This is a genomic window from Nostoc sp. T09 (assembly GCF_002154695.1).
Classification (GTDB): domain Bacteria; phylum Cyanobacteriota; class Cyanobacteriia; order Cyanobacteriales; family Nostocaceae; genus Aulosira.
The window spans coordinates 1-46,419 of record NZ_MTAV01000010.1 but is presented as its reverse complement, the minus strand read 5'-3'; the positions used below and the strand labels follow the sequence as shown (position 1 = coordinate 46,419).

The window sequence follows — 46,419 nt, the reverse complement described above, 5'->3', positions numbered from 1 at the left end:
TAAATTGTTGAGGGGTGACAAGCACACATCATTCGATAACCCGCAACTTGGGTTAGTAGATATTGTTAAAAAATTGAGCGAGCGCAATTTGTTTAAACTTAGATATTTACAATATATCTAACGGATTTTGTAAAGCAGATCAGCAATTATGATATCACCACATTTACAAGAAATAGAACGTGACCTACGTACTCTATCATTAGAAGAATTAGAATGGCTCTTACAACGTATCACAGAACAAGTGCAAGAAAGGAAGCAAACATCAGATAATTTAGCTGATGTGCAATATATGAATGCACAACTAGCTGCAATGGCTGAGGATTTAGATATACAAGTAGAGCTTACCTCTATTAATAATGAATTTGGTATTACAGAAATGGATGGTTTAGAAAAGTTGTGAATATCGAAAGAGGACAAATTTATTTTGTCAATCTTAATCCAGTGCAGGGCCGAGAACAGTCTGGAACACGACCAGTTTTAGTTTTATCTATAGATGCTATCAATCAATTACCTTTGGTTGTAACTGTAATTGTAGGCACAAAAGGGATAAATATTAAGAGCGATTATCCAACTAATATCAGGGTCTTAACAAGTGATAGTGGATTACCTATTGAAACAGTATTCTTATGTTTTCAAATTCGTTCTTTAGATCCAAATCGCTTTCCTACTGACCCATCTGGAAAGCTTTCTAACTCCAAGATGCTTGAAGTTGAAGCTGCTGTTCGCTACTGTTTGGGTTTGTAACCAGTCAATACTTAAATTCTTTACCAAACTCGTTATTTATAAAAATTATGGAATCGCCAATTGAAAGAATAAAACTTTCCCAAACAGCCAAAGACCAACTGCTGAAACTCCGCCGCAACACCAAAATCGACCAATGGAATATATTATGTCGATGGGCTTTTTGTCGTTCCCTCGCAGAACCAACACCACCTTCCCCCGTACCCATTCCCCAAGATAGCAACGTCGAATTAACCTGGCGCGTCTTTGGCGGCGAAATGTCAGATATTTTGCTCCTCGCCCTCAAGCAACGCTGCCACAAAGACGGTTACGCCACCGACAAAGAAACCCTCGCCACCCAATTTCGCCTGCACTTACATCGGGGAATTGGTTACTTAGCTGGCGATCCAAATATCAAGAAAATTGAAGATTTAATTGAATTAGCGGTGAAAGATTGACAGGATATAAATCATGGTGCGTTATGCTGCTGCTGACACACCCTACATCCTTTAAAAATTTTAAATGCTCTTATGTCGGAGAGCTACTTAGAAATTGAGCGTCATCGAGCTGCGATCGCCCGCATTGACATCTCTCGTCCTGTGCGATTAGCCATAGAATCGGCACTCATCAATCAAGAGACTACGTTTTTTGATTACGGTTGCGGCTACGGTGGCGATGTCCAGCGTGTGGCAAATTTAGGTTACACCAGCACAGGCTGGGACCCTTACTACTATCCCGATGCATCAATTATTGCCGCCGATGTTGTCAATTTGGGTTACGTCCTCAACGTTATTGAAGATCCCCAAGAACGCCGCGAAAGCTTGATCAAAGCTTGGGAACTCACCCGCAAAGTCTTAATTGTCGCTGCTCAAATCCTAATTAATGCTCCTAGTAAAACACAATTAGCTTACAGCGATGGCATTGTTACCCGTCGCAATACTTTTCAGAAATATTACGAACAAGAAGAACTTAAAAGTTACATTGATGAGGTACTGAATGTAGATGCTGTACCCGTGGCTTTAGGCGTTTACTTTGTATTTCGTGATGAAACTGAAAAAGAAAATTACAAAGCTATTCGCTTCTTTTCTCGAAGTTCTACCCCACGAATCCGTATCCCCAGCAAGCGATTTGAAGATTATCAAGAACTTCTCGCACCATTGATGGCTTTTTTCACCAAACGCGGTAGATTACCAGTCAAAGGTGAATTGAGCAATGAACAGGAACTACTGAGTGAGTTTGGTAACTTCCGCCGTGCCTTTAGCGTAGTATTACAAGCTACCGATGAAGCAGAATGGGATGCGATCGCCTACCGTCGTTCTCTAGATATTCAAGTTTATCTTGCCCTCACCCATTTTGAGCAACGTCCGTCATGGCATAAACTAGCCCCAGAAATGCGTCACGACATCAAAGCTTTTTTTGGAAGTTATGAAGAAGCTTGTGCTGTCGCCGACCAAAAACTTTTTAGCTTAGGTCAACCAAGAGTAGTACAAACAGCCTGCGAAAAAAGCAAAATTGGTAAACATACCCGTGGTGCCCTTTATGTCCATGTTTCAGCCCTTGCAGAGATCGATGCTTTGCTGCGAATTTATGAAGGTTGCGCCAGCCGTACCATTGGACGTGTAGATGGTGCCACCTTAATTAAATATTGCACCGACAAACCGCAAATCTGCTATCTGTTTTACCCCGACTTCGATACTGATCCCCATCCCGCCTTAAAAGCCAGCATCATTATTGACTTTCTTACCTTAAAAATCACTCACCGCGACTACCAAACCAGAGCAAATCCCCCAATTCTGCATCGTAAAGAAACCTTTGTCACACCCAATTACCCCTACTACGAAGAATTTGCTAAACTCACTCAACAAGAACAGCAATTAGGGCTGCTCAAGCAAAAAAGTGATATTGGCACCCGTGAAGGTTGGGAAAAATGCCTCGCTGCACATGGGGTAGAAATTAGGAGACATCAAGTCTACCAAGTTGAAGATGGCAGAAGGTAGACGCGGGGACGCGGAAACAGGGAGAAAACAAGTAATCAATACTCAATCGCAACTAACAACTGACCACTGCCTTTCTTAAGTAACTTGGCATATTTGCGTGAAATCATCCGGCAGCTATGGCAAGATAACTGCAATTCATAAGAGGTGAGGAGGAACCGTGAAAAGATGAATCCAGTGCGATCGCTGCTGCAAGTTTTTGGTAGCCGCAAGATGGCGGCTTTGTTATTCCTTGGCTTTTCATCTGGTTTGCCGTTGTTATTAATCGGTAATACCTTGAAAGCTTGGATGACTGTGGAAAAGGTGGATTTGGCAGCCATTGGCTGGTTTAGCCTCGCCAGTTTGCCTTACTCGTTAAAGTTTCTTTGGTCGCCGTTTCTCGATAGATTCACTCTGCCATTTTTGGGGCGGCGGCGGGGTTGGTTAATTGTGATGCAGCTGGCTTTAATAGTCGCGATCGCTATCATGGGATTCCAGCAACCCAAACAAGCATTACAGCTGCTAGCCATTAACGCTATTGTCATTGCCTTTTTGAGCGCAACCCAAGATATTGCTGTTGATGCTTACCGTACCGACGTTTTGCAAAAACTGGAAATGGGCGCTGGGGCAGCCGTTTTCATTTTGGGTTATCGCATTGCTCTGTTAGTCGCAGGTGCTTTGGCATTGATACTTGCCGATAGAATGCCTTGGTCATCGGTTTATTTGTTTATGGCAGGTACGATGGCGATCGGGATTTTTGCAACCTTGTTTGCACCAGAACCAGAGGAAATTAGCCCTCCAGCCTCTTTAGCCGATGCCGTCATTTTACCCTTTAGCGAATTTTTCCAGCGTCAAGGTGTCCTCCAAGCTCTTTTGGTTCTTTTGTTCATTACCCTCTACAAGCTGGGTGATGCTTTACTGAGCAATATGACCACGCCTTTTTTGCTACAAGTTGGTTTTACCAAAACTGATATTGGCGCAATTCAGGTAGGTATGGGATTAATTGCTACCATTGTTGGGGCGCTGGCAGGTGGTGCAATTTTGAGTAGAATTGGCATCAATCGATCGCTTTGGGTATTTGGTATTCTACAGGCTGTGAGTAATTTTGCTTACTTGTCTCTAGCTTATACAGGTAAAAACTATCAAGCTATGGTTCTAGCCATCAACATAGAACAGTTCTGTGGTGGTTTGGGAACAGCAGCCTTTGTGGCATTTTTAATGAGTCTTTGTAACCAGAAGTTTTCTGCAACTCAGTATGCTTTGCTTTCTAGCTTAATGGCTGTCAGCCGTGATATTCTAGCGTCTCCCGGTGGGGCGATCGCACAAAGTACAGGTTGGCCGCTATTTTTTATAATTACCATCGTTGCTGCTGTGCCAGGACTACTGCTGTTGCCAATATTTGCCCCCTGGAACTCTAAGCCAGTGGCAATTAACAGACCAGGACTTGAGGAAGAAGAAGAGGATGTATGGGGAACCAAGTAGTTATTATTGTCGGCACGTTTATCCTCTTACTTACTGGACTGCTACTAGGCTACGTTCTCTCGCAGTTAGTATTAGGATTTCTAGGCTTTAACCTGCTAACTCTTTTGGGAACACTCAGTCTGATTTTAATTTTTGGTACACTGTACTACGTTTTATTTTGGCAATTGCGTAGAGAGCAGTCACAGTCATTTAATAGCAGAATGCCAAATCAGACAGACGATTTTCTCTATGAAAGCGATCTCAAAAATAGACTGATTGCGAAATTAGATGGTGACATAGATACTGCTGAACGGTTAATTGAGCAAGCCAAGCAAAATTATCCTGGTATGGAGGAAAATTGGTATGTTGAGAAAGTCATTGAAGACTGGGATCGCGATCAGCGCTAACACTGCTCTACTTCGCGATCGCTGATAGCTTTTGTTTGTTATTGCCAGAACATCGCTAAAATAAATCAAGAAAACTTTACAAATCTACAGCTAGTTTCTTAAAAAGCTACCTAGCTCCTTCTCATCCCAATATGGCTATTTTTCGTCAATACATTGCTCCTTTGCTGGTAGTGCTAGTATTTATCCTTGCCCTAGTAGCAGTCAGCGCCCGCATCTTTTTACCTTCTGATATGGCTGCACCTGCACCAATTGAAGAAGTAGGGTTAATTGCCCCATCCCATAACTCAATTAGCTAACCCAAATTAGTGTTAAAAGTGCCTGAGCAACTGATACCAGGGTACAGTATTCGCCTTGGCTCCGCCTTGGATCGGGCGCTACTGGTAAAGTTCATGCAACGAAGTTACCAGGATATTTTTCCGCAAGGGGATTTTTCTCATCTCGCCCAAACAGTCGAGCAATACTTTTCCAATAAAACGCCTTTGTGGTGGGTAGATGAGGCAGCAGGCGAACAAGACACGGAGAGTTCTTTCTCTACCTCTTCCTCATCCCTCAACTCTCCGGTGGCTTGTCTATGGGTAGGAAATGCCATAGATCAAGTCGGAGGAAGCCGTCATGCTCATATATTTCTCCTTTATGTTGTGCCAGAACATCGGCGGCGAGGTATTGGTACAGCTTTGATGAGATATATAGAAAATTGGGCAACTCAAAGAGGCGATCGCCAGATTGGGTTACAAGTATTTCAATCCAACCAAGCAGCATTGAATCTTTACAATCAACTTGGTTATCAAACCCAATCCCTATGGATGGTAAAATCACTCAATATGGAAAAATAAACTAGTGCAGTATGGCAGAATCGCTTAGGCAGTTAAAATGTGACTAAAAAGCAGCTTTTATAAACATTACACCCTTCTGCTACGGCAGTTGCCACAAGTCTGGAGACCAAAGGCACTGCCTCTTCTGCCCTTCTGCCTTCTTGCACTATTATGTATGACGAAGACGACCTAAGCCTACTCGATATCGAAGTGGAGCTAGAAAGCCCCTTAGATCGCATGGAGCCGCTTTCTGAATCAGAAGTGGCAAAACCCGATCCAGAAGTGATGCTAGCTCTGTTAGAAAATGCCCAGCCGCAGCAACGAATGCTAGCAGCGCGTGCTTTTTGTGACATCGAAGATGCGCGTGCTACACCCCATCTCATCCGTTTGTTAACTGATACCTGCCCCTTAGTGCGGGTGAGTGCAGCCTATGGTATTGGGCGCAATCCCAGTGACGATGCAGTAGAGCCTTTGATTGCTCAACTGAACCGGGATTGGAATGGTTATGTGCGTAAAGGTGTGGTTTGGGCTTTAGGAAATTGCCGCGATCGCCGTTCTTTAGCACCCCTAGCCGACGCCTTAAGAACTGATATTTCCGCAGTGCGTTTGTGGGCTGCCAGTGCCTTGGCACAGATGGCAGAAGTCAGTTATGAAGCCATCATAGGAGCGATACCACCACTAATCGAAGCCTTAGTTAAAGACCCAGTAGCCCCGGTGCGGAGTAACTCCGCCTGGGCAATTGGACAGTTGTGCCGCGAACTACCATCTAACATAGTTTATGGCACAGCGATCGACGCTCTAATTCAAGCTTTTGCCGAAGACCAAGATTTAGGTGTCAGAGAAGACGCTAAAGCCTCATTATTAGGTGTAGGCGACCCCCGTGGTTTGCAGCTAATCGAAACTTTAGAACAAGAAGGATGGTTCTAATTCGATTGAAAATCCCTCGGCTATTTGTTGAGGGATTCTTTGATCGTATAGGTATTGAGTGGCTTTGCGTTTGTAGTTAGCCATTTGCGAAAGCCTAGAGGTCACTTTTGGGAACTTCCTCACGAAATTCTATGACCAATTGCATAGTTTCCACTACCAAATCACGTAAATCCCGGTTGAGAGCTACAGTACCTTGAGGCCCAAACCAACGGTCAAAAATCGTCACATATCGTTGATTACCATTGACGAATCCTTGCATGAACTTGACGAGAGAATAGTTAACTGTATCCAATAATTTGGAGTTATTTTCAGGCACCATGCAAGCGATACCTTCTCGTGAATAGGGGCGATCGGGTACGATCGCAAAAGCCTCTGAATTTTTTTGCTTTTGCAGCCATGCCTCTAAGAGAATGCTATCGGATGAGAAAGCATCAACAGTGCCTTGTTGCAAAGCGGTGAATCCCTCTGCCCTAGTTTTAAAATACACCAGTTTAGCTTGGGGTTGTACACGAGCGATCGCTTGTTCATTTGTAGTTCCTGCTAGCACCCCAATTCGTTTACCAATCAGGGATTCGGGAGAACCTAGATTACTTCCTTTCTTGACTAATAATTGAGTTCCAGTCACACCGTAGCTGACAGAAAAATCTACTTTTTTATCCCGCTGCCATGTAAAGCTACTAGCGTCGCAGACAATATCAACTTGTTGATTAACTATTTTAGGAATCCGCTCAGACGGACTAAGACCCACTAATTGCAGTTTAATTTTTTTTCCTAGCTCTTTTTCTAATTGCTCTTTAATCAGAGTCAGCATATCTACAGAATAGCCATTTAACTTACCCTGGCTATCCACGTAGGCAAAAGGCAGTGCATCTCTACTAGTACCAGCTGTTAATACCCCTGTTCTGGCTACTTTTTGCATCACAGTCTCAGCAACTACCACATTAGGCATGAGTGTTGCAAACATGAGACTTAAAATAGGAATAGCAATTTTTTTATACATAAGCTTTAAGAGTAGATCGGTTTTTCAAAAATCAAATCTGATTAATATATCAAGCTCAAAAAGTTATCACTATCGAGTATATATTAAGGTTATCTAGTAAATATTCTTTACATTATTGGCAGGGAAACCACTTATTTTGTAGACATGGGGTAGGAGAATTTAAGCCCTAATAGCCTAGCTGTCGTGAAAGCAAACTAAGCTGTTTAGTTTAAAATCTGAGCAGCAACATTGAATTTCAAAAACTACAAAGCTCCTTAATCGCTCATGAGGAGCCACTGCTTTGTGCAGGTTCCTCTGTAGCAAGTGGCGTGAAACCCCCCCCCAGACCGCGCTGGCTCACCTGTTCTCTGGCTCCACGAATGAATTTAATTTTGTCCAACTACTTAGTACACCACGGTGTAAATAGAGCAGCCATTTAACATTATTAAAAAATCTAAAACAATTTGCATATTACTTCTGTTAAGTGCTGACAAATAAATGCTTCTATTTGAAGCATTGGCACACTCATCAAGTACCAATTCAGTTACAACAGGATTGCAGTATGCTTCAATACACGGAAAAGCCCTGCTTGGTTTGCAAGAAGATGATTCGTTACCGCATGGAGGTTGAAATTACCGCAAGTGGAACTAGTAAAATTTATTGGCAGCCAATCGCTATGACACCAGATCAACCAGATATCAACAAATGTCCGATATGTCGTCACCAGGTGTCTAGATTCTTTGGCTATTCTTTGAGAGCATCGCTAAGCGCGAGTTAAGTACTCAAACAGCAATTTATGTAGGTGGGCATTGCCTAGAAAGGCTGATGCGGTACACATTTGAGGTATGAAGCAATACCCACTTTATAACTTCTGTCTGATTATTTTGCAAATCGCTGTAATTTACTAAAAAAGGTGTTTTTTGAATTACTGTTACTCATCAGTTGAAACCATAAATATGAGTTTTGCCTGAGTATATGCTGTATTTATGTTGGGCTAATTTCTAGCATCTTTTAAGCCGTAACTCAGCTTGATATTTAGTAGCTACAGGATACTTCAGACAGCAAATTAAGGAACTCAATTATTGTGCAGTTAGGCATCGGGTAATACTGATGATGAAAACTCTAACCCAGGAAGAAATCAGATTAGCAGCAGCCCAGACTCATCAAGCTCATTGGCGCAGGTGGGGACCATATTTGAGCGATCGCCAATGGGGTACAGTACGTGAAGATTATAGCCCCAATGGTGCTGCCTGGGACTACTTCACTCACGATCAGGCTCGTTCTCGCGCTTACCGTTGGGGTGAAGATGGGATTGCTGGTATCTCTGATAATCATCAACGACTGTGTTTTGCGATCGCTTGGTGCAGGTGAAACTCAAACTGTCAAATTGCGGCTGAGCGATGTACCAAATTTAGCCAATCCATTTAACTTAGAATTCGATACCATTTTTTTGAACCGACAGCAGGAAGCAGATGAATTTTATCAACGCATTATGCCATTTCCTCTGAGTGCAGATATGCGTAATGTGCAAAGACAGGCATTTGCGGGGATGCTGTGGAGCAAGCAATTCTACCACTATATTTTAGAAGATTGGCTCAAAGGAGATCGCAATACACCACCCCCACCGCCAGAACGTTGCAAGGTCAGAAATCACGAATGATTTCATCTCTACAATGAAGATATCCTCTCCATGCCTGACAAGTGGGAGTATCCTTTGAATATGTTGGCGATCGCGCTGGAATTGGCAAAAACCAATCCTGTCTACGAAGACATTGCCACAAAATTCTTTGAGCATTTCCGCTACATTGCCGATGCTATGAACAAAATCGGTGAACTAGAAGCCAGTTTGTGGAATCAGCAAGATGGATTTTACTACGATGTCCTGCATTTACCAGAACGGCAGATTACTTTAAAAGTCCGGTCAATGGTGGGACTAATTCCTCTATTTGCAATTGAAACCATTGAACCAGAAACCTTAAATATGCTTCCTGGCTTCAAAAGTTGCTTGGAATGGTTCATTAAAAATCGCCCTGACTTAAAGCAAAATGTCGCTTGTATGGTGACAAAAGGCGTGGGCGCTAGAAGATTACTAGCGATCGTGTCACGGGATAAACTCAGAAGCATCCTGCAAAAGATGTTAGATGAAAACGAGTTTTTTGGCCCCTACGGCATTCGCGCCCTTTCTAAATTTCATGCCGAACATCCCTATATTTTTGATGTGGATGGTTCTAAATTTTGCGTAGATTATGAACCTGCTGAATCTAGCAGTGGTTTATTTGGCGGTAATTCTAACTAGCTCGGTCCCGTCTGGTTTCCAGTCAATTTCCTGCTGATTGAATCACTGCAAAAGTTTCATTATTACTTAGGCGACGATTTCCAAGTAGAATGTCCTACAGGTTCTGGTAAAATGATGACACTGTGGGAAGTTGCATCTGAACTATCTCAAAGATTAATCAAAATTTTCCTGCAAAATTCCTCTGGTCAAAGACCTGTTTATGGTAATACACAAAAGTTTCAAACTGATCTGCACTGGCGAGATTTAATTTCTTTTCATGAATATTTTCATGGTGATAATGGAGCAGGAATTGGGGCAAGTCATCAAACTGGATGGACAAGTTTGGTTGCTAAACTCATTCAGCAATTTGGTGAATATGAAGCGCAAAATCAGGAACCTGAGATAGATAAAAAAACTCAAGCGATCGCCTTAGTATAAAAGCTTATCAATCTCCACATTCATACTGTAGAGCAGATTAGATATCTGCATCTACTTGCTTGACATGATTAAAAATTAAAACCTTACTTAACTTAGAGGAGACAAATAACTTGAAGACTGAACAAAAAGAGAATTCGCGCTTGCGTTGGATTAATTTGAATTCAGCGATCGCATCAGTTGATGAAGGTACAGATATAATCGAAGGACTGAGTAAAAATCCCAAAACTTTGCCCTGTCGTTACTTCTACGATGACTCAGGCTCAGACTTATTTGAGCAGATTTGTGATCTACCAGAATATTATCCAACTCGCACCGAGCAAGCTATTTTAGAAACCTACGCTGCCGAAATTGCTCAGATGACAGGTTCTTGTCATTTAATTGAACTAGGTAGTGGTAGTTCCCGTAAAACTCGTCTGTTACTAGAAGCATACAGTAAGATTGTTCAAGAACTAGAGTATTACCCAATTGATGTTAGTAGCGGTATCCTCAAAACCACAGCCTTGGATTTGCTACGTCAATACCCCAAATTGAAGCTTTGCGGTTTAGCAGGAACTTACGAACAAGCATTAGCCCAACTTCCTCCAGCAGAATTAGAGAATCGGATGCTGATTTTCTTAGGGAGCACCTTGGGGAATTTAAATGACGAACAATGCGATAAGTTCCTAACACAAGTTCAACAAGCTCTAAAACCAGGAGAATTTTTTCTGTTAGGGGTAGATTTGCAAAAGCCGATAGAAATTATCGAAGCGGCTTACAACGATTCCCAAGGAGTCACCGCAGCCTTTAACCTCAATATCCTCAACCATCTCAATCAACGTTTTCAAGGTAATTTTTCTCTAAACAATTTTACTCACTGGGCGTTCTACAATCGAGTAGACAATCAAATTGAAATGCATCTGCGGAGTTTGACAGATCAAACCGTCATCTTAGAAGCTTTAGAGTTTGAAGTCTCGCTCCAAGCCGGAGAAACAATTCGCACCGAAATCTCCCGTAAATTTCACATACCAACATTAATCTCGGTATTAGATAACCATGCATTCCAAGCATTACAAGTTTGGACTGATCCCCAAGCATGGTTCGGCTTGCTACTTTGCCAACGCCAATGTACAACTAATGAGTGTCCATAAAGGTTTTTAAACGCAGAAGAACGCAGTGTTTTTCTGCGTTCTTCTTCGCGTCTATCCGCGAGCCTTTCATCCTTCTTTAATTTGCACACCCGCCTGAACTGAGTCAAAATTTTCGGGAAAATAAGTATTGCGATCGCAATCTGCTTTTTCTAACTTTGCTCCTGCTAAATCAGCTTGGCGGAGATTGGCTGAAAATAACAAAGCTCCCCTCAAATCAGCATCTCTAAGATTAGCTTGACTCAGATCCGCAAAGCTCAGGTCAGTGCCTCTGAGATTAGCACCACTCAGGTTCGCTTCACTTAAGTCAGCATAGCTAAGGTCAGAACCTTTCAGGTTAACACCTTGTAAATTCGCATCACCCAGTTCTGCTTTGCTAAAGTTTCGTTTTCCCAATGCGTAGCTTGCCAGGATATTAGCTACAGTATTAATGGGCTGTTGAGAATTTATTTCAGTCATAGAACAGCCTCAGAGGTTGTTTTATCAGCACTTTTGGTTACTTTTTTCCTATTTAGGATTAGAGCACAAAAATCGTTTACTGTAACATTGCTGCAATTTTTCTCTTGATTTCAAAACAATAGCCATCAGTACAGTTTCATAAATATTCAACGGAGGGCGAACTCGTGCCATCCCTTAATTTATTGACTGTTTTTAATCCCTCAAATTATTGGCGAAGCGGTATTTGCAGTATACCTTGGCAAGCGATCGCCCAACAATTTCAAATTTCACCAGAGGAACTCGTATTAAGCGACTTGCGTGACCTTTCATATCAACCTCTAAGTGCCCAAATTGACCGAATTGACCCAGAAGATCCCTCCCGTGACACGCTAGTTGTCCAATTACCTCAGCCCATTCCCCCAGGAACGGAAGATAATGTTTTAGCCTCAACCTTTATCCGCGTAGATAGAGGTAAACCAATACCACTAGGAATCGGGGAGCCATACTTAGAAATAGTCTACGGCTCTGATAGACGAGAACGGGGAGTCCGGTTTGTCAATAATCGTCTAATTATCTGGTTTAATTTAATACCAGCACCCGAAGACAATGAACGGAACTGGTTTTCTGGTTCAGCTAGCAGCGTCCAGTTAGATCGCCAAGAAATGCTCGATCCGTTCCCGGCTGCAATGGGTGAATGGGTGGGTCAAGATCCAGAGAAACGTTGTATGCAGGTGAATAAACTCCAGTTACCGGGACTTTCTTATCCCAAATCACCTTACTATCAAGTCTCTTTGTTCAATCATTCTTATCGACTGGTATCTCACTCAAATGGTCCTGTCCGCGCCACAATTACCATTGCTTCCGAACCCTTTGATTATATGGGGCCAGATCCGATTACTGGTCACAATCGTCATTTAGTGTGTGAACTTTATCGAGTTATTAGTTTATATGCTGGCGCAGATTATTTGATTGAGGAATTATTTGTCAAAGGAAAACCGAAAGCGCAAGAAGACAGAGTAGAAGGTGCAGAAATAGTCAATCTTGACTTTGGGCTGCAATACTTTGCTCATATGAATATGGGACAAACACAGGAAATTGAGCAAGTCTTCCCTGTTCCTGATTGGTTCGCCGTTGGCTCAACAGCAGAACCTTATGCTGCTTACGGTTTAGCAACTAATTTGCATATAGAATCGGTAACACATCCCCATGAAGGCAATAAAAGTTGTTTTTCCTGGCAGTTATTACCTGGTAAATCTGCAAAATGCCTGCACCTATTTATGCGGGGTCAACCACAAGGTTTTGACGCACGAGTCGGTCATTATTGGTACGAGTTGATTTACAGACCCCTCAAAGCAGAAATCTACCAAGATACTGCTGTGAAGAGTCAAATTCAAAAGAATAGATTAGTACCTGCCTGAGCGGGCAAATAAACAAGTCGTTAAAGTAAAAAACCTGGTTGATAATTCAACCAGGTTTAATATTATTATGTCACGCTATTAGTTGAATACCTGCTCACTAATATCAAATTTATGCCGCAGGTTCGCCAAGGTTAATCTTAACGACTTTATTTTTTTCTTGCTCTGTTTTGGGCAGAGTCAAATTCAAAATTCCGTCTTTATATTCTGCCTTGACGTTGGTATTTTGGATGCGAGCAGTTAGAGGAATTACTCGTTGGAACTTACCGTAGTAAAATTCACTTTTTGTTTTACCATTATCCTCTGTTTTGGTTTCAGACTTACGTTCAGCAACCACCTTAACTGCTTTCTCAGTGACTTCAATATCTACATCCTTAGCCTCGATTCCAGGTAGTTCCAGCTTCAGGTGTATAGCATCTTCAGTTTCATGCAGTTCGGCTGCTATAGCCCTAGCAAAAGTAGGTGCTTGGAAATCTTCAAATAGAGAGTCGATTTGACGTTGCACTGCGTTCAATTCTTGCCAAGGATTATAACGTACTAAAGCCATATATGTTTCTCCAATTCCTAGCTTTTTATTTAATTGCTTCAGGATTTATCGTTTACTTAATTATTAGAATACGGCGAAATATAATGACTCGAAATACGGTTAATTGCACTTCTAAGATTCAAGAATACCGTACCTAAATCATGGCTTATTAAAAGGTAGTAACAACAAGAATTAATCAGTACGGTTCTCCCTAAAACGTCTAGCTAAAAAATTGTGCTGATGCAGATATCAACTTGCGATCGCCTAAGAACAAAATACTATATGTGTTCACCAACACAGCAAGATATGAAAAAATATTGTATGTTCTTATACAGATATAAAAAATTCTGTCCAGTCTTCTGCACAAAAAATGAGTTTGGGAAACCTCACCAACTATCCCTACCTTAGTACCCGACGAGTGATAATGGGTAGTCGCGGAGCTGTCGCAGCCAGTCAACCGTTGGCGACTATAGCTGGTATGGAAATGTTATGGGCTGGTGGTAGCGCTGTTGATGCTGCCATAGCTACTGCGATCGCACTTACCGTAGTAGAACCTACGGCCAATGGCATTGGTGCTGATGCTTTTGCTTTAGTTTGGGATGGGAAACTGCACGGTTTAAACGCTTCCGGGAAAAGTCCGCAAAAACTTACTTTAAAAGAATTTGCTGGACTCAATGCTGTACCGAAATATGATTGGCGTGCTGTTACTGTACCAGGTGCTGTTTCCGCATGGCGAACCTTGTGGGAACGTTGGGGACGTTTACCTTTTGAGAACTTGTTTGCACCTGCAATTCGTTACGCCGAGGAAGGTTTTCCTGTGTCGCCTATGGTTTCACTAGCTTGGCAACGGTTGGAACAAAATTATCTTTCTCTAGTTGGTAAAGAATTTGACTGTTTTAAAACGGTATTTTTCCCTAATAATAGAGCGCCAAAAGCCGGAGAAATTTGGCATTCTCCCGCACACGCCCAAACTTTGCGTGAAATAGCCGCTACTGGTGGCGAAAGCTTTTATCGTGGCAATATCGCGCAACAAATCGCAGACTTTGCCGCCGATACTGGTGGATACTTAACCAAAAATGACTTAGCTGCTCATAAAGCTGAATGGGTGCGACCAATCTCTACAAACTACCGAGATTTGACAGTTTGGGAAATTCCCCCGAATACCCAAGGGATTGCTACCTTAATTGCCTTAAATATCCTTTCTGGCTTTGAATTGTCTCGTTATCCCCGCGAATCAGCAGAAAGTTACCATTTGCAAATTGAAGCGATGAAACTAGCCTTTGCAGATGTGTATAAATACATTGCGGATGAACGTTTTTTAGAAGTAACTGCGGAGCATCTCCTCTCCTTAGATTATGCAGCAAAGCGCCGTGGTTTAATTACAGAACAAGCGATCGCCCTAGCTGAACCAGGATTACCAAAACGTGGAACTGTATATCTAGCCGCTGCCGATGGCGAATTAATGGTATCTTTCATTCAATCTAACTTCACAGGCTTTGGTAGTGGCATTCTCCCCGCTGGTACTGGCATAGCTTTGCAAAATCGGGGCTACGGATTTAGTGTCGATCCCCAACATCCTAACCACTTCGCTCCAGGTAAACGCCCTTTTCATACCATTATCCCCGGCTTTTTGACTCAAAATAATCAACCGATTGGGGCATTTGGTGTCATGGGCGGAGCCATGCAACCACAAGGACATCTGCAAGTAGTGGTAAATTTGGCTGATTATGACTTGAATCCCCAAGCTGCTTTAGATGCACCTAGATGGCAATTCGTCTCTGACTCTACAGTATTGTTAGAGCAAACTGCATCCCAGAAAATAGCACAGGGACTAGTTCAGCGTGGTCATCATGTACAGCAAAATCCTGATGATTTCTTTGGACGTGGTCAAATTATTTACAAGCAAAATCAAGTATTAATTGCTGCCTCTGAGTCTCGTGCTGATGGTTTGGCTTTGGCTTGGTGAATTTTTGTAGTCACACTGTTTATTCTTAGGTGAATGAGGATAATCTAGGAGCGATCGCACTCAAAGCTAAAACCCCATCCGATAGTGGAGGTTAAACTGTGGATCAATATTTTGAAACAAATAAACAGTTGTGGAATAAGTTAACCCAGATAAATATAGGCTCCAAATTTTACGATGTTGATGGGTTTGAAGCAGGTAAGTTATCTTTAAATTCCATAGAAATGAGTGAAGTGGGTGATGTAAGAGACAAAACTTTATTGCACTTACAATGTCACTTTGGTATGGATACGATTTCTTGGGCTAAGTTAGGAGCTAAAGTAACGGGTATTGACATTTCAGAAAATGCCATCATTAAGGCTAGGGAATTAAGCAATAAATTAGAAGTCAATGCAAATTTCATCTGCACTGATATTTATAATTCACCTAATAAAATAAATGAAAAGTTTGATATTGTATTTACGTCCTATGGAACAATTTGTTGGCTTCCAGATTTAAACAACTGGGGTGAAGTTATCAAAGAATTTATTAAACCTGGAGGATTTTTCTATATAGTTGAATTTCACCCTGTAGTATTAATGCTAGATGAAGCAGGCAAAAAACTGAAGTACCCTTATTTTCATTCTGATGAGCCTTTAAGCTTTGAAAATGAGAGTAGTTATGCTGAACCAGATACTAAAATTAACCAAGTATCATATGAATGGACACATAGCTTAAGTGATGCGATCAATGCACTAATCAATGCTGGCTTAAAAATCGAGTATGTGCATGAGTATCCTTACAGTGTCTATAATTGTTGGACTTTTTTAACAGAAATTGAGCCAGGTAAGTGGGTTGTTAAAGATTATCCAAATTTATTACCACTGATGTACTCAATAAAAGCAAGTAATTAATTTTGAGTATGAACTGACTGCTCTCTACCTTATGTCTAAGATAGTGTTTTTAAAACCTGCACCTCTTCACCTGAAGAAATTAATGTTTTCCCTACAGGGATAACAGCTAAGGCATTGGTTTGAGCTAAGTTAATTAAATTGCCGGAACTGTGACTACCCCCAGCTTTGTGAAACTCATAAACGCCATCAATTAACTGTAATTTACCCCAAACATAAGTTTCGCGCTTGCCATCCGATCGCAACTCGTGGTGCGATCGCACTTTCACAAATGCTGTTTCCCAACCCTCACCCAAGCCAGAAAGTTTTTTAATTGCTGGCTGTACAAACCGCAAAAAAGTGACCAAAACAGCAGCTGGGTTTCCAGGTAAACCAAAATAGAGTGCTGAGTTGTGAGTGGAAAAGGTAGCGACAGTCAAAGGTTTTCCTGGCCTCATAGCCACAGCACGGATATGAATTTTTGCTCTTAGTTTTTCTAGAATTTGATCAACATAGTCATAATCCCCTACAGAAACCCCACCGGAAGAGATAACTAGATCGGCGTTGGCTATAGCGTAGGCGATCGTTTTCTCAAGATCTGCTGGATCATCCTTAACAATGCCTAATATTAACGGTTTTGCACCACTTTCTCTTACCAACGCTGCCAGCGCATATCCATTAGAGTCTACAATTTGCCCTGCTGCTAGAGGTTGATCGAGGGTGACTAACTCATCACCCGTAGAAAATATTGCTACACGGGGACGACGGTAAACACTAACTTGAGGAGACTGGGCTGCTGCTAAAACAGAAATTTCTGCGGCATTTAATTTAATTCCTGCTGGTAACAATTGTGTCCCAGCTTGGTAAAAAGATGCTTTGTGCCTGACAAATTCTTGTGGTTGTGGTGCCGCGAGGATATGAACGTAGTTTTTCTCTCGCCTTGTTCTTTCTTGCATAACTACAGTATCTGCACCCTTTGGCATCACTGCGCCTGTAAAAATCCGTGCAGCTTGACCCTGTTGAATTGTAGACTGGGGCTGATATCCCGCAGGAATTTCCTCCACTATTTCCAAAACGGCTGGCTGTTCGGTGCTACAGTGCTGCACATCAAGGTAACGCACTGCATAACCATCCATTGCCGAATTATCCCAATGGGGAAAGTCCAGTTTGCTAGTGACAGGTGTGGCGAGAATGCGACCGTCACCTGCTAATAAATCTACAACTTCTGTATCACCCTGGTTATCTAGTGGCTGCACTAAATTTAAAATAACTGCTTCTGTATCGCTGACTGATAGCATAGCGATCGCCTGGTATTAACATAATTCCTAATTGATAATACCCTACCGTTCCACACCCTACAGGTTCTCCGAAGGAGTACGGCAAGCCGCTATGAATTTACGTAATTCGTAATTAAAGACTGTTTGGGACTGGTGCTACACCCAACTGCAACAAAGCGTTGAGTCCTTATATCAGTTTCTTATTGCAGGTTCCTACATCTACACATCAGTAAGCAGTCTTGCTTTTCGGAGAAGAAACTGTAAGACGGTCTCGTCTCTGGTAATGATATCAGCCCGCCCTTCCATTCCTGCCTGAGTAAGACATTGCCGTGTTCCCTGTGTCAACATCAGTCTCTCAGGTACAATAGTAACCTCGTAGGCTGCTTTGTTTGCTGTTTGTCCTTGAATCAGCGTAACAGTGTCTGGAGAAACGGCATTGACCTTTCCTTTCAATGTGCCAAAATCAGGATAGGGACAGGCAGAAAGTCTCATTTGCACCCTTTGCCCAATCTTGATTTGGCTAACATCTTGTGACGATGCATAAGCCTTAATGACAAGTGGAACACTGCTTGGCATAACCTGAGCAATCACATCTTTTGCTTCTACTACTTGACTGGTGCTGCGGACATTCAATTGTAAAATAGTTCCATCAACGGGAGCACGCACAATCGTTGACTTTAAATCTCTTTGTAACTGGGCAATCTGCTGGTAGTCGAAGCTAATCTGATTTTCGAGTTGTATCCCCTGTTGTACTAAAACTTCCCGATCTTTAACCAAATTAGCAATAACGGCTTGCCCTTCTGACTGTCGCTGTGCAATTCCTTTATTAGCAATTTTGACTAATGCTGCACTCGGATTAAGCAATGCTCTTGCACTTGCTAATTGAGCCATTGCTACCTTAAATGTAGATTCTTTTTCCCTTAGCTGTAATAGGGAAATTGCTCCAGTGTTTGCTAGCTGTTGGAAGCGATTTAGCTCTTCTTGCGCTAACTCTAAACTTGCTTGCGCTTGTAGAACATCTGCCTGTGTCTTTAACTGTTGATCGCGGTAGTTCCGTTGACTAAGTTGAAGTTGTGCCTCAGCAGATGCCACGGACTGCTTTATTTGGTCAGTTTCAGCAGCAATTTGGCGATTGAGAGCAGCAATTTGGGCATCGATACGAGTTCGTTGTTGCTCAGTTTTGCGAATGCTTTCTTGATGTTGAATTACCTGTGTCTTGAGGCGAGAATCATTAATTGTAGCTATTGGTTCGCCCTGTTTAATGATTTGATTCTCTTTAACATAAATCTGGGTGATAGCTCCCTCAACACTCGCTTGCACTGCCTTGACTTCTCCAAGGGGACGAACAACCGCTTCTACTTTAACGACAACATCATATTTGAACAAAGACGGTAAAACAGATAATCCTCCCAGCGTACTAAGCAGGACAATTCCAAATAATTTCATCCAGCGATTAGTTGGCGAGAGGAAGTTATCGAGTTGAATTTCAGGTAAAGAGTTGGGATTGGGATCGCTAAACATTATGTCAAGCCTTTAGCAAGACTAGCTGATTGAACTTTGTATGGCAATAACGGCATCATCAATACTCTTCTGAGGTAAGCCTAATTCATCATCAATGTTAAAATAGCTTCGATACAACTTTAGTTCATCCTTTAAAGGTTGCCCAAAATATTGCACCAGTAATTCATGAAGCTGAAAATAAGTAAAGAACCCAGATGAAGCATTTTTTAGATGAAAACCAGAGCTTGAAGGAGGCAAAGTCACTGCTTTGCATAGGTCAGGTGTAAATGCCCAGGAAGTTCCATATTTTTTGTCTTCCTCCGTAGCAAACCTCCAACCATTACCTTGGATGTAAGAATTAATAAAACTGTAGAGAAATTGGTCTGAGTTTTTTTGAGGCGAAAATATTCCGCCAAATAAAATGGGTAACCGATGAATAAATACAGCAATATCGGGTCTAATATTTAAACTCAAGTAGTGAAGGAATAACTCAAAATCTAATTTAAAGTATTCGTAAAAGCTGTAGGGTTTTACCTCTCCTAACAAAGAAGAGGTAATGTGTTTAATACCATCGTATACTAGGGTTGTGCTAAAAAAATGAATAGTTGACAGGATGGGATCATCTGCCAACTTTAAAAATAATGTCTTCAAATTATCGTAAAAGCGCTTATTAATATAAAAATCATCTTCAGTAGGTCTGCCTAAAATATAAATCTGGCTGGGTCTGCACTTGACGATTTGCTGCAACTCTGATGATGTCAGTTCGTCTCGGATATCAAGGCAAATATGCTCTAAAACCTCTGGTTTTTCGCTACTGCGAGAAACTGTAATTGTTTGATTAGGGTCTAAATACTCTAGAAGATTGACACCCAAATAGCCGCTTGATCCCAGTAAAAGATTCATTCACACCTCATTATCTAACAATTAGGTAAAACATGACGCATCAAGTTTTGGTTGGTTTGGCACTTATGAATGAAACCAAATGATGCATAATTAATTTGAAATAAAGTTTCTAGAAAATTTTGATCAACTTCATCTAGCTCTGACTCATTCATTTCCAAGGATTCAAGTAAATACTGTTGATTGGGTGGCTCTGAATATTGTCTGCCAAATTTATCAATATAGTTAAAGACAAGTTGAAGATCAAAATTAGGCTGTTCATGAATAATTGTTACACCATATTGCTCTGGAGATTGAAAAATTTTTGATTTATAGAACAATGCAAATTTATTGAACTGCACTGTGATTCCTGGAATTTGTACTTTTGCTTTTTGATAAAACTGAAAAGAGGTTGAAAAATCGGCATCCGATTCGGTAGGAAAAGCGTAGATTAGATTCAGAAAAATGCCAATTCCTTGATGCCCAAATCGACTTAACAGTGACATTACTTCTTCTTGTGATGCTGAAGCAGATACCTTCCCCATTTGTTGAGCAGTGGTTGGTAGAACAGTCTCTAAACCAAACAAAACCTCACGACACCCAAGTTTTGCCATTTGAGCAATCAGTGAGTCACCAAAATTTGCATCGGCAATAATCCGAACTGTCCATTGTAAATCATGAATGTTTTTATCCTCAAGAAATTGACAAAGTTCTGATACATTTTTAGGTGTTGCTGCTTCGTCGTTAAAAATAATATGTCGAATTCCTAAATCATAAATTGCTTGAATAGTTGCCAAAGCAATTTTAATTTCAGAAGATTCTGAGTAGAAGCGATCAGCAATATGCTTATTAATTTGAACACAAAAAGTACATCGTTTCCAATAGCACTTATTGCGGGATAAAGGCATTAAATAAACTAGCTTCTCAGGTCTAATATTCCAAAAAGCCTGATAGTGGCTTTGCTGAATCAGTGTTTTATACACTGTTGTACGGGTATCAATATTCTGTTCTCCATAGTTATTAGCTTGGGTTAACGCACACTGTACCTGCTCGTCAGAGACACCACACAGTTTAACTAAGCTTTGTTTAAAATATTCCTCATGGTAGATAATGAAATCAAAAATAGAGCTTAAAGCCTGAGATTTATCTAGTTGATCAGACCAAAAGCTTAAAGAAAAGTTTTCATAGCTGTGTTTACCAATTCCTATCTTGACTTGTGTAGGAAGTAACCGTCTTAAAGCAGTTGCAAAAATAGCAGCAAACCCAAGAGCTTGATTAGAATCGATCCCTAGACTGATAATAGTAGGAATTTTCTCATTCTGTAAAATTGAACTCAATCTTAATTGGATAAATTCATTAATAGTTTCAAACCCATTAAAGGTTTCACAGAGTTTTTGGATTCCAGCAATAGAATAAACTAAGTGTTCATCAAACGAAAATCCAAAGGCTGAAAGTGGAATGTGTAAACTTGTATGAATTTTTTCAACTGTATAGTTTAATTCTCGAATTGAAGTTGGGCAAATTTTAGGATAAAAAATATCTTCTTCTATATTGAGTGAACTTTCAATCTTATTAAGTAAAAATTGCCAAAACTCAATATTAATGTCAATACTATCGTAGGCGATATCTAAATTATTCAAGTAAGCGGCTGTATCAAAATCAAAAGGTTTAATTGTTGTTGTTAAAGAATGCGGAATATCAATGTGAATAATTTTCATAATGTAAAAAATTTAAGTACTATTTTGAACCTAGAAGCTTTAAAGAGTAGGAAGTGGTAATAGGATGAAAAATCGTCTTACCACTTCCTGACTTTAGTTCAAGTATTCAATTATGAAAAGTTTTTGCCGACCTAACCGCGAATTCCCATTACGAAAGCGCCAGCGCCACTACGGCGAGGGTTACTTTCCTCACGGCTCCTATTGCTGTTACTGCTACCCTTTCCACCGGATACTGTTTCCAGTTCGAGTTCGGATAATTCCTCATACTGAGTTAGAGAAATTTTATTGATGGGTTGTAAATTTTTGTTGTTCTGCATGGATAGTTCCTTTATTGAAGTAGATAAAACTAGATATAAAACACTTTTTAAATAATGCCTAAGAGCATTATTTAATAGCTTGTTAGCAAGTTGCATTTTCTATCTTTTGCCAATCTACTCGAAGGAAATTCGATGGTCAAGATCAAAAGATCATAACAAGCCAAATTTTACTCAATATAGAATAAAAATTTATATTTAAGCAGAAATTTAAGTTTTTTTGTGATTTTTTTATAAGATATAGTATTTTTACTAATTGCTTCTGGCTTCTTCTGAAATATAACAGTAGTCTTACCTCTATGAAATATTGGAACTTTAGCTTATTTTAGAAAATGGCTCATTTATATATATAAATATAATTTAATTTTATAAGCTAGTTGAGGAAAACCTGATTTAGTCTAGTTCATTTCAGTAGAAATAACATTTTTAACTCTCAAATCAAAAAGTTATTGAATTGTCGATTGCCACGCACATATATTAGGAATTATGTACGAATTTGTTGTACTTGATGGAACAAATACTTTTCAATACGATCGCTTGACTTATCCTACCTTTCGTCCTCGCCTTAGAACCATCAAGCAAGATCACTCCCTCGTCGCTATAGGCGTTCATTTTGAACAAACTCCTGTTGGACTCATCCTTGCTGAATTTTTGCAGCATGAGTCAATAGCAGAGATATTGTCTGTGTTCGTTGTGCCTGAGCATCGTGGACAAGGACTAGGGAAAGCTTTATTGACTGAGATGGAACGATATCTAAGGCAACACAATTGCTCAAAAATGCATCTTGTTTATATTCCTAATTCCACAACGTCAGCTCTAGAGAAGATTTTGCATCAGCAGGAGTGGCATTCTCCCCAACCGCGAATGCTGATTTGTACAGGTACACCAGATGCAATTGAGAAAGCAAGTTGGCTTAAACTAGATGCGATCGCAGATTCTAACTACACAATGTTCCCTTGGGTTGAATTGACATTGCAGGAACGGCAAGACATCCTGACGCAGCAAGCCGAATCTGGCTGGTATCCTGATATTCTTTCTCCCTTCAAAGAAGAAGCGATTCTTGAACCCCTCAACAGTCTCGGTTTGCGCTATCAGAATCAGGTGGTTGGCTGGATGATAACCCATTGCATTGCCCCGGATACCATTCGCTACACCAGCTTGTTTGTAAAAAAAGAACTGCAAAGTGTTGGACGAGCAATCCCTTTACTAGCAACTGCCATCAATATCCATGTTCAGCATCGAAAGTTGCATCAAGCTGTTTTTACAGTGGATATGAACAATGAGCCGATGATCAAGTTTGTGCAGCGGCGGCTAGCACCTTATCTTGTCTCGATTCGCCAGTCAATGCAGACCTACAAAGTTTTGCAAGCATGACATAGTAGCTCAACAATCATCCAGAAAATATGAAGTATTCGTGCGTTCTCCAACAAAGTGAAGAAGACTGTGGTGCAGCTTGCTTAGCCTCCATCGCCAAACATTACGGACGCGATTTCACAATCAGCCGTATTCGAGAAGCGATTGGAACTAATAGACGTGGCAGTACTTTGTTAGGGATTCGTCGAGGAGCCGAAAGTTTAGGGTTTAATGCTCGTGCCATCAAAGCTTCTGCCGATTTACTGGAGCAACTGGATAGCGTTCCTTTGCCAGCAATCTTACATTGGAAAGGTGCCCACTTCACCGTGCTTTACGGCAAGAAAGGAAACAAGTATGTATTGGCAAACCCGGCAGTGGGAGTCTACTACCTGCCAAAGTCAGAACTGCTGAAAGGTTGGACAAATTGGGTGATGCTGCTGCTAGAGCCTGATCTTGATCGCTTCTTTAGTCAAGCAGACGACCGAGAAAAGATTGGCGGGGTAGGACGCATCTTTAAGCGAGCATGGTTTTACCGCTCAATCTTGGTGCAAGTTCTCATTATCAATCTGGTACTGGGGTTACTTGGCATTATCATGCCGTTTCTCCTACAAATTCTTACAGATGATGTGTTGGTGCGCGGTGATTTTACCCTTTTAACCCGGCTAGCGATCGCTACAGGTTTGTTCATTGGGATGAGTAGTGGTTTATCATTGGTTCAGTCTAGTCTTGTTGCTTATTTTGCCCAACGGCTAGAGTTAGGGCTTGTTCTAGATTTTGTCCGTCATCTCATTCATCTACCACTGTCTTACTACGAGTCACGCCGCAGCGGTGAAGTTATTAGCCGCCTGCGCGACATTCAAGATATTAATTGGTTAGTTGCTCAAGTTGTTGTTGATCTACCGAGTAAATTCTTTGTTGCTTTGATCGCGTTAGTTCTGATTTTTTTCTATAGCTGGCAATTGGCGATCGCTACGTTGATTATTGGGGTTTGTATGACGCTATCGGCGATCGTGTTTCAACCTCAATTACATCAATTAACTCGTCAAACGCTTGTACTTTCTGCCGAAAATCAAGCAGGCTTAGTTGAAACTTTCAAAGGCGCTCAGACTATCAAAACTATCACTGCTACTCCACAAGTTTGGGAAGAATTTCAAAATCGCTTTGGTCGTCTGGCTAAACTGACTCTGCGTACTGTACAGATTGGCATTATCAACGATGTGTTTGCTAATTTCGTTGCTAGTTTAGGGGGGATTATCTTACTATGGTTCGGCAGTAGCCTTGTAATTCAACAAAAACTCACGGTAGGTCAATTAATTGCCTTTAATGCCATGAGCGGCAACCTACTCATGTTCATTGATACTTACGTTCGATTAATCAACGAATTTATCCGGGTTAAAGCTACAACACAACGCATTAATGAAGTTTTAGATTTAACACCAGAAAACATTAGCGCTCCTCAAAAGCCAATCATCAAAATCTCTGACAATGCTGATATCGTCTGTACTGAGGTTAACTTTCAATATGCTGGAAGAGTAAAGCTTTTGGATAATTTCTCCGTCACAATTCCAGGTAAGCAAGTGGTTGCCCTTATTGGGAAATCGGGATGTGGCAAAAGTACACTTACTAAACTTCTTGCTGGACTATACCCTCTTCAATCAGGAAATATTCGCATAGGAGGATATAATCTACAAGATTTACCACTTGACACCTTGCGGCAACAAGTTGTTTTAGTTCCACAAGCCCCTCACTTTTGGAGTCTTTCAATCATCGAGAACTTTCGATTAGCGCATCCCTATGCCGCGTTTGAGGAAATTGTTCATGCTTGCTCTTTAACCGAAGCCGATAATTTTATTAGTCAATTACCTGATAAGTATCAAACAATTTTAGGAGAGTTTGGAGCCAATCTTTCAGGCGGACAGTTACAGCGGTTAGCGATCGCCAGAGCAATTGTTAATGATCCGCCAGTGTTGATCCTAGATGAGTCTACAGGCGCCCTTGATCAGTTAAGCGAAAAGCAAGTTCTGGAACAATTATTAAGTAAGCGACAAGGTAAAACAACTTTATTAATTAGTCATCGTCCTAGAGTCATCAGTCAAGCTAACTGGGTTGTCCTAATTGAAGATGGGCAACTTAGATATCATGGCTCTTTAGAAGAACTACAAGCATCACCAGGAGATCATTGGTATTTTATCTCTCCTTGAGTGTAAGTCGAAAACTGAGCTTGGCGATCACCTGAATATATAACTAGCAACTTGAGTTAATAAGTTAACCCTATTCTTTACATTGTCGCACTAGCTATTTCCTTAGTGCAGCAAGCTTGCAGCAACCATCTATTAGATTGCTGATCTAGCGCTGGTAAGACACGAAAATTAAAAACATCCTGCCATACTTCCACCCCATGCTGGGCGATCAGGACTGTTTGCAGTTCTCTAAACCGCTGGTAATTACGGTCATTAATGGCACTTAGCATGGGAATGATTGTGCTAACCGGGATTTGTGCAGCTTTTGTGTGGATGAATTTCATTTTCGGCAATCCTCTAAAATACAAATAATTTACAGTAGTGATGTTTTTAACCAACCACTTTCTTTGTCTTTTAGCAAGTATTTCACAGGCCGATTCTGTATTAGCTGACCTGATCTCATTTGTAATTTTGGTCTTTGTGGTTGATTTTCCTCAGTCATGCTGTTCAACTTAGTTAGTTTTTTTCGTTTTTTGAACACCCCGCCAGGAGCTAACCGCTCACTTCAATATTAAATATAGTTGCAATATTTTATTCCGTATACCTAAATAAAAATACTTAATTAATCTTGATATATTGAAGGAGTACCCCAAAAATATTATCCTCAGGCTGAGAGTGAATGGTGGACTATGGGCTTAGGATTAAATTTCCCAAATACTGGGTTAGTTATACCATTTCACAAACATCTTGTACCTCATCTGCTCTAAGGCATTGAGTGTAGTAAGTTCAGCGCTGCTTTAGGGTTAGCGTTCAGCGTACTGCAATTCAGAAACCGTAGATATACGGAAGACGCAGAGCAACTTCTAACAAAAGGTAGCTACGCTAGAAAACATAGTATTTTTTAATACCAATTATTAAAAATATACTTATGATGAAAACCAAAATATTTCTCCTGGTTCCACATCAATATGAAAATTTGAGTGGGAAAAGGATCTACATAAAGGTAAACGAGGCGCACACTTACTACTCAGTAGCTAAAAAAACTGAACGTTGACCATACCGATTATTTATTAGCCTAAGATTGGGTTAGAGGAAAAAGCAATACCAAACTTTAATCCCTAGATAAATGCTTATTTTTGTATGACTATTGAACGAATACCCCAAAAACACTATCCCAAGGCTGAAATTGGACGACGCGGTATGGCGTTGGGGCTAGATTTTCTTGGTGTTTGGTTAATTAGTTCTCTATTGGGAAGCAACAGATCGGGTATTCAAGTTGTACAAATTCTAGTGTTTGTTACAGCTTGGCTAGTTTTACGAGTGCTAGTAGTGTATAACAATCAGGGGCAAAGTTTAGGGCGTTGGGCATTTGATCTCAAGGTACTGGAAGTGGAAGCTGGGCAAGTAGTGGGTAGAATTCCACAGTTGCTGGCACTACTCAAGCGAGAAGCAATAATTGGTTTAGGTGCGCTTTTCATCTCCATTGCTTTAGGCAATATTATTGCCAATCCCACTGCTATACTGCTAGTACTTCCCCTGGCGATTGACTGTGGTACAGCCTTTTATGATACCCAGATGCGTCAGGCATTGCATGACCGCTATGCAGGAACTATCATAGTTTCGTCGCGTCGTGGTTATTCGCTCGACATAAAAGTCAAGCGATTAGTTGGAAATATGCGACGAAATGTGAGAAGATAGTCATTTGTGTTAATTCTCTCCGGGCTTTACGGTTTGTAAGATTATGGCTAAGAGTAAAGGTGTCCGCATAATAGTGACACTAGAATGTACCGAATGTCGCACTAACGCTAACAAGCGCTCTCCTGGTGTTTCCCGGTATACCACTACGAAGAATCGGCGCAACACCACCAACCGATTAGAACTGAAAAAGTTCTGCTCCCATTGCAATACACACACAGTCCACAAGGAAATTAAGTAAAGATGAGCTACTATCGTCGTCGTCTATCTCCGATTAAGCCGGGAGAACCAATCGATTATAAAGATGTTGATTTGTTGCGGAAGTTTGTCACCGAGCGGGGTAAGATACTGCCGCGTCGGATTACTGGGCTGACATCTCAGCAACAGAGAGACTTGACATTAGCAATTAAACGTGCTCGAATTGTGGCCTTGTTGCCGTTCATCAACGCAGAAGGTTAGTTCGAGTTGAAAGCGAGAATTTTAGGTTATGGATTATCTCAGGCAGCTACATTGATGATATGTGTAGCTGCAAATTTTCTGAGTCCACAATCTAAAATCTCATTAAGTCAGTGTAGAATCATCTTCTGCATATAAAAAATCATGAGATTTTGGATTCAGTAGTCAATATTCAATCCAAAATCTAAAATTTATTAGTTAACCAAATTAATTGCGAGAGTTGTGGAGAAGGGGACGCTAGTTGAATTTAGGGTTCAAGGCGATCGCCGTCTGGGAGTAGTAGATCGCCCAGATGGCAAAACCCGCTGGTTTGTGGTGGATGAACGCGGTCAATCCCACAGCCTCGCGCCTAGACAAATTACTTATACAGTTAACGGGCAAAGCTACAAGCCCGCTGATATTGCCAGCTTTCTAGAGCAGGTAAAGCCGTATTTAGATCCATCTAGCTTGGAAGTAGCCTGGGAATTGTTGGTTGAGGATGGAGAAACAGTCACCCCACCCGCAATGGCTAATCTATTGTTTTCCCAATCAGATGGGCCTCATTGTTACGCCGCCTATTGCTTGTTATCAGACGACAAACTCTATTTCAAGCAAAAAGGAGACACTTATGAGCCGAGAACGACAACTCAGGTAGCAGAACGTAAACACCAGTTAGAAGTAGAAGCCCAAAAAGCTAAAGGACAGCAGGAATTTTTAGCTCGTGTAGAACAGGCTTTAACAGGTGAAGCCGTAGAATGGCAACGGCACGATCGCCAGCGCTTAGAAGCAATAGAAAAATACGCAGCTTTAGTAGCAGATGTAGTGCGTATGGGGGTAAATTATGACTCTTTGCCTCGGGCTTACCCTCCCCCAGGCCCAGTATTGGAAACGATGACCATGCTGGGACGCCCCGCAACGCCCCAAGGAGCATTTCAACTATTAGTTGACTTGGGGTGGTGGAGTCCCAATGAAAATTTGTTTTTGCGTCGTTCGTCAATTCCGGTTCAATTTCCTAGCAAGGTATTAGAAGTGGCGCAACAGCGTTTGGATTCCCCACCGTCTGACCTAGATACAGACCGTCTAGATCTGACTCACTTAAAGGTGTACACGATTGATGATGAAAGTACCACAGAAATCGACGATGGTCTGAGTTGGGAATTACTCCCAGATGGACGGGAACGCCTCTGGGTGCATATTGCTGACCCTACCCGGTTGTTAGTACCAGAAGATGACTTAGACCTAGAAGCGAGGAAACGGGGTAGTACAGTTTATTTGCCTACAGGCATGGTTCCCATGTTCCCTGAGGTCTTAGCAACCGGGCCAATGAGTCTGGTACAGGGACGGGTTTGTTGTGCCCTCAGCTTTGGGATTGTTTTAGATACAACTGGGCAGGTAGAAGATTATAGTATTCATCCCAGCTTTATTAAGCCAACTTATCGCCTCACCTACGAAGATGTAGATGAGATGCTGGAGTTAGGAGTACAAGCAGAACCAGAAATTGCTGCGATCGCAATGTGGGCAAAGCGACGCAAAACTTGGCGATACGCTCAAGGTGCAATTAGCATCAATATGCCAGAGGCGATGATCAAAGTCAAAGGTGACGAGATCAGCATTGATATTTTGGATGACTCCTCATCACGGCAACTTGTAGCAGAAATGATGATTTTGGCTGGCGAAGTTGCAGCACGCTACGGTCAAGCTCATAAAATTCCCCTACCTTTTCGCGGTCAGCCACAGCCGGAATTACCCCCAGAAGAAGAATTACTTCAGCTACCAGCAGGATTCGTCCGCGCCTGTGCGATGCGTCGCTGTATGCCTAAGAGCGAAATGAGTATTACCCCTGTGCGTCACGCTGGCTTGGGTTTGGATACTTATACTCAGGCAACTTCCCCCATCCGTCGCTACAGCGACTTACTCACCCACTTTCAACTCAAAGCCCATTTGCGTGGTCAAGTTCTGCCTTTCTCAGCAGAACAACTCAAAGAAGTGATGATGACCGTCACCAGTATCACCCAAGAAGTGACAATGGTAGAACGGCAAACCAATAGATATTATGCTTTAGAGTATTTGCGGCGTTATCCTGAGCAAGTTTGGCAGGTAACTGTTTTAATGTGGCTGCGGGAAGACAGCAATTTGGCATTAATTCTCTTAGAAGATTTAGGTTTGCAGTTGCCAATGTCTTTCCGCCGTTCGGTCAGTTTAGGTGAACAGTTATTAGTGAAAGTTAGCCTTGCCGACCCGCAAAAAGATATGATTCACTTTCAAGAAATCATTTACCAAGAAGCACTAAATTAGAAAAAATTTAGGCAATTCTATTGATAAATTTACCACAGCCGTTGGTTTCGACACTTCGACTAAGCTCAGGGCAGGCTCAGTGCATCGCTTAGCTCAACCAATTGAGTGGTCGAGAGTTGAAGGTATTTTTTTAATCAGAAATCACCTTAATGCATTATTCTAGTGGCTCTACCGTACTTCGGTTTAAAGGTGAAATGCTCCCAAATTGATGGTGCTGGTATTACCCATAGCAATTGACTCAAACACATCAAATTTGGTGAAATATCAGCCCGAAGTTTGGTTTGTAGGCTAGTAGTTGATGCTATCTTAATCCTTGGTGAATGCGATCCTTAACTTTCTAGCTGTTAATTAATAATAAGACTTATACAGCAGAAAGAGCTTGTTTTCGGCTGACAGATCAGTCTGAACTTTCCGAGTTCTGATTGGTGCTTAAAACCTAAGCAGCAGAAAGAACACGGCGTTAAGAGATTCCGTTAAATCAGTAGGCAAAGGAAGACTGGTCATCAATGTCTGAAAATCGTTTATTTTCGGGAATTTCGGGTCTAAACCAATTGCTCTATGGCGGCTATATTCCCGGTCGCGCCTACTTAATCCGAGGTGGACCGGGAACTGGGAAGACAACGCTGGGAATGCATTTTTTAACCACAGGGGCAGCAAACGGCGAATCGGTTTTGTTCATTACGCTGGCAGAAACTGCTGCACAAGTTCAGAAAAATGCCGCAGGATTAGGATTTAACTTACAAGGCATCAATTTTCTTGACCTTAGCCCCACACCCGAATTTTTCGCTCAGGTTGAGACTTATGATATTTTTTCACCAGCTGAAGTGGAACGTGAACCCACAACCCGTCAAATTGTAGAGCAGGTAGAAGCCCTAAAACCGCAGCGCATTTTTATCGACTCGATGACCCAGTTTCGCTATCTTGCGACCGATACCTTTCAGTTCCGCAAGCAAGTGCTGTCGTTTCTGCGTTTTTTGGTGGAGCAAGGTGCGACCGTACTATTCACCTCAGAGAGCAGTAAAGAAGCACCCGACAATGATTTACAGTTTATGAGTGATGGGGTAATTAATCTCAACTTCAGCAACAATCAGCGCACGCTTTGGGTATCCAAATTTCGGGGTAGTGACTTTCAGGACGGCCATCATGCGATTCGCTTAACTAGCAAAGGAATGCAGGTCTTTCCCCGATTAATGCCACAAGTCTACGGACAGTCTTTTACGGCTGAAACGATCTCCTCTGGCATTCCCGAAATCGACGAGTTACTACACGGCGGTATTGAGCGCGGCACGATTACTATTATCAGTGGACCTAGCGGCGTGGGTAAAAGTACGTTGGGACTACAGTTTATGAAAGAGGCAGCCGGACGGGGCGAACGTTCGGTGATTTATACTTTTGAGGAAAGGAAGGAAACGCTGTTGCACCGCGCTGAAGGGATTAATATTGCGGTTCAGGCAATGCAGGAACGGGGGACACTCTCAGTCATCCAGGTGGAGCCGTTGTACTATACACCCGACGAATTTGCTAACCTTGTGCGCCAGGAAGTCGAGCAAAAACAGGCGCGAATTGTGATGATTGATAGTGTATCCGGCTATCGACTTTCGGTGCGGGGAGAAGACTTGATCAGCCATATCCATTCCCTATCTAAGTATTTGCAAAATATGGGTGTTGCCGTGTTGCTGATCAACGAAGTTGAAACGATTACAGGAGACTTCCGAGTTACAGAAGTTGGAATTAGCTATCTGGCAGATACAATTGTGTTTCTGCGCTATTTAGAAATGCAAGGTGAACTGCGGCGGGCGATTGGCGTTTTGAAGAAGCGCATGAGCGACTTTGAAAAAACTCTGCGTGAATTTGAAATTAGTCGCTACGGCATCAAAGTCGGCAAGCCACTGACGCAGCTTCGAGGTGTGTTGACTGGACTGCCCGATTTCATTAAGGATAAACCGTAACACTGTGCTTATGGCGTCTAGTAAATAGCTATTGTTGAGCCAGCCAGAGCCAGAGAGAAACTTTTACGGCAGCATTGCCAGTTAGCAAGAGAATGAGCGATGAATCGAATTTTGATTATTGTAGAGCAATCTGAGAATCGCCGTCTGCTGGCGGAGTGGCTGGGAATGTATTATGAGGTGGCGATCGCAGATTCAGTAGTGCAAAGAGGAAAAGCCTTGCCGCTTCTAGATGAGCCGTTTGACTTATGCATTCTCGATGGCCCAGCTCTAGATCACCTTTGGGAATGGGTACAGGCAAGAAAACACGCAGAGCAATCAGTTTTCTTGCCATTTTTACTAATTACACTACGCTCTGATGTAAAACTACTGACACGGCATTTGTGGCAAACTATCGACGAGCTAATTACAAAACCGATTGAAAAGCTAGAGATGCACGCACGAGTTGAAATGCTATTGCGATCGCGGCGACTTTCTCTACAGCTTCAGACCGCACTCAAGCAAGAACGCGAACTCAAGGAACTCAAATCGCGCTTTGTCTCAATGGTTTCCCATGAATTTCGCAACCCACTCAACAGTATTTCTGGTTTCACTCGTTTGCTAGAACAGTACGACTTACCCCAAGAACAACGAGCTGACTTTTTTCAACGTATCCAAGCTGCTGTTAGTCGTATGACAACCTTGATGGATGATGTGTTGACTCTGGGAAAAACTGAAGCGGCTGGTACAACTTCTAATCTCGTTCCGTTAGCGATTGAGCCTTTCTGCCGCAAGTTAATCGAAGAAATGAAATTCAGCACCAGCAGTAGTCACACCATTGTTTTCGACTGTGAAGATAACTGTATTACAGTTTATATGGACGAAGGGTTACTGCGGCACGTTCTGATCAATCTGCTGTCTAATGCCATCAAATACTCAGCACCCGACACCACCGTTCAAATTAAAGTGCAATGTCAATCACAAGCAGTGATATTTCAAGTACAGGATCAAGGCATCGGTATCACTCCATCCGACCAAAAACGCCTATTTGAACCCTTCTATCGTGCCAGTAACGTGGGTAATATTCCTGGCACTGGACTGGGATTGGCGATTGTGAAACAAGCAGTTGAGTGGCATGGCGGAACGCTCGCAGTCACTAGCGAAGTCAATGTAGGCACAACATTTACTGTAACCCTACCTATTAGCAGCGAAATGGCTTAAGTTCCCTATCGTCTAGAGACGACTATTTAGAGTTGCTATAGAGTGTAGAAGAATGCAGCGATCGCTTACACCTTGAATTAAAGCTTCAGACTGCTACAGTGGCCAAATTTATATCCAAGTGAGTTTGATATAAATTATCACTATGACAATTTTTTATATATCAAATTTCTCTGACTTATGTCAGCATTTTTTGGTGAAAAAGCACCTACAATGCTGATTTTTCGCTTAGGGCTAATTTTTTCTGAAATTATTACCGATTTACTAGTCTGTTTATCTACTTTTGGGGTGTACTCTCGATATACAGTAAGTTTCACAAAAGACTGTTGCCATAATTTACACCTTGAGGTAATACCATGAGAAATTATGCTGACAAACAGGACTTCATATTAAGTCAAAGTAGGGATTTCAGCGGATGTGACTTGAGCGGAATCGACCTGAGAGCAGTTGATTTGAGTGGTGTTAACTTTTTAGGAGCAGATTTGCGTGGTGCAAATCTATCTGGCTCTATTCTCACTGGTGCTAACCTACGTGAGGCAAATCTCATCCAGGCTTCTTTATGCGAAGCTAACTTAATTGAGGCTGATTTAACACAAGCAAATTTATGTGGAGCAGTATTATGGCGATCGCAATTTAGTGGTAGTAATCTTACGGATGCTTCCTTATGCGCAGCCGATTTCAGCGAAGCTGACTTAAGTGAAGCCAAATTAATTGAAGCCAAATTAATTGAAGCTAAATTAGTGCGAGCAAATCTCGCAGGAGCAAAGCTATGTGGCGCAATCTTATTAGAAGCAAACTTAACTGATGCCAATTTAATTGGTGCAGACCTGACATGGGCAAATTTAACGGAGGCTAACCTGACTGAAGCCAAGCTTTGGGGAACAAAGATGATTTATGCAAAGCTTCTAGACACGATTATGCCTGACGGTACAATTCAAGAACCGCAAATAGTATTTCTTTGATTATGGGTGTGATTATGGGTGCATCTAGTTTGTAGTAAGCACTTTAGTTCTGGTTTTCAGCGCTAAAGTCCTTACTATGAAACCTCGGTTAAAACTCCCGTCGTGAGAATATTAATATAGCGATCGCTAACAGCATAGAACTGTAAAGTAAGCCATAGCCAGCATTAGCTATCAATGCGGTTGGGCCAGGTAATGCTTGCAAACCATAAACAGCATGATTTTTTAAATCTAATCTAGATAAATCAGGCAAGATTAGATACAAAGCTTGAGTTAGGTGTTCAATACTTGGGTTGCGGCTAAGACGACCAAATTTTAATAAATCTTGAGATATATTTCCCATTAAATATACAGCAAAGGTTAAAATTACCGCTAACAAGGAACTAGTAAATGAACCAAACCCAATAGCCGCAGCAGTGATTAAGGATATCTGCAAGAATAAGAAAACAACAGCAATCAAAATGCTAGTTATTGCATAAGGAATGTGCCCAATTTGTAAAAATCCTAAATAAATCACCGTCATGATGGCGATGAGTACAGCTAGCACTGCCGATAAACCTAAATATTTACCAGCGATAAATTCACTGCGGCTGATGGGTTTTGCAATTAATACCAAAACAGTACGTTTTTCAATTTCTTTGTTGACCAGTCCAGTGCCAACAAATATAGCGACTATTAAGGCAATGACGCTCATTAAGACGATACCAAAGTCTAGAAATATCTTACCTTCGCTATTGGCTGCGAATTCTGGAAGGAGGCGAATAGCGGCGGCGAGTATGAGCGTGTAAAAACCAATAATATATAAAACGCGATCGCGGATCACTTCCTGAAATACATTGCTTGCCATCACAAAGATTCGGCTGAAATTCATCATATATTTAGTACCTAGTAATATATATTTATTAGTCAGTTTGCACTGGTGGTAAACTGTCCAAAAAACATCTACGCCCAAATTCTAAATAAAGAATCAAATTTTGTCTCTACTGAAATTCTCGGTTGAAGACAAGCCGCCGATTGTATTCATTTTTGCAAAGTATCTTCAGCGTTGCGCTGGAGGCCAACCAATAATAGGTTTACTAACGCGACCACACTCAATTTCAGCAATAATTGAAGTTGCGTCTGGCTTCTGAGTGGTGGATTTATTTGGAGATTCTGCAATTGGTCGAATCTGGCAAGACTTCTTCAAATAATACCCGCGTGGATCGGAACTAGGACCAGTCCAGATGCTTACTATATCTAATATATATTCATCTTTATTCTTAGGATTAGGATTTGATATCCGTGGTTCAACACGCCATAAATCCTTCTCGTCTTTTTCCTTCAGACGTTTTTCTTGAATTACTTGCTGGGTTAGGTTACTAAGATTGGCATTTGCATTTTGTAGCCATCTCTCTACCTGTGGCCAAGGCTGTTTATCTATTTGTTTCTCTAGTCGTGGTTGAATTTCTCTAAGAATTAAAGCACCGTTTGGTGGAATTTTAGTTGGAAGTTCTGTTCTCACAACAAAAGTACTACGGTTAAAATTATCTGACAGCAAGCTAGGATATTCTTCTAACCAATTATTGACCACAAAGTAAAATTGAATCCAGCAACTTAGAACCATACAGCTGGCAACTAACACTATGACTCTTTGGCGATCTTCTGGTTTAGGAAGTTGAGCTTTGGCATCAGTACCACTTCCTTCAAAAAACTCTGGTATGGCGGTAATTAATCCCGAAATTGTTGGCCAAAGAACAATTGTCCTAGGTGTAATTCCATAGTCCTGTTGCCCAAATGCAAAAACACTAACTAAAAATCCCGTGATTACTGCTCCTACGGGCATATAAGTTCCAGGAACTCTTGCAGGATCATCGGTAGTATACCAAGCTGTACCAGCTATTAAAAATAGCCAACCAAAAAATGCAATTGTATCTCGGATGGCACCAGTCGCAAAGTATGATATCGCCCAAGAAAAAAGGCTCAAATAGATTAATGTCTGCCAGGAATAAGCTCTATCTGGAATTAATAGCTTTCTAATACCTGCATAAACATCGGAAACAAATTTGGTTAATCCTAATAAATCTTTAAATAATATGTTCATACTTGAACCTCTATATAATTTAGCGATCGCTATGTTATTCTGGAGTCAAATTCTTGAACTTACTCTTATTTCATCCGAATCAGTAAAACAAGAGTTATCGCACTATAGCTTAAAGAATTAGCAATTAGCATAGTAGATACTAAATTATTACTAATTAATTTGGATCGGCTCATATACCGCCATTTCTGACGTTCAACAGATGGCGGGTCTTCAGATTTTTTACCGAAGTCTTCATTTAGGGACAGCGAGAATAACCTTAAGAGAAATAATTTAACTATGAATGTGCCAAAGAAGATGATAAAAGCAGTTAAAATAATTAAAGTTTGAGTGTTAGGTGATTTAAAACTATTAAAAAATACAAAATTAATTAATTCTGATTTTAAATTTAGCGGCAGTATTGGCTCGAGCATAAAAAATACTATCCAACCAATGACGCTGGAAAAAAGATTGATAGAGATGGCATAAAAAATGCTGGTTTTTTTGTCAAATTTTAATCTACTATTGAAACAATATGCTTCTATAGAGATAGCCATCAGCAAAAATAGTAAATCAAATAAAACTGCACCAACGGGCAAAACACTGGGAAGTATCCAATTGTCAAACAAATCAGGCATAAAGGTTCAACTGTAAGGGTTAACTTTAGAGAGTATAACTGGCATAGCCACTGTAATGGGGGGAATTAGCTGATGGTTCTTGCTGTTTCCCATCTTGGTGTGCCAATAGTAGGTTACTTATTTGATTAATACAGTTTCCTGAATATTGTACGTAAGTGCTATGATAGCTGCTCTACCTGAGAGTACAAGACGTTCGTTAAGATTAAAAATTGGCACATTACCATTACAGCTTTTCGAGAAATGACAAGGAACGGTATCGGTATTCGCACGGCGCAAGTGCGTCCTGAACGGCTCACTGGTCAAATTCACGTCTACGATGGTGCGGGGAAAGGAAAATCCCAAGCAGCTTTAGGTGTGGTTTTGCGCTCGATTGGCTTGGGGATAAATACACCGAGCAATTCAAATCGTGTTTTATTACTACGATTTTTAAAAGGCCCAGAACGAGATTATGATGAGGACGGGGCAATTGCCGCCTTGCAACGAGGGTTCCCTCATTTAATTGACCAGGTTCGGACTGGTAGAGCAGAGTTTTTTGGTCCTGAAGAAATCACCGCCTTTGACTGTGCTGAAGCCGCTAGGGGTTGGGACGTGGCTAAAGGTGCGATCGCCTCTGGTTTGTATTCAGTAGTGGTTTTAGATGAAATTAATCCTGTTCTGGATTTAGGTTTGCTTCCAGTCGATGAAGTAGTGCAAACACTCAAATCTAAACCTCAGGATTTGGAAATTATTGCTACCGGACGTGCTGCACCGCAAAAGCTGCTCGATATTGCCGATTTGCACTCAGAAATGAAACCTCAACACCACCCAACAGCCAAAGCACTGTTGATTGAGGGTATTGAAATTTACACGGGTGCGGGGAAAGGTAAGTCTACTAGCGCTCTAGGTAAGGCGTTGCAAGCCATTGGTAGGGGAATCAATCATCCTGGTTCTACCCGCGTGATGATTATGCAATGGCTCAAAGGTGGTAGTGGCTACACCGAAGATGCTGCGATCGCCGCCTTGCAGCAGTCATATCCTGAAGTAGTAGATCATCAACGCTGTGGTCGAGATGCGATCGTCTGGCGTAATTCTCGTCAAGAATTAGACTACGTAGAAGCCGAGAGAGGTTGGGAAATTGCCAAGACGGCGATCGCCTCTGGATTGTATAAAACTATCATCCTTGATGAACTTAATCCCACTGTTGATTTAGAATTACTACCTGTTGAACCTATAGTGCAGGCATTACTCCGCAAGCCCCGCGACACCGAAGTGATTATCACCGGTCGCTGTCAAAATCAACCGACATACTTTGACTTAGCTAGCGTTCACTCCGAGGTTTATTGTCACAAACATTATGCCAATCAAGGTGTTGAGCTAAAACGTGGGGTAGATTTTTAAATCGCCATTCGACAAGCCACAGTAAACAAACAGACAACTGAGCACTGAGAAATAATCACGTAAATTATGGACAACAATAATTTGCTCGACTTGGTAACCGGAGGATTGGCGCTTGCTATTCTTGTAGGTGGTTTACTGATGATGTTCACAACTATATTTACCAACAAGAAAAGAAAGTAGAAATAGCAATTAGGGTTATGGGTAATTTCAATGAAGGTATGAGTAGCGATTTAATTGTATTGTTTTAATACAAATTAATGAGTAATTTCTCTAAAGCCTTTTAACCATTTTTTCAATTAGTTTTTATTATCCACCTAGAAAAATGGTTAAAACATGCTGTACCGTAATTTACTTACCTTACCAGTTGTTCTAGCTGTTTTGGGCAGTACACTTCCTGCTGTTGCCATACCCTCTGAGATTTTTACTTCCCAATTGCCAGAAATTCAGCAAAATCTACCACTTGGGTATGGAATGCGCTTACCTGACCAAATTCGCTTAGGTAACGGAAGCGATGCCTACGGCGGTAAACTACGCGATTTGCTGAGTAAACTGATTGTGCGTCTTTTTCCTAGCACTACACCTCGTGGTCTAACTGTGGGCTTGTTTACTTGTGAAACTGCTGCGCAACCCTGTTTAGTAGGCACTTTTAGTGTAGATAGCCCCGATGCTGTTAGTACAGTCCACGAGTTTTCCAAACACAAAACTACAGGTAATGTAATTTCTTTATCAAAAGATATTCAGGGATATTTTTTGGATGGAAGTCTGCAAAACCCCCAACTACCTTTTTCTTCGCTGATGTGGCGTCAGGATGGATTAATCCACACAATCTCGTTTCCGGTGAAAGAAAGGCAGAATATTCTCTTAATGGGTTACTCAATGGTGCATCAGCCACCCATTCGTCACACATACGCCAAATTAAAAAGGCTAGATCCAGTATTCTCGTTGGTTAAATGAGTTAGTTTGACCGATAAGTACACCTCTTGCAAAAATATATTTTTGCAGGAGGGGGAAAGGGAAAAGGTTAAAGGGAAAGGGTTTTGAGTTCCTTTCCCCTTTTCCCCTTTCCCTTTTACCGACTTCTGCAAGAAGTCTAGTATATACCAATGGTGCTTGAATCGAGGATTAAAAATAGTTTAGGCTAAGTTTATACAGTTATTTTCTGAAAAGGTGCAACATGCCAGAACCTCAGAAGAACACTTTAAAAATTGAGCCAGGCACACTAGTCTTGATTGTCTCTGTACTGATCCTTTTGCCTCTGCTGTTAGCTGGGTTTTTATCACAATAAACTATGGATAACCAAGGATTGCCTAGCCTTACTATTTACTAATTTTTGCTAAAATTGCCACTTGGGCGATCGCGCTGTGCAATCTAGAGGATTCCTATTTACTTTTTAAAATATGCCTAGGCTTGGCAATGCTTACTAGATAAGGGTTTTGGTAGTCATTGCCCAGTCTAGACTACTAAATATTTTTTCCAAATGATTTAGGATTCGTATATTTTTTTAAGGTTAATTAATGATGCGATTGTAGAAATTTTCCATGTTAACGAAGTAAGCAAGCTCTGCAAAATCATAATTTGCTTGCTGATTGAAAATAACCAAATCACTATCTATAAATTTTAATCTTCAGCCTTCACAAACTCTTAGACAAAATATCCTCTTACTGCTTCTACTTATGAGCATATATCTGTAGTTGTGTCTTAAACATAAATGATTCACCCTAAGGAGACATGAATCTTACTTAGTTAAGTAGCTAACTTAAAAAAAGATTATTTGACATGAGAAGCCAATTAAGGTTTCTAATGGCTAAAAAGATCAAAAGCTTTAGTTAGTTACAAGGAGTATCAAAATGTCAGACACAAGTAAGCGTGGCTTTGCTTCTATGGATGAAGCTAAGCAGCGTGAAATCGCCAGCAAGGGTGGACAAGCTGCTCATGAAAAAGGTACTGCACACGAGTTTACATCTGAAGAAGCTCGGGAAGCTGGACGTAAGGGTGGCGAAGCTGTGAGCCAAGATAGAGAGCACATGGCTGAGATTGGCAGCAAAGGTGGCAAGAGTTCTCACAAAGGCAGCAGCAGCAGCAAAAATGATGAGAGCGATGATGAAGAAAATGAAGGAAAGAGCACTCGTGGTGGCACATCAGAGCAACATTCTAAGGCTGGAAAGCAAAGCCACAAGAATAAAAAGACTGATTAAGTAATTTAATTTAAAAACCAGCCCGTAACCAACAGCTGAGGTTGATATTTGAGTTTCAACGGACTGATGACTACAGCAGGGTGTATCATCACCAGTTATAGAGTTTGGTTATTTCTTCAACTCTTGCCCAAAAGCCGTTTGATTGTACTTTCTGATTGGAAAGTGCATGTCAAACGGCTTAATTTATAGGTATTTTTAATTGCTGAGAATACAGACGCTAGTTGCGTCGCTGGAGTATCTCTGTGTTATTTTACTTAGGTAAAACCTGCCGCAGTGCTTCTAAAAGTTGATCAACACTTTCTTTTCGGCTATTAAAGCCCATGAGTCCTACACGCCAGACTTGACCAGCTAGTTCACCAAGACCACCGCCAATTTCAATGTTATTTTCATTGAGTAACTGTCGAGCAATTGCTTTGCCATCTACCCCTTCAGGAATACGGACAGTAGTCAGTGTTGGTAAACGAAACTCTCGTTCAACATGCAAACTTAGCCCTAAACCTTCCAAGCCATCCCACAAATACTCTACGTTCTTTTGATGACGTTGCCAGCAGTTTGCCAGTCCTTCTTCAGCAACTAAACGCAGTGCTTCCCGCAGAGCATAGTAAAGATTAATGGGGGCGGTATGATGATAGATGCGTTCGCTACCCCAATATTTACCTAGCAAGTTCATATCCAAATACCAGTTAGCAACCTTGGTACGGCGCTGTTGCAATTTCTCAATTGCACGGGGACTCATGGTAAAGGGCGAAGCACCAGGTGGACAACCCAATCCTTTTTGGCTACAGCTATAGGCGAGGTCAACTCCCCAATTATCTAAAAATATGGGCACACCACCAAGACTTGTAACAGTATCTACTAGCAGCAAAGTGCCAAATTCACGACATACATCGGCAACTCCTTCTAAGGGCTGACGTGCGCCAGTGGAAGTTTCAGCATGAACTAAAGCTAAAATTGCTGGACGATGAGTTTCTATTGCAGTACGGAGTTCATCTAGTGTGAAAACTTGTCCCCAAGGTTTGGTAATAGTACGGACATCTGCGCCATATCGTCCAGCCATATCAACGAGGCGATTACCAAAGTATCCAGCTACACCCACTAATACTACATCACCGGGTTCGGTAACATTGGCGATCGTTGCTTCCATTGCTGCGGTTCCCGTACCGCTAACTGCAATTGTCAGGGGGTTTTCTGTCTGCCATACGTAGCGCAGTAACGACTGAATTTCATCCATAAGTGCCAGAAAAGCTGGGTCAAGATGCCCAACTGGAGAAGTATTCATCGCTTGCAGCACAGCAGGATGAGCATTGGATGGCCCTGGCCCTAGCAGTAAACGGGATGGTATTTTTAAAGGTGCAATTTGCAACCTCTGACTGTCGTTAATTGAGACTGTTGGCGTCATGATTTATTCTCGGATATACGCTACTTACCGGATCATAGAGCGATCGCATCACTGTTGTTTTAATGAGTTGAAGGATTCTTAGCTTTGTGTTGGCAGTAGGGATGGGTCTATTTATCAACTAGTTTGCCTGTGGATAATCATTTCTTCTAGAGTGAAATACAGCTTTAGTCACAAATATTTGCAAATAAAATTATGGTGTTTTTAGGCAAACGACCAAATAATTTAGGGGTGAATAACGGTAAATTAGCACCCTGTCCTAATAGCCCTAACTGTGTCTCCAGCCAGAGTACAAATGCAGTTCACCAGATTGCTCCACTAACTTTCACATCTACCCCAGAATAGGCCATAGCTAATCTCAAAACTATTATTCAGTCCTTACCAAGAACTCAGATAATTACCGAAAGCCCTGATTATTTGTATGCAGAATTTAAGAGTGCCTTACTAGGTTTTGTCGATGATGTCGAGTTCTATTTAGACCGGAATGCAAATGTTATCCAGGTGCGTTCAGCTTCCCGCTTGGGTCAGAGCGATTTAGGTGTCAACCGTCAACGCATAGAGATTATTCGCACCAAGCTCAACTAAGTAGACTAAGTACTTCCAAATTCTAAATAAAATCCCACGGCTAAAAGTACGTGGGTTTTCTGTTTCAAGAGCTAAATCCCAACCTTAGCTTGTTTTGACAATGAAATTAAGCTCAATCCTCATAATTTCCTCAGCTTTTATACAGATGTATGAGCATCAAAGTTTTAATCAAGGCGAAACCATAAATTCTCAAACAGCTAAACCCAAAATTTACATCTCATACATCTAATCAACTTTTTAACTATGTGTAATTTCTATAGGTAGAAGAAATTGATTACCGTATTTCTAGCTATTTGCCACCTCAGCATTTCTACGGTTGTAGCTTGACTTAACAAAACTTAATTTTTTGATAATGATTATTTGACTTCATAATTAGCGTAAAATTTTCAAGTTTTAACTAAATTTATAAAAGATGATTGGGATTACTAGCTAGTAGAAAATTTATATAGAAAGCAAGTAGTTAAACAAGAACAAGTTAAAGCTATTATGTAAAAGACAATAGCGGAACTTTTATTTGATATATCTCAACGAGTAAATAGTGAATTTTTGAGTTGCGATCGCAATCAAGAAGTAATTTTAGAAGCACCAATTAGTTCCACAAGCGCACAGATGTGTTTCAAGCAAATGCAAGACTCTTGGAACAAGTAGACTACGAAAGTTTTTTATTTTGTTTATTTAGCCGAATCTGATAACACAGGTAAACCGTCCTGAAAAACTAGAAGTTCTCCAGGTTGGATGATCGTCCAAACTTCGTTGTCTGTGAGGGGAGTAGTAGCGATAACAGCGACGCGATCGCTTGGTGAAGTCAACTCCCGAAAATCTACAGTCATATCTTGATCGATCAAGTGAGCCGCAGCAAAGGGCGCTTGACGCACAATGTAGCTAAGTTTAGTTGAACAGTAGGCAAAAAAGTGTTCTCCATCCGAGAGCAAGTAATTAAACACACCCGCTAATGCAAGCTGCGCAGTAACTTTACTTAGTACTGGATACAGTTCCTCTAGCGGCGGCTTACCTTGAGGAAAGCTTTGTCGGAGAGTTTCTAAGATGACGCAGAAGGCTTTTTCACTGTCTGTATCACCCACAGCTTGATAAAAGCCCATGTTTTCAGGAGCAAAGTCTGGCAAATTACCGTTATGAGCAAACACCCAATATCTTCCCCAAAGTTCTCTTTGGAAAGGATGACAATTTTGTAAAGCAACTTTACCTTGGGTGGCTTTGCGAATATGAGCAATCACATGGGTAGAGTGGATGGGATAACGCCGTACTAAGTCTGCTACCGCAGAAGTAATAGAGGGTTTCTCATCTAAAAAAATCCGACATCCCTTTTCTTCAAAGAAAGCAATACCCCACCCATCGCTATGATCGTCAGTTTTCCCTCCCCTGGCAGAAAAACCTTCAAAAGAAAAGCAGATATCTGTTGGGGTATTGCAATTCATTCCCAGCAGTTGACACATCTTAAAAACCTGAGACTGATCTCTGGCATTACAATACTTCAGATCGCTGCAAAAGTTCTGGTGCGATCGCTTCAAATTTGGAATTTTCATTAGTCGCACCTATTCTGCTTTTTTATAGACAGTAACAGGTACTAATCTAAAAAATTTCCCAAAATTTTCCTGAAAATCTAAGAGCTGCCATTACCACTCGATCTGAGAAGATATTGCCAGATGCGGCGGATTTCTTCTCTAAAAGCTTCCCGATCGGCTTCTAAATTTTCAATTGAGTGCATAACTACCTCAGTCAGGCTAGCGACATCCTCAGTTAACTGGGCGATCGCCTGGGTGTTAGTAGCTTGTTGTAAAGTGTTTTGGCGAATTTGTTCTTCAAGACGAATCAGCACTTCATCATGTCGAGTCGCTGTTTCGGAAGTGCTGGTTGAAATCTGTGCAACCTGTGTCAACAGCGGAGCTAACTGATTCAGCATTTCCGCGTGAGTTGTCAGCATAGCTTCAAGCCGATCTAATCTGCTATGTGGTTCCGAGCCATTGTGTGTCATGTTCTATAAAGTTTGGTTATTTAAACCATTGTCTAACACCTCACCACATTGAGTGCATTTTCGTGAACTCTTGGGGGATTTATCGTGAATTAGCTGAGATTTAGGGAACTCTGCACTCAGTAAGGAGGCGATCGCTTTAATCTGGAAATTGCACGCAGGATAAGTCTCAAACGATTAAATGCTTTTGCATTAAGCCACAAGATAATAGCGGCGAATATCCGGTGTAGCAGCCACTAAACCTTCTAGTTTCGCGGCTGCTTCTTGGAGATGGGGTGAGTCTAGATGAAGATTCAAAGCTTCGTTAGAAGTCCATTCTTCTACAAAAGTGAAATCTGTGGGATCGTGCTGGTTTTGCAAGAGTTCATACTTGATAGCTCCTGCTTCTTGTCGAGTTGGCTCAATTAATTCCAACAGTACTGCTTTGAGTGCTTCTACTTTGTCGGGTAAAGCAGTAACGCGCGCAACAACGTGAATAGTTTGGTTAGCCATTTGTCCAGAGTCAATAGTCATTAGTTATTTCTCCCCTTTGGATTCGCAGTCGCCAGCAGAGGGAAAACGCCACTTGCTACCCTGCGGGAACGGCTCCGCCGAACAGCGAACAAGCCGGGAAACCCTTTCGGCAGTTGCTCATGGGGGAAACCCCCAAGATCGCACTGCCTCACCAACGCAGTGGCTCCCCTCCCACAGTCCCCACACTCCCTTGTCCCCCTGCTCTCCACTCACCTAAGAGCCGCAACCATATAGCGGAAAATGTATTCTACTATTTCAATATAATTACGGGCTACTGTAGGGGAGGATGCCCAAACTGTCACACCATGATCGCGGATGAGGAGGGCGGGTATTTGTGGAGGAGTAGTTGCAAAGCGCTCTTGAATTTCAGCTGCAATGCGGGAAACTTGTAAATGGTTGGCGAAGATGGGAATTACACAACAAGGGTTCTGTTCGTAAATTCCTAAACCTTTGAGCATTTCTAAAGGTGGTAAAAGCAGACGATCTTCTTGCACAAACCGAGAAACCAAATTGGACTCAATCGAGTGAATGTGGTAACAAGCTTGTATTTCTGGGAAGAGGGTATAAAGTATTTGGTGAATAGCAGTTTCAGCGGAAGGTTTTAAATCAGTTGATGATTCTTCCACCTTGCCATTTGGATAAACACGAACAAAATCGCTGGGTAATAATTCTCCTTTAGAGCGTCCACTAGCTGTAATCCAGAAGCTACCATCGCTGAGTCGAACAGAAAGATTTCCCGCTGTTCCCACCATCCAACCCTGCTGGTAAAAGCTGCGAGCGGTATTGATGAGTTCAAGACGGGAATCGGCTAGCATTGGGTTGGTCATAAAATCAGATTTACTTCCACAATTTCACAAGATAGTCGCGTACTTGCGAGAAGTTATCCCAGTGAATGTAGGGTTTTTTGTGCTCATCTAAATACTCGGCCAGGCGATCGCGCGCAAACACTACATTCGCTTCAAGTGCCATATTTAAATCAGTAATCGAGTCACCGATCGCAATCTTCTGATAAGCCGGATACTTTGACATTATTTGCACTTTGGCAATCAGTTCTGTACCACCCTCATACGGAGAGATCACTTTTAAGTGAGTACTACTAGTATCTACATCCACAGCATGGATAGCATGAACTCGTTGCACTAGGCTATCTAGGACAGTTTCTACCATTCCGCGCAAACCGCCAGAAATCACCACTAAAGGTACTCCCTGAAACTCTAGAAAATCTAGCAGTTCTACAAATCCTGGGCGGATCGGCTGGATTTGAGTAAATTCCAAGATTTCGCTATAGCGTGAAGAAGGAATTGATGCTAGAATTTGCCGGACTCCCTGTCGCAGTGTCAGTCGTCGTGCATACATTTCAGGAAGCAATTTTGCAGACAGTTCAGGTGCAAAATTTTTGAGAACTGCAACAAAGGTTTCTTCTTCTGTGATAGTCCCATCAAAGTCGCAAAACACAATTCGCCTCAAGGCTATCCTCCCAGTCTAAATTTTCTGAATATTTTTGGCTCTACCGTACTTGTTATGCTAAATTCACAGTCTTTAAGAGGGAACAGGGAACAGGGGAAAGAAGCAATATTAAGAAATAATCTGACAA

The 46,419-nt window shown here is 41.5% G+C and carries 44 protein-coding genes and 2 pseudogenes; 28 read left to right on the top strand and 18 right to left on the bottom strand.

All coding sequences use genetic code 11. The features are described 5' to 3' along the window. Positions 1 to 148 precede the first annotated feature (148 nt). From BV372_RS03890 to BV372_RS03855, 9 genes are all read left to right on the top strand, one after another. A complete protein-coding gene (locus BV372_RS03890; protein WP_179197970.1) occupies positions 149 to 400 on the top strand; it encodes a hypothetical protein in 252 nt (83 codons plus the stop codon). After that, positions 397 to 744: a type II toxin-antitoxin system PemK/MazF family toxin gene (locus BV372_RS03885; protein WP_086683541.1), complete on the top strand. Its 348-nt coding sequence runs from the start codon at positions 397 to 399 to the stop codon at positions 742 to 744. The genes BV372_RS03890 and BV372_RS03885 overlap by 4 nt, the downstream gene beginning before the upstream one ends. A gap of 47 nt (positions 745 to 791) precedes the next feature. Continuing rightward, complete coding sequence (dndE, locus tag BV372_RS03880; protein WP_086683538.1) at positions 792 to 1,178, top strand: DNA sulfur modification protein DndE; 387 nt, start codon at positions 792 to 794, stop codon at positions 1,176 to 1,178. A gap of 72 nt (positions 1,179 to 1,250) precedes the next feature. Next, entirely contained in the window at positions 1,251 to 2,717 is a 1,467-nt protein-coding gene (locus BV372_RS03875) for a DNA phosphorothioation-associated putative methyltransferase (protein ID WP_086683534.1), read from the top strand. A gap of 165 nt (positions 2,718 to 2,882) precedes the next feature. Further along, on the top strand, positions 2,883 to 4,175 hold the full coding sequence (locus BV372_RS03870) for an MFS transporter (RefSeq protein WP_179197969.1): 1,293 nt from the start codon (positions 2,883 to 2,885) through the stop codon (positions 4,173 to 4,175). Continuing rightward, complete coding sequence (locus BV372_RS03865) at positions 4,160 to 4,561, top strand: ABC transporter permease (protein WP_086683531.1); 402 nt, start codon at positions 4,160 to 4,162, stop codon at positions 4,559 to 4,561. Before BV372_RS03870 ends, BV372_RS03865 begins: the two co-directional genes overlap by 16 nt. Positions 4,562 to 4,692: 131 nt before the next feature. Further along, positions 4,693 to 4,857 carry a hypothetical protein gene (locus BV372_RS35930; protein WP_179197968.1) on the top strand — a complete coding sequence of 55 codons (165 nt, stop codon included), beginning with the start codon at positions 4,693 to 4,695 and terminating at the stop codon, positions 4,855 to 4,857. Positions 4,858 to 4,875: 18 nt separating this feature from the next. Beyond that, positions 4,876 to 5,394, top strand: coding sequence for a GNAT family N-acetyltransferase (locus tag BV372_RS03860; RefSeq protein WP_086683551.1), 519 nt, complete (start codon positions 4,876 to 4,878; stop codon positions 5,392 to 5,394). Between the two features lie 150 nt (positions 5,395 to 5,544). After that, positions 5,545 to 6,300, top strand: coding sequence for a HEAT repeat domain-containing protein (locus BV372_RS03855; protein ID WP_086683528.1), 756 nt, complete (start codon positions 5,545 to 5,547; stop codon positions 6,298 to 6,300). Positions 6,301 to 6,394: 94 nt separating this feature from the next. Here BV372_RS03855 and BV372_RS03850 read toward each other — a convergent pair whose 3' ends face one another. Next, complete coding sequence (locus BV372_RS03850) at positions 6,395 to 7,300, bottom strand: amino acid ABC transporter substrate-binding protein (protein ID WP_086683525.1); 906 nt, start codon at positions 7,298 to 7,300, stop codon at positions 6,395 to 6,397. A 1,089-nt stretch (positions 7,301 to 8,389) separates the two neighbouring features. On the opposite strand from BV372_RS03850, the gene BV372_RS38295 reads away from it, so the two are divergent. From BV372_RS38295 to egtD, 3 genes and pseudogenes are all read left to right on the top strand, one after another. Continuing rightward, a complete protein-coding gene (locus BV372_RS38295; protein WP_373270740.1) occupies positions 8,390 to 8,650 on the top strand; it encodes a hypothetical protein in 261 nt (86 codons plus the stop codon). Then, positions 8,634 to 9,992: pseudogene (locus BV372_RS03845) on the top strand (hypothetical protein); the annotation flags it as partial. The gene BV372_RS38295 and the pseudogene BV372_RS03845, both read left to right, overlap by 17 nt. A gap of 110 nt (positions 9,993 to 10,102) precedes the next feature. After that, positions 10,103 to 11,119: an L-histidine N(alpha)-methyltransferase gene (gene egtD, locus BV372_RS03840; protein WP_086683522.1), complete on the top strand. Its 1,017-nt coding sequence runs from the start codon at positions 10,103 to 10,105 to the stop codon at positions 11,117 to 11,119. Positions 11,120 to 11,185: 66 nt separating this feature from the next. Here the strand turns inward: egtD and BV372_RS03835 are convergent, their stop codons facing one another. Continuing rightward, positions 11,186 to 11,575: a pentapeptide repeat-containing protein gene (locus BV372_RS03835; protein WP_086683519.1), complete on the bottom strand. Its 390-nt coding sequence runs from the start codon at positions 11,573 to 11,575 to the stop codon at positions 11,186 to 11,188. A gap of 164 nt (positions 11,576 to 11,739) precedes the next feature. On the opposite strand from BV372_RS03835, the gene BV372_RS03830 reads away from it, so the two are divergent. After that, a complete protein-coding gene (locus BV372_RS03830; RefSeq protein ID WP_086683517.1) occupies positions 11,740 to 12,972 on the top strand; it encodes a hypothetical protein in 1,233 nt (410 codons plus the stop codon). Between the two features lie 109 nt (positions 12,973 to 13,081). Here BV372_RS03830 and BV372_RS03825 read toward each other — a convergent pair whose 3' ends face one another. Beyond that, on the bottom strand, positions 13,082 to 13,516 hold the full coding sequence (locus BV372_RS03825; protein ID WP_086683515.1) for an Hsp20/alpha crystallin family protein: 435 nt from the start codon (positions 13,514 to 13,516) through the stop codon (positions 13,082 to 13,084). A 403-nt stretch (positions 13,517 to 13,919) separates the two neighbouring features. Here BV372_RS03825 and BV372_RS03820 point away from each other — a divergent pair, with 403 nt between their 5' ends. Further along, entirely contained in the window at positions 13,920 to 15,461 is a 1,542-nt protein-coding gene (locus tag BV372_RS03820; protein WP_256973078.1) for a gamma-glutamyltransferase family protein, read from the top strand. 98 nt (positions 15,462 to 15,559) lie between these two features. Beyond that, the gene (locus tag BV372_RS03815; protein WP_086683511.1) at positions 15,560 to 16,351 is read left to right on the top strand and encodes a bifunctional 2-polyprenyl-6-hydroxyphenol methylase/3-demethylubiquinol 3-O-methyltransferase UbiG; all 792 of its coding nucleotides are present in this window, start codon (positions 15,560 to 15,562) and stop codon (positions 16,349 to 16,351) included. Positions 16,352 to 16,386: 35 nt separating this feature from the next. On the opposite strand, the gene glp is transcribed toward BV372_RS03815, so the two are convergent. From glp to BV372_RS03790, 5 genes are all read right to left on the bottom strand, one after another. Continuing rightward, positions 16,387 to 17,625, bottom strand: a complete 1,239-nt coding sequence (glp, locus tag BV372_RS03810) for a gephyrin-like molybdotransferase Glp (protein WP_086683509.1) — start codon at positions 17,623 to 17,625, stop codon at positions 16,387 to 16,389. A gap of 198 nt (positions 17,626 to 17,823) precedes the next feature. Further along, positions 17,824 to 19,125 (bottom strand): HlyD family secretion protein, encoded by a 1,302-nt coding sequence (locus BV372_RS03805; RefSeq protein ID WP_086683507.1) that lies wholly within the window; start codon positions 19,123 to 19,125, stop codon positions 17,824 to 17,826. A 21-nt stretch (positions 19,126 to 19,146) separates the two neighbouring features. Next, complete coding sequence (locus BV372_RS03800) at positions 19,147 to 20,007, bottom strand: NAD-dependent epimerase/dehydratase family protein (RefSeq protein ID WP_086683504.1); 861 nt, start codon at positions 20,005 to 20,007, stop codon at positions 19,147 to 19,149. Between the two features lie 14 nt (positions 20,008 to 20,021). Beyond that, the gene (locus tag BV372_RS03795; RefSeq protein ID WP_086683501.1) at positions 20,022 to 21,701 is read right to left on the bottom strand and encodes a radical SAM protein; all 1,680 of its coding nucleotides are present in this window, start codon (positions 21,699 to 21,701) and stop codon (positions 20,022 to 20,024) included. Positions 21,702 to 21,832: 131 nt separating this feature from the next. Beyond that, positions 21,833 to 22,018, bottom strand: a complete 186-nt coding sequence (locus BV372_RS03790) for a bacteriocin (protein WP_179197967.1) — start codon at positions 22,016 to 22,018, stop codon at positions 21,833 to 21,835. Between the two features lie 483 nt (positions 22,019 to 22,501). On the opposite strand from BV372_RS03790, the gene BV372_RS03785 reads away from it, so the two are divergent. Together BV372_RS03785 and BV372_RS03780 are read left to right on the top strand one after the other, a co-directional pair. Then, entirely contained in the window at positions 22,502 to 23,389 is an 888-nt protein-coding gene (locus tag BV372_RS03785) for an N-acetyltransferase (protein ID WP_086683495.1), read from the top strand. Positions 23,390 to 23,418: 29 nt separating this feature from the next. Next, entirely contained in the window at positions 23,419 to 25,569 is a 2,151-nt protein-coding gene (locus tag BV372_RS03780) for a peptidase domain-containing ABC transporter (RefSeq protein WP_086683493.1), read from the top strand. Between the two features lie 77 nt (positions 25,570 to 25,646). Here BV372_RS03780 and BV372_RS03775 read toward each other — a convergent pair whose 3' ends face one another. Continuing rightward, positions 25,647 to 25,892: a hypothetical protein gene (locus BV372_RS03775; protein ID WP_086683490.1), complete on the bottom strand. Its 246-nt coding sequence runs from the start codon at positions 25,890 to 25,892 to the stop codon at positions 25,647 to 25,649. 796 nt (positions 25,893 to 26,688) lie between these two features. Between BV372_RS03775 and BV372_RS03770 the strand changes: the two genes are divergently transcribed. The 7 genes from BV372_RS03770 (at position 26,689) to BV372_RS03735 (ending at position 34,078) form a co-directional block, all read left to right on the top strand. After that, positions 26,689 to 27,246 carry an RDD family protein gene (locus tag BV372_RS03770; RefSeq protein ID WP_086683487.1) on the top strand — a complete coding sequence of 186 codons (558 nt, stop codon included), beginning with the start codon at positions 26,689 to 26,691 and terminating at the stop codon, positions 27,244 to 27,246. Between the two features lie 43 nt (positions 27,247 to 27,289). Beyond that, positions 27,290 to 27,484: a 50S ribosomal protein L33 gene (gene rpmG, locus BV372_RS03765; RefSeq protein ID WP_086683484.1), complete on the top strand. Its 195-nt coding sequence runs from the start codon at positions 27,290 to 27,292 to the stop codon at positions 27,482 to 27,484. A 2-nt stretch (positions 27,485 to 27,486) separates the two neighbouring features. Then, entirely contained in the window at positions 27,487 to 27,702 is a 216-nt protein-coding gene (gene rpsR / locus BV372_RS03760; protein ID WP_045870620.1) for a 30S ribosomal protein S18, read from the top strand. Between the two features lie 219 nt (positions 27,703 to 27,921). Continuing rightward, positions 27,922 to 29,973, top strand: coding sequence for a ribonuclease catalytic domain-containing protein (locus BV372_RS03755; RefSeq protein WP_086683481.1), 2,052 nt, complete (start codon positions 27,922 to 27,924; stop codon positions 29,971 to 29,973). Between the two features lie 506 nt (positions 29,974 to 30,479). Next, complete coding sequence (locus BV372_RS03750) at positions 30,480 to 31,922, top strand: ATPase domain-containing protein (RefSeq protein WP_086683478.1); 1,443 nt, start codon at positions 30,480 to 30,482, stop codon at positions 31,920 to 31,922. A gap of 99 nt (positions 31,923 to 32,021) precedes the next feature. Then, complete coding sequence (locus BV372_RS03745; protein WP_086683475.1) at positions 32,022 to 33,119, top strand: HAMP domain-containing sensor histidine kinase; 1,098 nt, start codon at positions 32,022 to 32,024, stop codon at positions 33,117 to 33,119. Positions 33,120 to 33,472: 353 nt separating this feature from the next. Further along, a complete protein-coding gene (locus BV372_RS03735; RefSeq protein ID WP_086683470.1) occupies positions 33,473 to 34,078 on the top strand; it encodes a pentapeptide repeat-containing protein in 606 nt (201 codons plus the stop codon). Between the two features lie 88 nt (positions 34,079 to 34,166). Here the strand turns inward: BV372_RS03735 and BV372_RS03730 are convergent, their stop codons facing one another. The 3 genes from BV372_RS03730 to fraC form a co-directional block, all read right to left on the bottom strand. Then, positions 34,167 to 34,946, bottom strand: a complete 780-nt coding sequence (locus tag BV372_RS03730) for an ABC transporter permease (protein ID WP_086683467.1) — start codon at positions 34,944 to 34,946, stop codon at positions 34,167 to 34,169. A 168-nt stretch (positions 34,947 to 35,114) separates the two neighbouring features. After that, on the bottom strand, positions 35,115 to 36,155 hold the full coding sequence (gene fraD, locus BV372_RS03725) for a septal junction protein FraD (RefSeq protein WP_086683463.1): 1,041 nt from the start codon (positions 36,153 to 36,155) through the stop codon (positions 35,115 to 35,117). A 65-nt stretch (positions 36,156 to 36,220) separates the two neighbouring features. Then, complete coding sequence (gene fraC / locus BV372_RS03720; protein ID WP_179197971.1) at positions 36,221 to 36,760, bottom strand: filament integrity protein FraC; 540 nt, start codon at positions 36,758 to 36,760, stop codon at positions 36,221 to 36,223. A gap of 249 nt (positions 36,761 to 37,009) precedes the next feature. On the opposite strand from fraC, the gene BV372_RS03715 reads away from it, so the two are divergent. From BV372_RS03715 to BV372_RS03705, 3 genes are all read left to right on the top strand, one after another. Next, entirely contained in the window at positions 37,010 to 38,146 is a 1,137-nt protein-coding gene (locus BV372_RS03715) for a cob(I)yrinic acid a,c-diamide adenosyltransferase (RefSeq protein WP_086683457.1), read from the top strand. A 333-nt stretch (positions 38,147 to 38,479) separates the two neighbouring features. After that, a complete protein-coding gene (locus BV372_RS03710; protein WP_086683454.1) occupies positions 38,480 to 39,100 on the top strand; it encodes a hypothetical protein in 621 nt (206 codons plus the stop codon). Between the two features lie 893 nt (positions 39,101 to 39,993). Continuing rightward, positions 39,994 to 40,341, top strand: coding sequence for a KGG domain-containing protein (locus BV372_RS03705; protein ID WP_086683451.1), 348 nt, complete (start codon positions 39,994 to 39,996; stop codon positions 40,339 to 40,341). Between the two features lie 250 nt (positions 40,342 to 40,591). Here BV372_RS03705 and BV372_RS03700 read toward each other — a convergent pair whose 3' ends face one another. After that, positions 40,592 to 41,740: an alanine--glyoxylate aminotransferase family protein gene (locus tag BV372_RS03700; protein ID WP_086683448.1), complete on the bottom strand. Its 1,149-nt coding sequence runs from the start codon at positions 41,738 to 41,740 to the stop codon at positions 40,592 to 40,594. A gap of 192 nt (positions 41,741 to 41,932) precedes the next feature. On the opposite strand from BV372_RS03700, the pseudogene BV372_RS03695 reads away from it, so the two are divergent. Then, a pseudogene (locus BV372_RS03695) lies at positions 41,933 to 42,322 on the top strand (DUF1499 domain-containing protein). A 671-nt stretch (positions 42,323 to 42,993) separates the two neighbouring features. On the opposite strand, the gene BV372_RS03690 reads toward BV372_RS03695, so the two are convergent. The 5 genes from BV372_RS03690 to BV372_RS03670 form a co-directional block, all read right to left on the bottom strand. Next, complete coding sequence (locus BV372_RS03690; RefSeq protein WP_086683548.1) at positions 42,994 to 43,776, bottom strand: class II glutamine amidotransferase; 783 nt, start codon at positions 43,774 to 43,776, stop codon at positions 42,994 to 42,996. Between the two features lie 167 nt (positions 43,777 to 43,943). Continuing rightward, positions 43,944 to 44,315, bottom strand: coding sequence for a hypothetical protein (locus BV372_RS03685; RefSeq protein WP_086683445.1), 372 nt, complete (start codon positions 44,313 to 44,315; stop codon positions 43,944 to 43,946). 189 nt (positions 44,316 to 44,504) lie between these two features. Then, the gene (locus tag BV372_RS03680) at positions 44,505 to 44,825 is read right to left on the bottom strand and encodes a putative quinol monooxygenase (RefSeq protein WP_373270739.1); all 321 of its coding nucleotides are present in this window, start codon (positions 44,823 to 44,825) and stop codon (positions 44,505 to 44,507) included. A gap of 209 nt (positions 44,826 to 45,034) precedes the next feature. Then, on the bottom strand, positions 45,035 to 45,652 hold the full coding sequence (gene mtnB / locus BV372_RS03675) for a methylthioribulose 1-phosphate dehydratase (protein WP_086683442.1): 618 nt from the start codon (positions 45,650 to 45,652) through the stop codon (positions 45,035 to 45,037). 10 nt (positions 45,653 to 45,662) lie between these two features. Further along, positions 45,663 to 46,292: an HAD-IB family phosphatase gene (locus BV372_RS03670; RefSeq protein WP_086683439.1), complete on the bottom strand. Its 630-nt coding sequence runs from the start codon at positions 46,290 to 46,292 to the stop codon at positions 45,663 to 45,665. Positions 46,293 to 46,419: the final 127 nt, after the last annotated feature.

Coding starts and splice junctions, on each gene's coding strand:
- BV372_RS03890 (WP_179197970.1), top strand. CDS start 149: ATGATATCACCACATTTACAAGAAATAGAACGTGACCTACGTACTCTA.
- dndE (WP_086683538.1), top strand. CDS start 792: ATGGAATCGCCAATTGAAAGAATAAAACTTTCCCAAACAGCCAAAGAC.
- BV372_RS03875 (WP_086683534.1), top strand. CDS start 1,251: ATGTCGGAGAGCTACTTAGAAATTGAGCGTCATCGAGCTGCGATCGCC.
- BV372_RS03870 (WP_179197969.1), top strand. CDS start 2,883: ATGAATCCAGTGCGATCGCTGCTGCAAGTTTTTGGTAGCCGCAAGATG.
- BV372_RS03865 (WP_086683531.1), top strand. CDS start 4,160: ATGGGGAACCAAGTAGTTATTATTGTCGGCACGTTTATCCTCTTACTT.
- BV372_RS35930 (WP_179197968.1), top strand. CDS start 4,693: ATGGCTATTTTTCGTCAATACATTGCTCCTTTGCTGGTAGTGCTAGTA.
- BV372_RS03855 (WP_086683528.1), top strand. CDS start 5,545: ATGTATGACGAAGACGACCTAAGCCTACTCGATATCGAAGTGGAGCTA.
- BV372_RS03850 (WP_086683525.1), bottom strand. CDS start 7,300: ATGTATAAAAAAATTGCTATTCCTATTTTAAGTCTCATGTTTGCAACA.
- BV372_RS38295 (WP_373270740.1), top strand. CDS start 8,390: ATGATGAAAACTCTAACCCAGGAAGAAATCAGATTAGCAGCAGCCCAG.
- BV372_RS03835 (WP_086683519.1), bottom strand. CDS start 11,575: ATGACTGAAATAAATTCTCAACAGCCCATTAATACTGTAGCTAATATC.
- BV372_RS03825 (WP_086683515.1), bottom strand. CDS start 13,516: ATGGCTTTAGTACGTTATAATCCTTGGCAAGAATTGAACGCAGTGCAA.
- BV372_RS03820 (WP_256973078.1), top strand. CDS start 13,920: ATGGGTAGTCGCGGAGCTGTCGCAGCCAGTCAACCGTTGGCGACTATA.
- glp (WP_086683509.1), bottom strand. CDS start 17,625: ATGCTATCAGTCAGCGATACAGAAGCAGTTATTTTAAATTTAGTGCAG.
- BV372_RS03805 (WP_086683507.1), bottom strand. CDS start 19,125: ATGTTTAGCGATCCCAATCCCAACTCTTTACCTGAAATTCAACTCGAT.
- BV372_RS03800 (WP_086683504.1), bottom strand. CDS start 20,007: ATGAATCTTTTACTGGGATCAAGCGGCTATTTGGGTGTCAATCTTCTA.
- BV372_RS03795 (WP_086683501.1), bottom strand. CDS start 21,701: ATGAAAATTATTCACATTGATATTCCGCATTCTTTAACAACAACAATT.
- BV372_RS03790 (WP_179197967.1), bottom strand. CDS start 22,018: ATGCAGAACAACAAAAATTTACAACCCATCAATAAAATTTCTCTAACT.
- BV372_RS03785 (WP_086683495.1), top strand. CDS start 22,502: ATGTACGAATTTGTTGTACTTGATGGAACAAATACTTTTCAATACGAT.
- BV372_RS03780 (WP_086683493.1), top strand. CDS start 23,419: ATGAAGTATTCGTGCGTTCTCCAACAAAGTGAAGAAGACTGTGGTGCA.
- BV372_RS03775 (WP_086683490.1), bottom strand. CDS start 25,892: ATGAAATTCATCCACACAAAAGCTGCACAAATCCCGGTTAGCACAATC.
- BV372_RS03770 (WP_086683487.1), top strand. CDS start 26,689: ATGACTATTGAACGAATACCCCAAAAACACTATCCCAAGGCTGAAATT.
- rpmG (WP_086683484.1), top strand. CDS start 27,290: ATGGCTAAGAGTAAAGGTGTCCGCATAATAGTGACACTAGAATGTACC.
- rpsR (WP_045870620.1), top strand. CDS start 27,487: ATGAGCTACTATCGTCGTCGTCTATCTCCGATTAAGCCGGGAGAACCA.
- BV372_RS03750 (WP_086683478.1), top strand. CDS start 30,480: ATGTCTGAAAATCGTTTATTTTCGGGAATTTCGGGTCTAAACCAATTG.
- BV372_RS03745 (WP_086683475.1), top strand. CDS start 32,022: ATGAATCGAATTTTGATTATTGTAGAGCAATCTGAGAATCGCCGTCTG.
- BV372_RS03735 (WP_086683470.1), top strand. CDS start 33,473: ATGAGAAATTATGCTGACAAACAGGACTTCATATTAAGTCAAAGTAGG.
- BV372_RS03730 (WP_086683467.1), bottom strand. CDS start 34,946: ATGAATTTCAGCCGAATCTTTGTGATGGCAAGCAATGTATTTCAGGAA.
- fraD (WP_086683463.1), bottom strand. CDS start 36,155: ATGAACATATTATTTAAAGATTTATTAGGATTAACCAAATTTGTTTCC.
- BV372_RS03715 (WP_086683457.1), top strand. CDS start 37,010: ATGACAAGGAACGGTATCGGTATTCGCACGGCGCAAGTGCGTCCTGAA.
- BV372_RS03710 (WP_086683454.1), top strand. CDS start 38,480: ATGCTGTACCGTAATTTACTTACCTTACCAGTTGTTCTAGCTGTTTTG.
- BV372_RS03705 (WP_086683451.1), top strand. CDS start 39,994: ATGTCAGACACAAGTAAGCGTGGCTTTGCTTCTATGGATGAAGCTAAG.
- BV372_RS03700 (WP_086683448.1), bottom strand. CDS start 41,740: ATGACGCCAACAGTCTCAATTAACGACAGTCAGAGGTTGCAAATTGCA.
- BV372_RS03690 (WP_086683548.1), bottom strand. CDS start 43,776: ATGTGTCAACTGCTGGGAATGAATTGCAATACCCCAACAGATATCTGC.
- BV372_RS03685 (WP_086683445.1), bottom strand. CDS start 44,315: ATGACACACAATGGCTCGGAACCACATAGCAGATTAGATCGGCTTGAA.
- BV372_RS03680 (WP_373270739.1), bottom strand. CDS start 44,825: ATGACTATTGACTCTGGACAAATGGCTAACCAAACTATTCACGTTGTT.
- mtnB (WP_086683442.1), bottom strand. CDS start 45,652: ATGACCAACCCAATGCTAGCCGATTCCCGTCTTGAACTCATCAATACC.